Source organism: Streptomyces sp. H51, from assembly GCF_035656535.1.
Taxonomy (GTDB): domain Bacteria; phylum Actinomycetota; class Actinomycetes; order Streptomycetales; family Streptomycetaceae; genus Streptomyces.
This window is the reverse complement of the sequence record NZ_JAYMHD010000051.1, coordinates 290,099-346,395: the sequence shown is the minus strand read 5'-3', so window position 1 is coordinate 346,395 and position 56,297 is coordinate 290,099. Positions and strand designations below refer to the sequence as shown.

Below are 56,297 nucleotides of genomic sequence, written 5' to 3'. Positions count from 1 at the left end.
CTGTCGGGCACGATCCGGAAGGGCTCACCGCCGGTGTGCCAGTCGATCGTCTCGATCGGTGCGCTTGTCGTCATCCGTCACGCTCCCAGGTATGCCTCGACGACCTGCGGGTCGGCGCGCAACCGGTCGGCCGGCCCGGTCAGGGTCACCCGGCCCGAGTCGATGACGTACCCGCGGTGGGCGATCTTCAGTGCGGCTCGTGCGTTCTGCTCGATGAGCAGCACCGACGTGCCCGCCCGGTTGACGGTCACGATGGCCTCCATCACCTGGGCCACGATCAGCGGCGCCAGGCCCATCGACGGCTCGTCCAGCATGATCAGCCGGGGCCCGGCGACCAGTGCCCGGCCGATGGCGAGCATCTGCTGCTCACCGCCGGAGAGGGTGCCGCCCTGCTGATCGCGGCGTTCGGCCATGCGCGGGAACAGCTCGTAGACCTGTCGGATCCGCTTGTCGATGGACGCGTTGTCGCGCACGGTGTAGCCGCCGAGCTGGAGGTTCTCGTGCACGGTCAGCCGCGAGAAGATCCGCCGGCCCTCGGGCACGTGGACGATTCCGCGTTCGACGATCGACCAGGGCGTCGCCGCCGTGATGTCCTCGCCGTAGGCCGTGACGGTTCCCGCCCGGGACCGGACCACGCCGGAGATCGTCGAGACGGTCGTCGACTTGCCGGCGCCGTTGTTGCCCAGCAGGGCGACGATCTCCCCCTCGCCGACGGTGAGGTCGAGGCCCCTGAGGGCCTCCACCTTTCCGTAGCTGACCTGAAGGCCGCTGATGTCGAGGATCGTTCTCACCACTGCACCTCCGCCGTGCCGGCCGGGCCGGCCTGGGCCGCGATTCGTTCGGCCTCCGCGTGCGCCTCGTCGTCCTCCGCGCCGAGGTATGCCTCGATGACCGCCGGGTTGGACCGGATCGACGCCGGTGTGCCGTCGGCGATCTCCTTGCCGTAGCTCAGTACCACGATCCGCTCGGACACCTCCATGACCAGGCCCATGTCGTGCTCGATGAGGACCACCGCGATCCCGAGGTCGGCGATCCGCCGCAGCAGGCCGAGCAGTTGCTCCTTCTCCCCGTGGTTGAGTCCGGCCGCCGGCTCGTCGAGCAGCAGCATGCGCGGCTCACGGGCCAGCGCACGGGCGATCTCGACGCGCCGCTGCTCGCCGTAGGGGAGGTTGCGGATCTGCGCGGTCCGGTCGGACGCCATGCCGACGAAGTCGAGCCACTTGTGCGCCTCCTCGGTCGCCGCGTCCTCGCTGCGCCGGTAGCGCGGCGTGTGCAGCATCGCGTCGAGGAAGTTCTGCCGGATGCGGACGTGCATGCCCGCCCGGACGTTGTCCAGCACGGTCAGTTCGCCGAAGAGCCGGAGGTTCTGGAACGTGCGCGCGATGCCGCTCGCGGCGATCACGGCCGGCCGTTTCCCGGTGATGTCGGTGCCGTCGAAGGTCACCGAGCCCGCGGACGGCTTGTAGAAGCCCGTGATGCAGTTGAACGCGCTCGTCTTGCCGGCGCCGTTCGGGCCGATGACCGAGAGCACCTCGCCCGCGTGCACGGAGAACGTCAGGCCGTCGACGGCGCGTACTCCGCCGAAGGAGACCGCCATGTTCCTCACATCGAGGAGCACCTTTTTCACGACGTGCCTTCCTGTGCTCGGCGGCCGCGCCGCCCGGTTTCGCCGGTACGGGCCGGCAGCAGTCCCTGCGGCCGGAAGATCATGACGACGATCAGCAGCAGACCGAAGATGAGATAGCGCCAGTTCTCCGCCCCGCGCAGCAGCTCGGGCAGCAGCGAGATGACCACGGCGCCGACCACGACACCCGGCGTCGACCCCATGCCGCCGAGCACGACGGCCATCAGGATGAGCGCGGACCACAGGAAGTTGAAGCTCGGCGGGGAGATCGCCGTCTGGTGCGCGGCGAACAGCACGCCCGCGACACCGCCGAAGACCGCGCCGGCGATGTACGCCGCGAACTTCGCCTTGTAGGTGTGGATGCCCATGGCCTCGGCGGCGTCCTCGTCCTCGCGGACGAACCGCCAGGCCCGGCCGATCCGGCCGCGCCCGAGCCGGCTGGAGAACAGCACGGCGACGATGACGACGGCCGCGGTGATCCAGTACAGCGTGATGTCGGAGCGCAGGCCGAAGTCGCCGAAGTCGGGGATGCCGTACAGGCCGTTCGGTCCGCCGGTGAAGTCGAGGTTGTTCGCCGTGATGCGGATGATCTCCCCGAAACCGAGGGTGACGATGGCCAGGTAGTCGCTGCGCAGCCGGAGCGTCGGCCCGCCGATGACGAGCCCGCCGACGACCGCGGCCGCCACCACGACGGGGATCGTCGCGATCAGGGGCCACCCGTACCGTGTCGACAGCAGTCCCGCGGTGTAGGCCCCGATCGCGAAGAAGGCGGCGTATCCGAGGTCGAGCAGCCCGCAGAAGCCGACCACGATGTTCAGCCCGACCGCGAGCATCACGAAGATGAGGGCGTCCACGGCGATCTGGATGACGTAGGTGCTGGAGTTGAGGAACGGCAGGGCCAGCGCGATCACGGCCACCCCCAGGCCGAGCCACTTGCTGGCCAGCAGGCTGGAGACGGCTTCCGCGATCGGCGCACGGCGGGACCGGGGCGTTCCGACGCCCTGGCCGGCGAGCGCGACGTTCGCGGGTGCGTGCTCGTCGACGGCTCTGACGTAGGCCGAGGGCTCTTCGGCCGGGCGGAGGGTGGTTTCGTCTTTCATCACACACGCTCCGTGACGCGTTCGCCGAGCAGCCCGGTGGGGCGCACGGTCAGGAAGAGGATGAGGAAGCCGAACGCGAAGACGTCGCGCCATTCGCTGCCGAGGTAGGCGACGCCGAACGATTCCAGCAGACCGAGCACGACGGCGCCGAGCACGGCTCCGCGCAGGTTGCCGATGCCGCCGATGACCGCCGCGGTGAACGCCTTCAGCCCGATGACGAAACCCATCAGGAAGTCGATCTTCCCGTAGTAGACGCCGGCCATGACGCCTGCGGCGCCGGCCAGCGCCGAGCCGAGGAAGAAGGTGCGGGAGATGACCCGGTCGACGTTGACGCCCATGAGCAGGCATGCCTTCGGGTCCTGCGAGATGGCCCGCATGGCGCGGCCCGACCGGGTCTTCCGCACCAGGGTGTCGAGCGCGACCATGAGCACCACCGCGATCACCATCATGGCGAGCTGGGCGTAGGTGAGGTGCGCGCCGGCCAGGTCCAGGGAACCCGCGCCGACACTGATCTGGTACACCTCCGGGTTGGCCCCGAAGGCGACCGCGATGCCGTACTCGAGCGCGAAGCTGGCTCCTACGGCGGTGATGAGCACGGACAGCCGGGGCGCGCTGCGCAGCGGGCGGTAGGCCACCCGCTCCAGGACCACGCCGAAGGTGCCGGTGGCGATCATCGCGATGATCATGATGGCGATGAGCGCGAGGAGCCCGCCACCGAGCGCGCCGGCGCCGGCGCTCAGGACGGTGAAGCCTACGAACGCGCCCAGCATGTAGATGTCGCCGTGCGCGAAGTTGAGCAGTTTGATGATCCCGTAGACCATGGAGTAGCCGAGTGCGACCAAGGCGTAGAAGGAGCCGACGAACAGGCCGCTGAGCACGAGTTGGATGAAGTGGTCCATGCGGTGTTTCCCGGTGCGTGAGGGGAGACGCCACGCGGGTGGCCGGCCGGGGCGAACCGGCCACCGGCCGGCGTCACTTGTCGAGGACGAAGTTGTCGTCCTTGACGACGAGGATGTCGAAGCCGCCCACGCTGAGCGTGTGCTGGATGGTGAACTTCAGCGGGCCGGAGAAGATCTCGAAGCCGTCGATCTTCTCGAGCGCCCGGATCACGTCGTCGCCGTCGGTGGAGCCGGCCTTCCTGACCGCCTCCGCGGCGACGCGCACCGCGTCGTACGACTGTGTCGAGTACGGTCCGGGCTCGGAGCCGAACTTCTTCTTGTACTTGTCGACCCACGCCTGGCCGTCGGGGATGGTCTGCGGCGTCTGGGTCATGGTCGCGAAGACGCCCTGCGCGTTCTTCCGGCCCGCGATCTTGACGAGCTTGGCGTCGACCGAGCCGTCCGCGATCATGATCCGGCCCTTGTACCCGGCGGCCTTGAGCTGCTTGATGAGCAGTCCGCCCTCCTGGTAGTAGCCGGTCCAGTAGACGAAGTCCGCCTTCGAGTCCAGCACGGCGTTGACGGCCCCGGAGTAGTCCGACTCTCCCGCGGTGACCGACTGGTGGTCGGCTATCTTGACGCCGAGCAGGCCGAGTTGGTCCCCGGTGCGGTTGGCGATGTCGGTCGAGTACGAGGTGTTGTCGTCGAGCAGTGCGACGCGCTTGCTGCCCTGCTTCTTGATGAACTTCGACGCGGCCTCGGCCTGCTGGATGCCCGTGCCGTTGATCATGAAGACGTTCCGCTGCTCCGGCGCCAGCAGGTCCGTGGAGTTGGCCGCCGGGATGAGCATCGGGATGTTGGCCTTGTCGAAGATGCTCAGCGTCGGCAGGGTCGCGGAGGAGCAGTAGCCGCCGACGGAGATGTCGATGCCGGCGCTGACCAGCTTGGCGGCGCCGGCGGCGGCCGTCTTCGGGTCGCACGCCTCGTCCTCGACGGTCAGGGAGAGTTTGCGGCCGTCGATGCCGCCCTTGGCGTTGATCTCGTCGACGGCGAGCTGGGCGCCGTCCTTCATGTAGGGGCCGATGGCGGCGGAGCTGCCGGTCAGCGGTGTGAGCATGCCGAGCTTGATGGGGCCGGAGCTGTCCTTGCCGGAACTTTCTCCGGTGAGATTCCCGCAGGCAGTCAGGGTGAGCCCGAGTGCCATGGCGGCGGCCGTCATGGTGCCGCGACGGATGAATGTCATGCCTTACTCCATCTCGCACGGTCCGTGTGCAGAGGGACCGTTCGGTGACCGAAAGTCGCTCCCGGCTGCGGCAGCGCACACACGACCAAGGTAATGTGTGACATTGCACAGTGGGGGCTGTTGTTGGCGTCGGTAGACGGGGCTCCCGCCCGCACGTGCGGTGGGCGTTCACCTCCGCCGTGTACTGCTGCGCCCCTCTGTGTAATGTGTGACATTGCACAGAGGGGCGCCGACGTGGGCTGAGTTTCGCCGGCACTCGTGGTGGGATGCGCAACCCCGCCCACGGTTCTTCTTCAGGTTTCACCGACACACGACGTGGTGTGTGACATTGCACAATCTAGCCGTTCGTGCCGCATCACGGGAGCCCTGTAGGCCCTTGTGATGGACACGTGACTTTTTGGCCAACCTCGCCTGTCTCGCAGATGACGTGCGGATGACGTACGGCGACCGGGCCGGTCAGAGCGTGAAACCGGCCGGGTACGGGTCGGACGGATCCAGCATGTACTGAGCGGTTCCGGTGATCCAGGCGCGTCCGGTGACGGACGGCAGGATGCCCGGCCGGTCCCCGACCGTCGTCTCGCCGAGGATGCGCCCGGTGAACCGGGAGCCGATGAACGACTCGTTGACGAAGTCCCGGCCGACCGGCAACAGGCCCCGAGCGTGCAACTGCGCCAGCCGCGCGCTGGTGCCCGTGCCGCACGGCGACCGGTCGAACCAGCCCGGATGGATCGCCATGGCGTGCCGGGAGTGCTCGGCGGTCGATCCGGGCGCCTCCAGATAGACGTGATGGCACACGTCGATCTCGGGGTTCTCCGGGTGCGACACCGGGTTCTGCGTGTTGATCGCGTCCATCACGGCCAGCCCGGCGTCGAGCAGCCGCTGCTTCTCCGCCCGGTCGAAGGGGATGCCGAGTTCGTCGAGCCGGACGAAGGCGTAGAAGTTGCCGCCGTAGGCGATGTCGTAGCGCACCGGCCCGTATCCCGGCACGTCGACGACCTGATCGAGGGCGTGACAGTACGACGCGACGTTCTCCAGGGTCACCGACTCGGCGTGGCCGTCGCGGACCCGCACCCGGGCGGTGACCAGGCCGGCCGGGGTGTCGAGGCGGACCAGGGTGTACGGCTCGGTGACCTCGACCATGCCCGTCTCGACGAGGACGGTCGCCACGCCGATGGTGCCGTGCCCGCACATCGGCAGGCAGCCGGAGACCTCGATGTAGAGCACCCCGAAGTCGGCGTCCGGCCGGGTCGGCGGCTGGAGGATCGCTCCGGACATCGACGCGTGCCCGCGCGGCTCGCACATGAGCAGGGTGCGCAGGTGGTCGCGTTCCGCGACGAACCGCTGCCGTCGTTCGAACATGGTCGCCCCGGGGAGGACGCCGACGCCTCCCGTGATCACACGGGTCGGCATTCCCTCGGTGTGCGAGTCGACGGCGTGGTAGCAGACGGTCGAACGCATCGTCAGTTGACTCCCGCGTCGATGAGGGTCTGGGTGGCGGCGCGCACGATCGCCTCCGTCTCCGGGGCGAGCGGCTGGCGAGGCGGGCGGCAGGCGCCACCGCGTCGGCCGATCATGTCCTGGCCGAGCTTGATGGCCTGGATGAACTCCGTCTTGCTGTCCCAGCGCAGCACCGGGTGCAGTTGGCGGTACAGGGGCAGGGCGGTGGCGAGGTCACCCGCGACCGAGGCCTCGTACAGCGCGAGGCAGGCCCGGGGGAAGACCTGCGGGTAGCCGGCGACCCAGCCCTTGGCGCCGGCGATGCCGACTTCCAGCACGGTGTCGTCGGTGCCGATCATGAGGTCGAGGCCGGGGGCGAGTTCGGCGATCTCGTAGCAGCGCCGGACATCACCGGAGAACTCCTTGACGCCCACGATGAATCCCTCGGCGTGCAGCTTGGCCAGCAGTTCCGGGCGCAGGTCGACCTTGGTGTCGATGGGGTTGTTGTACGCGGTGACGGGAAGGCCGACCGACGCCACCATCTCGTAGTGCTCCAGGATCGCGCGGTCGTCGGCGCGGTAGGCGTTGGGCGGCAGGCACATGACGGCCTGGCAGCCGGCGTCCTTGGCGAACTGGGCGTGCCGCCTGGCCTCGCTGCCGCCGTAGGCGCCGACGCCCGGCATCACGGTGAACCCCTCGGGCGCGTTGGCCACGGCCGTCTCCACGACCCGGTCGCGTTCCTCCCAGGTGAGGGTCTGGTACTCGCCCAGCGACCCGCTCGGCGCGACACCGTGCAGCCCCTGCTCGGCGAGCCACGCGACGCTTTCCCCGTAGGCGCCGAAGTCGACGCTGAGGTCGTCGTGGAACGGCAGGCTGGTCGCCACGATGACGCCGTGCCAGGGCTTGCGGTTGTCGGTCATCTGTACTCCTTGTCGGTTTCTTGCTGGTGTTCATCGAGGTCGGCGAGGGCACCGAGGGTGACGGGCGTCGCGACGAGTCGTTCCGCGGGCGTGTAGGCCCGCTGGTCCGGTGAGGCGAGGCAGTGCACCGCCGGTCCGCACATCCGGCCCTGGCACCAGCCCATGCCGGCCCGGGTCAACTGCTTGACCTGCCGGTGGTCTCGTGCCCCGCCGTCGGCGCAGGCGGCGCGGACAGCTCCCGCGGTCACCTCTTCGCAGCGGCACACGACGGTCTCGTCGGTCAGCCACGAGGACCATTTCGGCGGGAGCGGATGGGCGAGGGCAAGCGCGCGGGCGAAGGCGCGTTGTCCGGCCACCTTGGCCCGCAGGGCGGCCAGCGCGCGTCCGTCCGGCACGGCGCCCGCCGCGGAGTCGATGAGGACGGATCCGGCGGCCAGCCGCCCCTCGGCCACCGCGAGCGGTGCTCCGCCCACACCGCACGCCTCGCCCGCCGCGTAGAGCCCGGCGACGCTGGTGCGCTGCCCGTCGTCGACGGCGACGGCCGTGTTGCCGTCCTCCTGGTCCGCGAGCTCGCAGCCCAGGGGGATCAGCAGGTCGAGTTGCGGTGTGAAGCCCCAGCCGACCCCGACGGCATCGGCCTCGATCCGTCGTTCCGTGCCCGGTCGCGGGGTGCCGTCGGGTCCGAGGGAGGCGATACGGACCGACGACACCCGGTCGCCGCCGTCCGCACCGATGATCGCGGTACGCGGACGGACGCGAACACGGTGACGCGCGAGCGTGACGGCGTATCCGGCTCCCTCCACCCACTTGCCCGGGTTGCGCAGCAGGGCGCCCGGGTGCCGGAGCCAGGCCAGCGGGCCGGCCGCCTCGCACACGGCGACCACCTCGACTCCGCGTGCCGCGAGCCCCGCGGCCACCGGCAGCAGGAACGGCCCGGTGCCGCCCAGCACGACGCGGCTGCCGGCCGCGACTCCGCCGCCCTTGAGCAGTGCCTGGAGCCCGCCGACGGTGAGCACGCCCGGCAGGTCCCAGCCGGGGAAGGGCAGTTGCCGGTCGTAGGCACCCGTCGCCACCAGGAGCCGGGGCGCGCGCAGGGTCACGGCGGTCTCCTGCGGGGCCTCGCGCCGGTCGACGGCGTGGACCGCGAACCCGGCGTCCTCGCGGACGGCGGACCACACATGGTGCGCCAGGCGCAGGTCGAGCCGTCCCGCTGCCCGGGCCGCCGACAGCTCGCGCTCCAGAGCGCGGTACTCGCGCAGCCCGTGATGGAGGTCCTCGGTCGGGATCGCCGGCCGCGCGTCCTGGGGCGGATGCCGCCAGAACTGCCCGCCGACGGCGGTGCCGGAGTCGACGAGCACGACGCGCAGTCCGCCGGCCACGGCCGTGGCCGCCGCCGCCATACCGGCCGGGCCCGCGCCCACGATGATCAGGTCGCCCGTTTCACTCATCGTCGCTCTCCTCCGTCGTGACGGTCATGCCCGCACGTGCCAGGACCAGGCAGGCGCGTTGTCCGCCCGCTCCGTCGATCGTCACGAGGCAGTCGAAGCAGACACCGATCCCGCAGAAGACGCCGCGCGGGCGTTGTCGGACGCGGGTGGTGCGCCAGGCGACCCGGCCCGCGGCCACCAGGGCCGCGGCGACGGTCTGGCCGTCGACGAACGGCAGTGGTCTTCCGTCCATGATGATTTCGTTCATCGGGGCGCTCCGGGAGAGGCGAAGAAGCGGTCGGGCAGGAAGTCGGCGTGTGCCGCCGGGTCGGCGCCGCGCCAGGGACGGCCGAGCAGGTGGGCCGTCACCAGCGCGCCGGTCGCGGGGGCGAGGCCGATCCCCGCGCCCTCGTGACCGCACGCGTGGATGATCCCCGGGACCCGGGGATCGGGGCCGATGACCGGCAGGTGGTCCGGACAGTACGGCCGGAATCCGCGGTAGGCGCGGATCAGGTGGACGTCCCTGAGGAAGGGGAACAACCGGCAGGCCTGCGCGGCGAGTCTGGTGACCACGGCGGGGTTCATGGTCATGTCGAAGCCGACGCGTTCGCGGCTGGCGCCGATCAGGATCGTGCCGCCCGGCGTGCCCTCGACGACACCGGAGGTCTCCAGCCCCGCGTCGGACGAGGCGACGTTGGCGACGTAGTCGGCCGAGTAGACCTTGTGCCGGACCATGGGCGGCAGCGGTTCGGTCACCAGGACGAAGCCCCGGCGCGGCAGCACTTCCACGGGCGCGCCGAGCCGGCGGCCGAGCTCACCGCCCCAGGTCCCGGCGGCGTTGACGACGGCATCGGCGGGCACGGTGTCACCGGCCGCCGTCCGGACACCGTCGATCCGGCCGTCGCGGTCGGTCGTCGCCGCGACGACTTCACCCGTCCGGAAGCGGGCGCCGCGTGCCATGGCGGCGCGCAGCAGCGCGGCAGCCGCGAGAACGGGCTGCACCTGGGCGTCCTGGGGGTAGTGGACGCCGCCGGGGATCCCCGGCGCGAGGTGGGGCTCCAGGTCGTGCACGTCCTCGACCGGTTCGGTGCGGACGCCGGCTTCCGCCTGCCGCGCGGCGAACGCGCGCAGCGCCGCGAGGCCTTCTGCCGAGCTCGCGACGACCAGGCCGCCCTTGGATTCGAGCTCGAAGGAGTCCCGTCCGAGCTCCTCGCCGAGCTCGTCCCACAGGGTGCGGCTCAGGCGGGCCAGGTCGAGTTCGGGGCCCGGTTCCTTGTCGGAGAGGAGGACGTTGCCCTCTCCCCGGCTCGTCGTCCCGGCACCGACCGGCCCGCGGTCGACGACCGTCACGTCCATGCCCGCCGAGGCGGCGTGGAAGGCACACGCGGCGCCGATGACACCCGCGCCCACCACAACGACCTTCAGGCTCACCGGCCCGCCCTCCTCCGTACGACCCTCTGTCCGACCCACTGTGCAATGTCACATGCTATTGCTTAGGCTATACATCCGATCGCCCCGAAGACAACGACAACGTCAGCGTGACTTTGTCGAGACGTTCGTCCTGGACGGGACGAAGGGATGGAGCACTGTGAACCCGACCGGACACTCGATCGTCGCCGGCCATGACGTTCCCGGCACGGGGGAACCGTGGCGTGCCGTGGTGGCCGCCACCGGCGAACCGTCGGGCCCCGAACTGCGCGACGCCTCACCGGACCAGGTCGCGCGGGCGGCACAGCACGCCGCCTCGGCCGCGCGTGAATACCGCGCTCTGCCCGCGCACCGGCGGGCCGCCTTCCTCGACGCCTGTGCGGAGGAGATCGAGGCCCTCGGCGACGGCCTGCTGACCCTCGCGGCGCTCGAGTCCGGGCTGCCGCCGGCCCGCCTGACCGGCGAACGAGCCCGCACCTGCGCGCAGTTGCGCATGTTCGCCGACCTGGTCCGCAGCGGGGACGCGCTCGGTGTCCGTATCGACTCCGCGCTTCCCGAGCGCCGGCCGCTCCCGCGCCCGGACCTGCGGCTGCGCCGGATACCCGTGGGACCCGTCGCCGTGTTCGGGGCGAGCAACTTCCCGCTGGCCTTCTCCGTCGCCGGCGGGGACACCGCCTCCGCGCTCGCCGCGGGCTGCCCGGTCCTCGCCAAGGCGCATCCGGCCCATCCCGGCACCTGTGAACTCGTCGCCCGCGCCGTCACCGCCGCCGCCCGGCGCACCGGGATGCCCGCCGGGGTCTTCTCGCTGCTGGTCGGCCGCGGCGTGGAAGTCGGCCAGGCGCTGGTGCGCGACCCACGGATCGCGGCCGTCGGATTCACCGGTTCCCGCGGCGGCGGGCTCGCGCTCCTCGCCACCGCCAACGCCCGCCCGGTGCCCGTCCCGGTCTACGCCGAGATGTCGGCGGTCAACCCGGTGATCGTCCTCGACGGCGCGCTGGCCGATCCCGGACCGCTCGCCGACGCGTACGTGACGTCGCTGACCAACGGCTCCGGACAGTTCTGCACCAACCCCGGCCTCCTCCTGCTTCCGGCGGGCGAGGCCGGCGACGCCTTCCGCGAGGCCGTGGCGGACTCCCTGGCCGGCACGACGGGCCAGGTCATGCTCACCCCCGGCATCGCGGACGGCTTCGCCAGGGGGGTCCAGCGGTGGGCTTCCGTCGACGGGGTGTCGGTGGTGGCCCGGGGGGTGCCCGGTGACAGCCCGTACGCCCCCGGCCCGCTCGTCCTCGAGTGCGACGCGGCGGCCTACGCGGCCCACGAGGACCTCACCGGTGAGGTCTTCGGCGCCGCGGGGCTCATCGTGCGGTGGTCGGGAGCCGACGAACTCGTCACGCTGATGGAGCGCATGGAAGGGCAGCTGACGGCCACCCTGCACGGGACCGACGCCGACCTGGCGACGGCCGAACGCCTCCTGCCGGTCCTGGAGGACCGCGCCGGACGCGTGGTGTGGGGCGGCTGGCCCACCGGCGTCGAGGTGTCCCACGCCATGGTGCACGGCGGCCCGTGGCCCGCGACGTCCGCACCCGGGACGACGAGTGTCGGCACGCTGGCCGTCGAACGCTGGCTCCGGCCGGTCTGCTACCAGTCGTTCCCCGACGCGCTCCTCCCCCAGGAGCTGCGCGCCGGCAATCCGCTGGGGGTCGCCCGGCTCGTCGACGGGGCGCGTGAACCGCAAGCTCGGTGACACCGTCACCGATCCGGGCCCGCGCACCGCGGACCGCGTCGGCGCCCGGCACGGACGTACCCGTGCCGGGCGGCTCGCGGGTCAGGCGGTCTTGGCGACGGTCAGCAGGACGGCCGCGTCCTCGAGTGCCTCGACGCTGTGGCGGGCCCGGGGGATGACGAGGAGGTCGCCGGTGCGCCCGTCCCAGGAGGTGTCGCCGCTGACGAGTCGTACCCGTCCGCGCAGCACCAGCAGGGTCGCCTCGCCGGGATTGTCGTGCTCGGCCAGGACGGTGCCGGCGGTCAGGGCGAGCAGGGTCTGGCGCAGCGTGTGCTCGTGACCGCCGTACACGGTCGCGGCGCTGCGTCCGGCGGGGGCCGCCGCGGCGCGTTCGAGGTGTTCGCGGGCCTCGGCGTCGAGGGAGAGCTTCTGCATCGGTGCGGCTCCGGGGTCGGGGGCGGCGTCGGCCTCAGCCTACTGGGCGATCAGCGGCGTACGCCGGTGCCGTCGCCGCCCCGGCGGAGGCCGGCCGGTGCCGGGAGGCCCGGCGTGCCGATGCTGCGGATCTCCAGCGGGCCGGGCAGGCGGCGGAGCAGTTCCCGCTCCAGGCGGTTGTGCAGGGTGAACCAGGCGGCGGGGCAGCCGTGGCAGGCGCCGCCGAGGCGGACGGTCACCACGCCGTCGCGGACGTCGACGAGGTCGATGGTGCCGCCGTGGGAGCGGGCGAAGTCGCCCACCGGGCCGGCCAGGACGTCGCGCGCCGCCGCGTGGGCCGCCGTGTCGGCGTACGAGCCGTCGTCGTCGGCCGGCGTCCATCCGGCGGGGTCGTCGAGGGCGGCGTGCAGCGCGGTGCGCACCCGGGCGCCCTCGCGGGACCAGGAGCGGCCCTCGCTCAGGTCGGTGACGACGGCGGACGGCTCCACGGTGATCCGGCTCAGGGTGCCGTCGGCGAGCAGCGCTTCCAGGGGAGCGGGTACGGCGGCCTGCGGGCCGGCGCACGGCAGGGCGCCGGCCGGGACGATCCAGCGCATTCGGGCGGGCTCACCGGGGACCGGCTGGGGGTGCATGGGGATCACGGCCGTCGCCTCAGCCGCTCATCAGGAGGGTGACCGTGCGGGCCAGGTAGGCCATGAGCCAGGCCAGCGTCGTGAGGTAGGTGAAGGCGATCGCGGGCCATCGCCAGCTGCCGGTCTCCCGGCGCAGCACCGCCACGGTGGCCATGCACTGCAGCGCGTAGACGAACCAGACCAGCAGCGCGGCGACGGTGGCGGGCACGAACACCCGTTCCCCGGCGTGCGGCCCGTCGGAGTAGGTCATGTCCCGCAGCGCTTGCGTCGGGTGTTCGGGGTTCTCGGCGGCGGCGACCTGGCCGATGGTGGCGACGAACGTCTCCCGCGCGGCCTGCGCGGACAGCACGCCGACGTTGACGCGCCAGTCGAAGCCGAGCGGGTCGAAGACGGGGGCGGCCAGGCGGCCCAGGCCGGCGGCGTAGCTGTGGTCGACGGTGTAGGCGGACACGGCCGTCCGGTCGGCGGTGTCGACGCCGTCGGCCCGCAGCTGGGCCGCCGAGTGCACCGGCAGGTTGAGCAGCAGCCACAGCACGATGCTGGTGGCGGCGATGACGGTCGAGCACTTGCGCAGGAACGACCGCGCCGAGGACCACATCGCCACCAGGACGGCACGCGGGGCGGGCAGCCGGTAGGGCGGCAGCTCCATGAAGAACGGGACGGCCTCGCCGTGCCGGTCGCCGATCTTCTTGAACGCCCAGGCGGCCAGCAGCGCGGAGACGGCGCCGAGCAGGTACAGGCCGAACATGACCAGGCCCTGCGCGCCGAACGGGCCGACCCGTGCGGACGGGTCGACCAGCAGGCCGATGAGCAGCACGTAGACCGGCAGCCGCGCGGAGCAGGTCATCAGCGGGGCGGCCATCATGGTGGCCAGGCGGTCCTTGGCGGAGGGCAGTGTGCGGGTGGCCATGATGCCGGGGATCGCGCAGGCGAACGACGACAGCAGCGCCACGAAGGCCCGGCCCTCCAGGCCGAAGCGGGCCATCACCCGGTCCATCAGGAACGCGGCCCGCGCCAGGTAGCCCACTCCCTCCAGCAGGGCCAGCAGCAGGAACAGCAGGGCGATCTGCGGGACGAAGACGAGCACGCTGCCGACGCCGCCGATCAGCGCGTCGCCCAGCAGCCCGGCCAGCCACGGGTTGCCGACGTGGTCGGACACCAGGCCCGCCAGCCAGGAGAACAGCGTCTCGACCGCGTCCTGCAGCGGGGCGGCCACCGTGAAGACGGTCTGGAAGAACGCCGCCATCACCGCGAAGAACACCGCCGTGCCCCACACCGGGTGGAGCAGGACCGCGTCGACGCGCTGGGTGACCCGGTGCCGCTCCGGCGGCCGGTATCCGGCGAAGGCGAGCACCGACCGCCCCCAGGCGTCCCGCTCGCCGGGGTCGGTGGGCGGCGCCACCGCGGGCACGCTCCAGGAGCGCCACTCGGCGATCTGTTCGCGCAGCCGGGCGATGCCGTGTCCGCGGTGGCCGACCACCGGCAGCACCGGCACGCCCAGCGCCTGCCCGAGCGCCTCGACGTCCAGCCGGCCCTGGCGGCGGGCCAGCTCGTCGGTGAAGGTCACCACCACGCAGGTGGGCAGCCCGCGGGCCAGCAGCTGGGCGAGGAACCCCAGCGAGCGCCGCAGGGTGGTGGCGTCCACCACCGCCAGCAGCGCGTCCGGACGGTCCACGCCGTCGATCCGGCCGTCCAGCACGTCGACGGCGATCTTCTCGTCCGGGCTGACGGGCTCCAGGCCGTAGGTGCCGGGCAGGTCCTCGACGACGAAACGCCGGCCGCCCGCCCGGCAGGTGCCGACGAAGCGGGAGACGGTCACGCCGGGATAGTTGCCGGTCTTGGCGCGCAGCCCCGTCAGGCCGTTGAAGACGCTGGTCTTGCCGGAATTGGGGGCGCCGACCAGGGCGATGTGCGGCGCCGCCTCGGTGAGGGTGGTCTCCCCGCCTTCGGCGCCGTGGCAGCCGGCGCTCACCGTGCCTCCTCGGCGACGCGCACCCGCACGCACCCCGCCTGCGCCCGGCGCAGGCACACCTCGTAGTCCCGGACGCGGTAGACGACCGGATCGCGCAACGGCGCCCGGCGCACCACCTCCACCTCGGTGCCCGGGACGAACCCCAGGTCGTGCAGCCGGCGGATCACGTGCGGCGGCTCGGCGCCGCCGACGGCCGCCACCACCGCGCGGGCGCCGGGCGGCAGGTCCGCCAGCGGGCGCGACGTCACGTCGTCGGCGGCCTCCAGGCCGTCTGTCTCCTCGCGGACCCCGCCGATACCACTCATGCGCCTCTCCACCAGCCCGTGCCGCACGAGGCCCGCCTCACCACGGGCCTCAGTAAGGGAAGGCTAACTTATCGACATGGAGACAGCCGAGTCCCCTCGGCCCTCGACTTCGGGCCCTCCGGCCCTGTCAGCCGCGCGCCCGCGGCGTACGCGGGTCGAGGGGCGTACGCGGGTCGAGGGGCGTACGCGGGCCGAGCGGCATACGCGGGTCAAGCGGCATACGCGGGTCAAGCGGCATACGCGGGTCAAGGGGCGTGCGCGGGTCAAGGGGAGATCCGTTCCGGAGACCGCCGGCCGCCGGCCAGCGGGTTGGGCAGTGGCCGGTAGCGGGCCTCGGCGCCGTCCGCGCCGGTCCAGCGCAGCAGCAGGTTCGTCTTTCCGGGGAGGGTGGGCGAGGTGAGCAGGGCGGCCGTCTCGGGGAGCCCGGGGCGGGTGAGCGCGCGGCGGGCGGCGGGCCAGGGGTCGAGGCCGGGGTGGTGTTCCACGAGGGCGGCGGCGACCTCGGTGAGGTGGTTGACGACCAGGCAGTACACCAGCCGTTCCCAGCCGGCCGCCCGGTCCACCTCGGGCAGCAGCTTCACGCCCTCGGCGTCCCGGAACAGGGCCTGCACCGGTGTTCCGGAGGCGTCGACGGCGACCAGCGTGTTCTGCAGGTGCGCCTCCAGGACGACGCCGTGGTCGGCGAAGGCGGCCAGGGCCGGGGGGACGACGGCGGCCAGGTACGCCTCCCACCAGGCCGCCGGGTCGGCCGCGTGCGGCAGCGGGCTGCCCGCGAAGCCCTCCACCAGACCGGCGGCCAGCAGCGGGGTCGCGCCGGGCAGGAGGTGGCCGCGCAGCCCGTCGCGGACCAGGACGGCCAGTTCCTCGTAGGCGAAGCGGGCGGTGCGGTAGCCGCGGTCGCCCATCCAGGCCGCCGGTCCGGGCATCGCCGCGAAGGCGGCCGTCACCGCGCTGTCCGTGCCGCGCAGCCTGACCAGGTCGTGGCGCCACAGCCGCCGGACGTCGTTGGTGATCCGCACGTCCAGGCTGAACTTCAGGAAGAGGTCGGCCCCGGGGGCGTACAGCGTACGGATCGCGGCCGTGGGCCAGGCGTCGAAGGCGGTCGTGCCGAGCCGGACCAGCCGGCCGTCGGCGAAGGCGTCCGCCAGGTCCACCAGGTCCAGCTGCCAGGGGTGGGCGGGCAGCAGCCGGTAGCCGGGCGGGGCGTCGCCGAGGGCGTCGAGCGCGGAGGTGTCGCCCTCCTCGACGACCGTGTCCGCGCGCACCCCGAGCAGCACCAGCGGGAAGCGGGCGTACGCCTCGGGGGCGTACGGGAGCCAGGAGGCGGTCGGGCCGCCGCCGCGCGCCTTGGGGGCGGGGTGGTGGGGGTGGCCGGTGACGAGGGACTGCTCGGAGCGCAGGTACGGGTCCGCGGGCGGCGTCGCCCGGGCGCGCGCGGCGAGCAGCGCGGCGACCGCGTCCCGGCTGTCGATCATCTCGGCGGGCAGTTCGTGGTTGGACCGGCCGGTGTGCCGGCGCAGTTCCTCCGCGACCAGCTTGACCAGCTCGGGGTGGCCGATGCGGTGCCAGCGGCCTCCCGCACGCACCTCGGGCTCGGCGGGCCGCCGGGTGCCGCGCACGCGCAGCAGCCGGTCCGCTCCGGGCAGCCGGTACACGCCGGGTTCCGGCAGGGGGTGCGCCACCTCGCGCAGCAGGCAGTTCAGGAGCGGTGCCGCCGCGTACGCGTCGGCGCGTTCCATGACGTCGGCGCGCTCCGTGACGTCGTCTCCGCCGGACGGGGGCATGAGGTCCACGCGTTCCATTCGTTCCCTGGAGGTCCGTTCCGGGCCGGGACGATCAGTATGTATGCGTCAGCCCTGGACCGTGACGCCCTACAGGTACCCGAGGAGCCCGCCCGTGCACCGTCCCCACCCCGTCGAGGTCCGGGTCGCCGGCGAGCTCGCGGCCGTGCGCCCCGGCCTGCTGCCGCGCTACGAGGCCGAGCTGCCGGGCGCCCGGGCGGCCGTGCTGACCCGGCTGTGGCGGGCGCTGTGCCACGAGCCGCTGCCGTGGATCACGGGCCGCGCGCCGGACGGCGAGGGCCTGACGCTGCGCCTCCGGGACGGCCGCAGGCTGCACGGTCCGCCCGCCGACCCGTACGCCACCGCCGGGTACGTCACCGAGGTCGGCCTCGACGGCACGTCGTACGCGCATCCGGCCCTGCTGATGGCCGCGCTCGCCGTGCGGCACGGCGACGGCTTCGCGGACGAGCTGGCGCACAGCGTGGCCTCGTCGGCTCTCTCGCGTGCTGACCGCGAACCCCGCCCGGAGGGGTGGCCGGTCACCGGCTGGGAGTGGGAGCAGCGGGTGGTGGACGGGCATCCCTACCATCCCAACTGCCGTGCCAGACCCGGCTTCTCGGTGGCCGAGCAGCTGGCCTACGGGCCCGAGCACCGGCCGCTGGTGACGCTCGGTCTGCTGTCGGCGCCGGTGGACGAGTGCCTGGTGACGGGGGCGTGGCCGGGCGAACTGCGCGACGGCTCACGGCTGTTGCTGCCGGTCCACCCGTGGCAGGCGGAGCATGTGCTGCGGCGGGCGGGCGAGGCATGGGTCACCGGGCATCCGCTGATGTCCCTGCGCACCCTCGCCGTGCCCGGCGGACGGCACGTCAAGACCGCGCTGAGCACCCGGCTGACGTCCTCGGTGCGGGACATCTCCGTCCGCTCGGTCGCCCTGTCGGCGACCCTGTCGGCGTTCGCGGAGTCGCTGGCGGCGCGCACCGACGGCCTGCTGCACGTCACCCGCACACTGGGCGCGGCGGCCGGCTCGCCCGATCTCGCGGCGGTGCTGCGGGAGTCGCCGGACCTGTACGCGGCGGCGGGCAGCGGCGAGCGGGTGGTGCCGGTGGCCGCGCTGCCGGAGACCGGGCTGACGGCCTCCCCCGCCTGGCTCGCCGCCTTCGCGCGCCTCGCCCTGACGGTGGGGCTGCGCCTGCTGGACCTCGGCGTGGCGCTGGAGGCGCACGGCCAGAACCTGCTGGTCGTGCTGTCCGCCACGGGCGCCCCGCTGCGGCTGGTCTACCGCGACCTCGCCGACATCCGCGTCGGCCCGGCCCGGCTCGCCCGGCACGGTGTCCCGCTCCCGGAGCTGACCGGACGGAACGTCACCGACGACGAGACGGCCCTGAGGCGCAAGCTGTTCGGCTCCCTGGTGGCGGGCGCGCTGGCGAGCACGGCGGGCTCGGCGACGGCCCTGCGCGGGGCGCTCGAGGCGGCCGTGCGGGACCTGCCGCCGACCCCCGACCTGGCCGCGCTGCTCGGCGAGCCGCTGCCGGCGAAGGCGCTGACGCTGATGCGGCTGTCGCCGTCGGCCGGAGGCGACCGGTGGACCGCGCTGCCCAACCCCCTTCGGTGGGAGGCCGTTTTGGAGCCGGACACCCTGGATCAATAGGATCCGCCGATGATCAGAACACAACGGCTGGCGGCAGGGGCCTGCGCCCTGCTGGCCGCCCTGACGGCCGGGTTGGCCTTCCCGACCGCGGCGGCCGCCGGCGAACCCACGGGCGAGAACGCCCCGAAGGTCGACCTCGTCCTCGACGTCAGCGGTTCCATGCGGACCCGGGACATCGACGGCGGCACCCGGATGGCCGCGGCGAAGCAGGCGTTCAACGAGGTGCTGGACGCGACGCCCGAGGAGGTTCAGCTCGGCATCCGCACCCTCGGCGCCGACTACGCGGGCAACGACAAGCGGACGGGCTGCAAGGACACCGCGCAGCTCTACCCGGTCGGCCCGCTGGACCGCACCGAGGCGAAGACGGCGGTGGCGACGCTCTCGCCCACCGGCTGGACGCCGATCGGTCCCGCCCTGCTCAAGGCGGCCGACGACCTGGGCGCCGACGCCGGTTCGAAGCGGATCGTGCTGATCAGCGACGGCGAGGACACCTGCGCCCCGCTGGACCCGTGCGAGGTGGCCCGCGAGATAGCCGCCAAGGGCATCGGGCTGACCATCGACACCCTCGGCCTGGTCCCGAACACCAAGCTGCGCAAGCAGCTCAGCTGCATCGCGGAGGCGACCGGCGGCACGTACACCTCGGTCGAGCACACCGACGAACTCACCGACAAGGTGAACCAGTTGGTGGACCGGGCGGCCGATCCGGTGGTCACGCCGGTGGCCACCGAGGGGGCCGGCGCGTGTGCGCAGGCGCCCGCGCTGAAGTCGGGCCTCTACACCGACCGCGAGGAGTTCGGGCAGCAGCGCTGGTACAAGGTGGACGTGGAGCCCGGCAAGGAGCTGCGCGCCTCGGTGAGCGTGGCCGCCGACCGGGCCGTCAACCCCGACTACGGGGTGCTGCTGCGGGCGGTCACCGTGCACGGGCGCGAGATCGTGCGCGGGGAGGCCGCGGGCGACGGCCGTACGGACGTGATCTCGACGGGGCTGCGCTACCCGAAGGCGGAGAGCGACGACGAGGAGGCCGCGGCGGAGACCGTGTGCCTCCAGGTCACCAACAGCTTCTCGGCGGCCTCCGGGGTGAAGGCCACGCCCGGTATGCCGCTGGAGCTGACCGTGGACGTGGTGGACGGGCCGGGCACGTCCCGGGACGTGGCCGCCTTCGGCCTCGGGCGGGGCTGGTGGCTGCTCGGCGTGCTGATCCTGACCGGTTTCCTGGCCGGGGTGCTGTGGGGCTGGCTGTCGCGCTGGCGGGTCGCGGTCTGGAGGACCAACTGATGCGGATTCCGATCACACGTGTGCTGGGCGCGGCCCTGCTGACGCTGGGCCTGGCCGCCGCACCCGCGGCCGCCGACTCCTCGCCGTCGCCTTCGTCTTCGTCGGACGGTGACGCGCCCACCTCGGCCGGCACCTCCTTCCGTACGGCGGCCGAGATCGACCAGGGCCAGGAGGCCACGGCGAGCGGTTCCGCGGGCGACTACCTGTACTGGTCGTTCCCGGCCGACGAGGGCCAGCGCCCCACCGTCCGGGCGACGGTCGAGCTGCCCGGCTCGCACGCGGACCAGACCTGGCAGATCGACGTCTACGACGGCCTGCGCCGCCGCCAGGCCTGCCAGTACGGCGCCCAGACGCGCACCGCCGTCCAGGGCGCCGGCTCGGTCGAACTCGCCTGCACGCTGCGGACCGTGCGCGCCTGGTCCGAGCCGTGGGCGAACGACCCGCTGCCGGGGACGTACTACGTCCGGCTGACGGTGGTGAAGCTCGCGACGGCCGACCTGGGCCTGCCGGTGACCGCCTCGGTCCGGGCCGACTCCAAGGACATCGGCGGTGCGGCGGCCGTGGACGGCTCGCTGGGCAAACCGCTGGTGCCGGGCATCGCCGTCACCTCCGCCCAGGACGACGAGGACAAGAAGTCGTCCGCGGTGCTCTCCGCCATCGAGCCGGAGGACGGCTGGGCGTCCGGCTGGTGGTCCGACCGCTGGGTGTGGACCGGGATCGGCGGCATCCTGGCCGCGCTCGCCGGAATCGGCGGCTACGCCCTCACCCGCGGCTCGGGCCGCCCGTCACGGGTGCCGCCGGGCGCCTGACCCGCTCCGCGAAGTCCCGGACCGCGAAGGCCCGCCCCTCCGGCGGGCCTTCGGCCTCCCCGTCCCCGCCCCGGCCGCACGCCCCGCGCGCCGCGCGCCGACGGGGCGGGGGCCGGGTGCCCTCGCCGAAGGCGCGCCGCCCGCCCGTCCGTCCCTCGCGCCGCCTGCCCGTCCCGCTCACGGCGGACGGCTCCCGGCGGCAGCGGCGCGCACGCCTGCCCCGCGGTCCCGCGGCCCTGCGGGGGCTGCGGGGCCTGCGGGGGCTGCTGGGGCCTGCGGGCGCTGCGGAGGCTGCGGGGCCTGCGGAGGCTGCGGGCGCTGCGGGCGCTGCGGGCGCTGCGGGCGCTGCGGGGCCTGCCGCCGCTCACGCCTCGCGCAGCGCCTTCGCCAGGGTGCCGTCGCCGGTCACCCGCACGCGGCCGGCGCGCACCGCCTCCGTCAGGCTCAGCTCGGCCCGGCCGACCGCGGTGCAGGTGTCCACGTCCATGGCCAGCCGGGCGTCGGGTTCGACCGGGGCGGGCCCCTCGCGGTAGGCGGGGCCTTCGCCGCCGCCGACGTACAGGTGGAACTCGCCTTCTTCCAGGCGCACTTCGACGATCCCCTCGCCCTCCAGCGCCCGCAGCAGCGGCAGCGCGAACCAGTGCGCGCGCACCGCGTCGGTGGGCCGCCGATCGCCCAGTTCCGCCTGCCCCCACTCCCCCAGCGCCTGCAGCACCGGCAGCAACTCGCGGCCCCGGCCGGTGAGTTCGTACACGTAGGCGGAGGCGGGCGGGGGGAGCCGACGCCGCGTGGTGAGGCCGTCACGCTCCATGTCCTTCAGCCGCGAGGCGAGTACGTCCGTGCTCACGCCCGGCAGGTCCGCGTGCAGGTCCGTGTACCGGCGTGGTCCGGCCAGGAGTTCGCGGACGATCAGCAGGGTCCAGCGGTCGCCGACGAGGTCGAGGGCGCGGGCGGCGGAGCAGTACTGGTCGTAGCTTCGGCGAGGTGACATGCGACGCAGTCTAGACATGTTGTTGGACTTTCCAAGCGTCTACTTGGTAAAACCAAGCAACACCAGTCAGCAGAGGGGAAGCGGCGCATGGAGTTCCGGCAGTCGAACAAGCTCAGCGAGGTCTGCTACGAGATCCGCGGCCCGGTGATCGAGCACGCCAACGCGCTGGAGGAGGCGGGGCACAGCGTGCTGCGCCTGAACACCGGCAACCCCGCGCTGTTCGGCTTCGAGGCGCCGGAGGAGATCCTCCAGGACATGATCCGGATGCTGCCGCAGGCCCACGGCTACACGGACTCCCGCGGCGTCCTCTCCGCCCGCCGGGCCGTCGCCCAGCGCTACCAGACCCTCGGCCTGGAGGTGGACGTCGACGACGTCTTCCTCGGCAACGGCGTGTCCGAACTGGTGTCGATGGCCGTACAGGCGCTGCTCGAGGACGGCGACGAAATCCTCATCCCCGCCCCGGACTTCCCCCTCTGGACGGCCGTGACGACCCTCGCGGGCGGCAAGGCGGTGCACTACCTCTGCGACGAGCAGGCCGACTGGTACCCGGACCTGGACGACATGGCCGCGAAGATCACCAGCCGCACCAAGGCCGTCGTGATCATCAACCCCAACAACCCCACCGGCGCCGTCTACCCGAAGGAGATCGTCGAGGGCATCCTCGACCTCGCGCGCCGTCACGGCCTGATGGTGTTCGCCGACGAGATCTACGACCGGATCCTCTACGACGACGCCGTGCACCACTCGGCCGCCGCGCTCGCCCCCGACCTGGTGGTCCTCACCTTCTGCGGCCTGTCGAAGACGTACCGGGTGGCCGGCTTCCGCTCCGGGTGGGTGGTCGTCACCGGCCCCAAGCAGCACGCCAGGGACTACCTGGAGGGCCTGACCATGCTGGCCTCCATGCGGCTGTGCGCCAACGCGCCCGCGCAGTACGCCATCCAGGCCGCGCTGGGCGGCCGCCAGTCCATCCGGGAGCTGACCGCGCCGGGCGGGCGCCTGCACGAACAGCGCGACGTGGCCTGGGAGAAGCTCAACGAGATCCCGGGCGTGTCCTGCGTGAAGCCGAAGGGCGCGCTGTACGCGTTCCCGCGCCTGGACCCCAAGGTGCACAAGATCCACGACGACGAGAAGTTCGTCCTGGACCTGCTGCTCCGCGAGAAGATCCAGGTCGTGCAGGGCACCGGCTTCAACTGGCCGGCCCCGGACCACTTCCGCATCCTCACTCTGCCGCACGCCGAGTCCCTGGAGGCCGCCATCGGCCGCATCGGACGCTTCCTCGGCGGCTACCGCCAGTAGCGCAGGGTGTCGCAGGGGTCCCGCCTGCCCTGGCGGCACCGGCACGCTCGGCCGGCCTTCGGCCGGGGCCCCCGAGCGCCTCCCCGCACCGCCGAGCAGTGACCGGGGCGGCATTGTCGGACCCCCGTCGTAGCCTTCGGAGCAGGCCGAAGGGTGCCGAAGCCGTGGGGGCCGCCGCCCGGGAGGGAGTTCGTCGTGACGCGACCGCCGACCGCTGCTCAGCGGCGGGTCATCGAGGGGGCCGATCCCGTGACCGGCCGGCTGCGGGGGACCGGGGCACAGCTCGCGGCGCTGGTCAGGCGGGGGCTCGCGTTCCGGCACCCGCGGCCGCCGCACGACCACTTCCTGACCCCGGCCGGGCACCGGCTGCGGGAGGCGCCGGCACAGGAACACGAAGAGACCGCCGCCGGCGGGCGGCCGGAGGCCGGCGTGTTCGCGGCGCGGGTCGGCGGGGAGGCGGAGCCGCCGCCCGCCGGGCCGGCCCGGGACCGTGAGGTGCGCAGCGCCTGGCAGGGGCTGCTGGAGCTGCGCCGGATGACCAATCCGGACGGCGCCGCCGACCGGCCGTGCGGCTGGGAGCGCACGCATCTGGTGCGGGCCGCCGCGCTCGCCCTGGAGGCGGCCGGCCACCGCCCGGCCGGACCGGACCCGGCCGGCTACCGGGTGCGCGGGACGCCGCAGCCGGAGGCGGTCGCCGTGCACGAGCCGGCCCCGGAGGCACTGCGGGCCTGTGCGGCCACCCTGGAGCGGGCGGGCTGGCAGGTCGGCGAGCACACCGAACCCCGCACGCGTGAACGCTATCTGCTGGCATCGCCCCGCCGCAGGTGACGTACATGCCAAGATCGGCGGGCAGGGCAACCATGCGAGAGCGAACGCGAGAGGGGAACGCAATGAGCGAGCCGTTTGCCGTCCCGGTGACCGTCCGCGGGTACGAGACCGACGTGCAGGGCCACCTCAACCAGGCCGTGTACATCAACTACGCCGAGCACGCCCGCTGGTCGATGCTGCAGTCGGCCGGGATCAGCCAGGCGGGCCTGATCTCCCGGGGGGTGGGCCCGGTCGCGCTGGAGACCACCATCCGCTACCAGCGGGAGCTGCTCGCCGGTGAGGAGGTCGAGGTGACGTGCGCCTTCGACTGGGGCGGGGGCAAGACGTTCCGCATCGAGCAGACCATCCGCAAGAAGGACGGCACGGTGGCCGCCGAGATCACCGCGGTGGGCGGCCTGCTCGACCTCCAGGAGCGTCGGCTGATCACCGAACCGCAGAAGATCTTCGAGGAACTGGCGTCCGACCCCAGCCTGTTCGGCATCTGACCGCCGCACCGGCCGTCCGCCGGTCGCCTGCGACGCCGAGCATCCCCGGCCGGTGCTCGGCGTCGCAGGCGACCGGGCGACCGGGCGACCGGCGATGGGGACACGGTGCCTCCCGCCCGGCGGCGGCACGGAGTCGGTCGCGGCGACGGCCGCCGGCCGCCGACTGCCGGCCGGCACCGGCTCGGTGATCGCCGCCGCCCGTCCGCTCGGCTCAGACGAACGCCGTCCGGTGGTCCTCGGCCCACTCCCGGAAGGTCCGCGCCGGCCGGCCCAGCACCTCCCGCACGTCCTCGGTGACGACGGCGTTGCCGCCCTCCTCGATGAAGCGGGCGGCGACCACGAGACTGTCCGCGTAGGCCTCACCGAGGCCGGCCGCGAGCAGCCCCGCCCGCCGTTCCTCCGGCGTCGGCTCGTACAGGCGCACCGGGCGGCCGACGACCTCGCCCAGAATCGCCGCCTGACGGCTCGGGCTGATCGCCTCGGGACCGGTCAGGGTGTACGTGCGTCCCGCGTGCCGTCCGTCGAGCAGCGCGGCCACCGCCGTCCCGGACACGTCCCGCGGGTCGACGACGCCCTGCTCGCCGTCGCTCATCATGCTGGGCACGGGGGTTCCCTCCCGCACGGCCTGCGCCCAGCCCAGCGTGTTGGAGGCGAAGGAGGAGGGTCGCAGGAGCGTCCATTCCAGGCCGCTCGCCCGGACGGCCTCCTCACCGGGCAGGTGCCAGGTGCCGAACACGCCCAGCCGGGGGTCGCCGGTGCCGATCGAGGAGAGCTTCACGATCCGCCGTACGCCCGCCGCCCGCGCCGCCTCGACCAGGCCCCGGTCGTACTCGCCGTCGTCCGGCCCGAACACGCCGACCAGGAAGGCGGCGTCCACGCCCGCCATCGCCGCCCGCACCGAGGCCCGGTCGCGGTGGTGGCCGGGCACGGCCTCCACCCCGGCGGGCGTCGGCGCCGCCGCCGGGTCGCGGGTCAGGGCGCGCACTTTCTCGCCGCGCGCCGCGAGCTGCCGTACCACTTCACTGCCGATGGTGCCGGTGGCACCCGTCACGAGGATCATGCCCACCACGGTGCACCGGCCGGGGCGCCCGGCTCTTGGAAATTCCGGCACGCTCGCGGAGCCCGCACGGCCGTGTAGCGCGCCTACGGTGGAGGGGTGACGAATGCCGTGTCCCTCCAGGTCCTGCCCACCCCGGAGCCGCTGCGCGGGTGGATCGCGGGCATCGGATCGGTGTCGGTGGACGCCGAGCAGACCGCGCCGTACATCCACCTCCCCGACGCCGCCACGAAGGTGGTCGTGCGGACCGGGGAGGACGGCCGCCGCAGCGCCCTGGTCGTGGGCCCGCGTGCCCGCGCCTCCTACCACCTGGGCGGACGCTTCGTCTCGTGCGTCGAGGTACGGCTGGCGCCCGGCACCGTCCGCCCCCTGCTCGGCGTACCGGCGGCCGATCTGGTGGGCCGTGCGCCGCGGTTGGACGAGCTGCCCGGTCCGGTCGCCCGCCGGCTGGCCGACGAGCTGCGGGGGCTGGAGCCCGGCGAGGCGGTGGCCCGGCTGGCAGAGGTGCTGCCCGAGCGGCTGCGCACCGCCGCCGACCGCTCGCGCGCCGAGCTGGTGCGGGCCGGGGTCGCCGCGCTGTCCTCCCGCGACGGCCGGATCCCCGGCCCCGTGACCGAGGTGGCACGGCAACTCGCGGTGAGCGAGCGGCAGTTGCGGAACCTCTTCGCCGACGGCGTCGGCCTGTCGCCGAAGCACTACGCCCGGATCGACCGGGTACGCACGGTGCTGGACCAGGCGGCCACGCGCCCCTGGGCCGACCTGGCCGCCGCCACCGGCTACTACGACCAGGCGCACCTGACGTCCGACTTCCGTACCCTCATGGGGGTGCCGCCCAGGTCGTACATCACCGGCCGGCTGCCGGACGCCCTGCCCTGCGGGCGGGCGGGCCGACCCTGAATCCGGGTGCGGGCCGGCCCTGAATCCGGGTGCGGACCGGCGGCGATCATGCGATGCTCCGGGCTCATGTCCGCACGACGCATCAAGCCGAGCCTGTACATCTCCGTCGACATCGAGGCCGACGGGCCGATCCCCGGGCCGTACTCCATGCTGAGCCTGGGGGCCGCGGTCGCCGGGGCGCAGGACGCCGACGGGTTCACCGCCGCCGATCCGGAGCGGCAGACGTTCTACCGCGAACTGCGTCCGATCAGCGACGACTTCGTGCCGGAGGCGCTGGCCGTCAGCGGTCTCGACCGGGAGCGGCTGGCCGCCGAGGGCGCCGAACCGGCCGTGGCGCTGGCCGAGTTCAGCGACTGGGTGCGCGAGGTGGCGGTGGACGCGCAGCCGGTGATGGCGGGCTACCCGGCCTCGTACGACTGGACGTTCCTGTACTGGTACCTGATCCGCTTCACCGGGCGGAGCCCGTTCGGGCACTCCGGCTGCCTGGACATGAAGACGCTGTACGCGGCCAGGGCGGGCCTGCCACTGCGGGCGGTGGCGAAGGGGACGATGGAGCGCGAACTGCTGTCCCGGCGACGCCACACGCACCACGCCCTCGACGACGCCATCGAGCAGGCGGAGCTGCTCGCCAACCTCCTGCGCCGGCCCGGCCCCCATGGAGCGGGGCCGGGGACCGCCTGACCGCGCGCCGTCACCCCGCGGCGATGCGGGCCAGCCGCCGGGCCTCCTCCCGGGTGGCGCGGGCCACCGCGTCCTCGTCGACGTGCAGCAGGTGCCCGTCCTCGACGATCTGACGGCCGTTCACGAAGGAGGCGGTGACCGGTGCCGGCGCGCCGAGGACCAGCGCGGCGACCGGGTCGGCGATGGAGGCGTGGGCGACGGTGTCCAGCTTCCACAGCACCAGGTCGGCCAGCTTGCCGGGCTCCAGGGAGCCGATCTCGTGCGCCCGGCCGAGGACCCGGGCGCCGCCGTGGGTGCCCAGGCGCAGCGCCTGGCGGGTGGTCAGGGCGGCCTCGCGGTGGGGGCCGAGACGGTTGACGAGGAGGGCGTTGCGCAGTTCGGTGTGCAGTTCGCCGGACTCGTTCGACGCCGTGCCGTCGACGCCGAGGCCGACCGGGACGCCGGCCGCCAGCATGTCGGGGACGCGGGCGATGCCGGCGGCCAGCCGGGCGTTGGACGACGGGCAGTGGGCGACGCCGGTCCCGGTGCGGGCGAAGGCGGCGATGTCGGAGTCGTTCATGTGGACGCAGTGCGCCATCCACACGTCCTCTCCCAGCCAGCCGGTGGACTCGAAGTAGTCGGTCGGGCCCATGCCGAACAGCTGGTGGCAGAACTTCTCCTCCTCCACCGTCTCCGAGCCGTGGGTGTGCAGCCGCACCCCGAGCCGGCGCGCCAGCTCGGCGCCCTGGGTGAGCAGTTCGGTGGTGACGGAGAAGGGCGAGCAGGGCGCGACGGCGACCTGGGTGAGCGCGCCGAAGGAGGCGTCGTGGTGCTCACGCACTGTCTCCTCGGTCGCGGCGAGCGCCCCGTCCAGCGTCTCGACGGCGAAGTCCGGGGGCAGGCCGCCGTCCTTCTCACCGCGGTCCATGGAGCCGCGGGCGAGGGTGAAGCGGACGCCGGTCTCGCGGGCGGCGCGGACGATGGCGCCGGACAGGTCGCCGGAGCCCCTGGGGAAGACGTAGTGGTGGTCCATGGCGGTGGTGACGCCGCCGCGGGCCATCACCGCCAGCGACCCCTGCGCCGCCGCGTACGCCATCGGCTCGTCGATGCGCGCCCACGTCGGATACAGCGCGACCAGCCAGTCGAAGAGGTTGTGGTCCGTGGCCAGGCCGCGGGTGAGCCACTGGTAGAAGTGGTGATGGGTGTTGACCAGGCCCGGCGTCAGGAGGTGGCCGGAGGCGTCGATGCGGCGCACGACGTCCCGCAGGCCCTCGGGGGCCGGGCCCGCGCCGAGCGACTCGATGCGGTCGCCGGCGACGACGAGATGGCCGGAGGCGTACTCGGTGTCGTCGGCGTCCACGGTCGCGATCGAGCAGTTCTCGACGACGATGCGCTGTGCCATCGTGCGGCCTCTCCTTTCGTCCGTGTCCGGCTCAGAGGTTGGTGAGGTCCACCGGGATGCGCGCCTCGCAGCCGTCCCGCAGGACGGTGGCCTCGATCAGGCCGTAGGGGCGGTCGGCGGCGAAGTAGACCTCGTTGTCGTTCTTCAGCCCGAACGGCTTCAGGTCGACGAGGAAGTGGTGCTTGTTCGGCAGTGAGAAGCGGATCTCGTCGATCTCGCCGCGGTGGTCGATGACGCGCGCGCCCATCCGGTAGAGCGTCTGCTGCAGCGAGAGCGAGTAGGTCTCCGCGAAGGCCCGCAGGATGTGCTGCCTGGTCCGCGCGTAGGACTCCTCCCAGTCGGGCGCCTGCTGCCCGTCGCCGGTCCAGCGGAACCGCCAGCGCGCGGAGACCTCGGTGGCCAGGACGCGGTCGTACGCCTCCGGCAGCGTCGTGTACTTGTCCTTGACGTAGCCCCAGAACTCGGAGTCGGTCGAGTTCATCACGACGAGGTCCTTCAGGCCGGAGACGACCTCCCACGCCTCGCCGTCGTAGGTGATCTGCGCCAGCCGGACCTCCTGGCCCCGGCGCGCGAAGGAGTGCGCGCCCTCGCCCGCGTGCTCGATGCGGTCCCAGGCGTACTCCTCGACCCGGACGCGGGCCCGGTGGATGGACTCCTGGGAGGTCACGAAGTGCCGGGCCAGGTGGATGCCGAACTGCTCGGCGGACTCGATGCCGTGCTCCTTGGCGAACGCGTACACCGTGTTCTTGGTGGTGTCGGTCGGCAGGACGCTTGCGTTGGAGCCGGAGTAGTGGACCTCGTCCATGTCGCCGCTGAGCGACACAGACACGTTGAGGTCCTTGACGTGGTGGGTGGCGCCGTCCCGGGTGATCTTGACGACCCGGGTCTCGGCCTTGCCGTACTGGTTCTGTCCCAGGATGGGCATATCGCTAGCTCCCTCGGTAGACGGAGTAACCGAACGGGCTGAGCAGCAGCGGCACGTGGTAGTGCTCTCCCGGCACGACGGCGAAGGTGACGGACACCTCCGGGAAGAACACGGCGCCGCCGCCCCGGTTCGCGGGGGCGTCCTGCCGCGCATCGGCCTGCTTCTTCTCCGAACGCTCGAGATACGCCTCCACGGCGAAGTCGAGCCGTACGTGGGTGGTCCCCTCCGGCGGGTCCGGCAGGTCCCTGCACCGGCCGTCGGCGTCGGTCACGGACCCGCCGACCGGCCGCCAGCCGGCGTCCCGGCCGTCCCGGACGTCCTGGGGGTCCTGGTCGTTCCGGGCGTCCCGGGCGAGGAGCCGGACGGTGACGCCCGCGGCGGGGCGGCCTGCGGAGGTGTCCAGGACGTGGGTGGACACGGAGGCGGTGGTGCGTGTGCTCATGTTCGGGCGTCCCCTTCGACGAGTCGGGCGAGTCGGATGCGGTTGATCCTGCCCAGCTCCCCGCGGACGATCTCCCGTTCCCGCTCCGGCGGGTTGCCGATCCGTTCCCTGGCCGCGTCACGCAGCTGCTCGGCGCTGCGGCCGGTGGCACAGATCAGGAAGACGTGGCCGAACCGTTCCTGGTAGGCCAGGTTCAGTTCCAGCATCTCCGCCCGGACGTCCCCGGAGGCGCCGGCCATGCCGCGCTGTTCGCGGGCGGAGGTGGCGTCGCCCGGCTTCGGGCGTCCGATCGGCGGGTGGCCGGCCATGGCCTCGGCGAGGTCCGCGCCGGTCAGGACGGCCATGGCGGCGTCGTTGGCCGCGTACAGGTCGTCGGCGGTGGCGTAGGGGCGGGCGGCGAGCAGCCGCCGCGCCCAGGCCGTGGCGGCGCACACCTCGCGGAGGGCGGCGAGGGCCGCCCGCTCGTCCAGGGCGTTGAACCGGGCCAGGCCCGGGGGCGGGGGTGTCGACGTCACGTGGGGGGCCTCCGTGGCGGTGAACGGCCGTCGTACCGAACGGACTGCCGTCAGCTAACGCCGCCCGACGACACCACGTCAACAGTTTGTTGAAAATTCCGGGTTACGAACCCGGCTGACCCGGTCAGCTCTCCTTCTGCCGGTTGAGGTAGTTGTAGACGGTGAAGCGGCTGACCCCGAGCGCGCTCGCGACCGTCTCCACGCCGTGCCGCACGGAGAACGCGCCGCGCGCCTCCAGGGTCCGGACGACCTCCTGCTTGGCCTTGCGGTCGAGGTCGGCCAGCGGCCCGCCCCGCTTGCGCTCCATGGCGGCCAGGATGTGGTCGAGGGAGTCGGCGAGCTGCGGCAGGCGTACGGCGACCACGTCGGCGCCTTCCCAGGAGAGCACGACGTCGTCGGGACCCGCCTCGTCGGGCGGGAGCATCTCCCCGCCCATGGCGTCGACCAGCGGCTTCACGGCGGTGATGAAGGACTCGTCGCCCGCGCCGGTCATTCCCCGGCCTCCCCGATCACATTGACCTGCAGCGAGATCCGGGTGGCGCCGGCCTCCAGGGTCTTGCGCAGTACGGCGTCCAGGGCGGTCAGGACCGCGTCGGCACCCCCTTCGGCGGTGTTGCCGAACGGTCCCACGTCCACGGAGTCCAGGTCGGCGGCCTCGATGACCTCACGGGCGACCAGCGCGTGGCCGGGCGGCTCGTCGAGGTCGAAGGGCTCGGTGGTGAACTCAACTCTCAGTCGCATCGCGCCCCACACCTCTCTGACCTGCGCGTCTGACGGCCCTCGACGGGGAGGGCGATCCGGGCGGCACGGCGGGCGACGGGAGGCGGGCGGCGGTGGCCGGGCCTCCGGCTTCCGTGCGTCCGGACCCCGACCTTAACCGACCGGGACGGCCCGGATCCCCGGGTTCCTGGGCCCCCGGGCCACCTGCTCCCAGGCCCCCGGGCCCCAGGCCCCGGGCCCGACCCCCGGGCGGCTGCCCGGCCTGTGCGCCGGGGGTGTCCGCGTGCGTTCTCGCGCGGGACGCAGGAGTCTGAAGGCATGACAGCACATCCGACCGAGCATCCGCACATCGTGGTCCACGCTCCGGCCCTGGACGGATCCCGGCGGGTCACCGCGGGCCGGGAGACGCTGGGAATCGCCACGCACGTCGACGACGTCAGCGAGATCCTGCGGCAGGCCGACCTGTACGTCACCGACGTGGAGGAGACGGACTTCATCGAGTGGCAGGGCGGCGGCCCGGAGGACTGGCCCGGCCTGTCGGAGCACCACGAGGCGTGAGCCGCGCGGCCACGCGGCGGGCGGGCCGTCCGTGGGCGGGCCGCCCGTGGGCCGCCCACGGACGGGCGCTCTGTGGATTTCATCCGAGGAAAACGGTTTCCGCCATCCGAAAGCAATGCGGGCAGATGGCCGAAATTCACCAAGTGACGGACAGGCTGGGCGAGTTGGGGCACGATGGGGTCATGTCCGAGAGCGTGCCGGTGCGCTGCCCGGCCTGTCGGCGCGAGCACCGCTACACAGCGCCGTCGTATCCCTGCGTGTGCGGCGCCCCGGTCGCACCGCCGCTGGACCCGTGCGGCGAGCCGACGGCCGTCACGCACCGCAGCTGGGACGAGCAGTGGGTCGGGGTGCGCTGCGCCGCCTGCGGCCACCGGGGCCAGTGGCCGCAGCCCGAGCTGGACTGCCCGTGCGGGACGACGCTCCGCATCCCCGTGACGCGTCCGGCCGGACGGGCGGGCCCGGTCCGCACGGCCCGCGGCGCGGTCACCGCCGCCGTGGTGTATCTGCGCCGGCTCGGCCACGAGAACGTCCGCCGCGCCGACCAGCGGCCCCCGTCCGGCATCGGGCTCGCCGCCCGGGGTCTGCTGGCCCATGTCGACCCGTCCGTGCACCCGGCCTCGCTGCGGGACGTGGAGTGCCTGTGGCTGGCGGCGATGACGGAGTCGGCGGACTGCCTCCACTTCTCCCTCGCCGGATACTCCGCCGAGGCCCTCGAAGGCGCCGTCGCCCTGCGCGTTCCGCTGTTCGTCCTCAGCGCCACCGGGGCCCCGCGGCCGGCCAACGCCCTGGCCGAGGCCCTGGACGCCGAGGCGACCGGCACCACGCCGCCGCCCGCCGAGCCGCCGGAGCGGGACGACCCGGCGTAGGCCCGGGGCTGCCGCCGCCTCGGCCAGGCGGCGGCCCACCGTGTCGTCCGCGCGAGCGAGCGGCACAGGCCGCGTCCGCGCCCCGCCTGGCGACACGCTCGCGAGGCCGCCGGGCAGCGCGGCCGGGGCGCGGCCGGGCGGCGCACGTCCGGCCGCGCGCGGCCCGGCCGCCCGAGCGCCGTCCGCGCGCGGCTCGCGCGCCTCCCGGTCGCCCCCGCCGTCGCGCCCCCTGGTCGCCCCGCCGTCACGCCGTCCGGCCGGAACCTCCGTCCGGCCGGAACCGCCGTCACTCCCCCCGGGCCGCCTGCTCGCGCAGTTCCACCTTGCGGACCTTGCCGGACACCGTCATCGGGAAGGCGTCCAGGATCCGCAGTCGGCTCGGGATCTTGTAGTGCGCGAGCTGTCCGTCGCAGAACGCCCGGACCTCCTCCAAGGTGGGCGGGTCGCCCGCGTCGCGCGGGATGACGCAGGCCAGGACCTCCTCGCCGTACCGCTCGTGCGGGACCCCGACCACCTGGACGTCCGCGACCTTCGGGTGGCCGTAGAGGAACTCCTCGATCTCGCGCGGGTAGACGTTCTCGCCGCCGCGGATGATCATGTCCTTGATGCGGCCGACGATCTCGACGTAGCCGTCCTCGCGCATCACGGCGAGGTCGCCGGTGTGCATGAAGCGGGCGGGGTCGATGGCCTCGGCGGTCTTCTCGGGCTCGTTCCAGTAGCCGAGCATCACGCTGTAGCCGCGGGTGCACAGCTCGCCCGCGGTGCCGCGCGGCTGCGTCACGCCCGTCACCGGGTCGACGATCTTCACTTCGAGGTACGGCAGGACGCGGCCGACGGTGCCGGTGCGGTGCTCCAGGTCGTCGTCCATCCGCGTCTGCAGGGAGACCGGGGAGGTCTCGGTCATCCCGTAGCAGATGGAGACCTCCTCCATGTGCATCTCGGCGACCACCCGCTTCATGACCTCCACCGGGCAGGGCGAGCCGGCCATGATGCCGGTGCGCAGCGAGGAGAGGTCGTAGGAGGCGAAGTCGGGCAGGTTCAGCTCGGCGATGAACATGGTGGGGACGCCGTACAGCGAGGTGCAGCGCTCCCGCTGGACGGCTTCCAGGGTGGCCTTCGGGTCGAAGGACGGGGCCGGGATGACCATGCAGGCGCCGTGGGAGGTGGCCGCCAGGTTTCCCATGACCATGCCGAAGCAGTGGTAGAACGGCACGGGCAGGCAGACCCGGTCCTGCTCGCTGTAGCCGATCGTGCGACCCACCCAGAAGCCGTTGTTGAGGATGTTGTGGTGGGAGAGCGTGGCACCCTTCGGGAAGCCGGTCGTGCCCGAGGTGTACTGGATGTTGACCGGGTCGTCGCAGCTCAGCTCGGCGCCCAGTTCGGCCACTCGCTCCTTCGGCACCGAGGCACCCGCCGCGACCAGCGCGTCCCAGGACGGGTCGCCGATGTACACCGTCTCGCGCAACTCGGCGCATCTGCCGCGCACCTGGTCCACCAGGGCCCGGTAGTCGCTGGTCTTGTGGGCGAGCGAGGAGATCAGCACCGAGATCCCCGCCTGGTTCAGCACGTACTCCAACTCGTGCGCGCGGTACGCCGGGTTGATGTTGACCATGATCACGCCGATGCGGGCGGTGGCGTACTGGACCAGCACCCACTCCGGGCAGTTGATCGCCCAGATGCCGACCCGGTCGCCCTTGGTGACGCCGTGCGCGAGCAGGCCGCGCGCCACGTCGTCGACCGCTTCGCCGAACTCGGCGTAGGTCCAGCGCCGTCCGGAGGGTACGTCGACCAGGGCCTCGCGGTCGGGGAACGCGGCGAGCGCCCGGTCGAGGTTGGCCCCGATGGTGTCGCCGAGCAGCGGGACCTCGCCGGTCCCGTGCGCGTACGAGAGTGGGGAGCCGTTCGTAACCTGCGGGTTCGAGACGTGCTCGTCGGAGACGTGCGTGTTCGACGGTGCGGTCACCGGAAGTCCTCCTCGCGGTACTCGTCCGACGAACCCGCGGCCGTCGCCTCGCGCAGCTCGATCCGGCGGATCTTGCCGGACACGGTCTTGGGCAGGGCGGCGAACTCCAGGCGGCGGATGCGCTTGTAGGGGGCCAGCACCCCACGGGAGTGCTCGAAGATCACCTTGGCCGTGTCGGGGCCGGGCTCCCAGCCGTCGGCGAGGACGACGTACGCCTTGGGCACCGCCAGGCGCAGCTCGTCCGGCGCGGGCACGACGGCCGCCTCGGCGACCGCCTCGTGCTCCAGCAGCGCGCTCTCCAGCTCGAAGGGGCTGATCTTGTAGTCGGAGGCCTTGAAGACGTCGTCGGAGCGCCCGATGTAGGTCAGGTAGCCGTCCGCGTCCCGGGAGGCGACGTCACCGGTGCGGTAGTAGCCGCCGGCCATCGCCTCCGCCGTGCGGTCCGGGTCGCCGTGGTAGCCGGTCATCAGACCGACCGGGCGGGCGGACAGGTCGAGGGAGATCTCGCCCTCGGTGGCGCCGGGCGCGCCGGTGACCGGGTCGAGGAGTTCGACGCGGTAGCCGGGGCTGGGCCGGCCCATGGAGCCGGTCTTCAGCGGCTGGCCGGGGCTGTTGGCGACCTGCACGGCGGTCTCGGTCTGCCCGAAGCCGTCCCGGATGGTGACGCCCCAGGCCCGGCGGACCTGCTCGATGACCTCGGGGTTGAGCGGCTCACCGGCGGCCACCACCTCGCGCGGCTTGGTGCGCAGCTGGGTGAGGTCGGCCTGGATGAGCATGCGCCACACGGTCGGCGGGGCGCAGAACGTGGTGACGCCGGCCCGGTCCATCTCGGCCATCAGCCGGGCGGCGTCGAAGCGCGTGTAGTTGTGGATGAAGACGGTGGCCTCGGCGTTCCACGGGGCGAACAGGTTCGACCAGGCGTGCTTGGCCCAGCCTGGTGAGGAGATGTTCAGGTGCACGTCGCCGGGCTTGAGGCCGATCCAGTACATGGTGGCCAGGTGCCCGATCGGGTACGAGGTGTGGGTGTGCTCGACCAGCTTGGGGCGGGCGGTGGTGCCCGAGGTGAAGTACAGCATCAGCGGGTCGTCGGGCAGCGTCGGCCCGTCCGGCGCGAAGTCGGCGGGGGCCGCGTACGCGTCCTCGTACGCCTGCCAGCCCTCGGGCGCGCCGCCGACCGCGACGCGGGTGTAGTCGCCGGGCACCTCGTCGAACTTGCCGGTGTCCCCGGACCGTACGAGCACGTGCCCGACCCGGCCGCGCTCGACGCGGTCGCGCAGGTCGGCGGGGCCGAGCAGCGGGGTGGCCGGGATGACGACCGCGCGCAGCTTCATCGCGGCCAGGGCCGTCTCCCACAGCTCGGCCTGGTTGCCGAGCATGACCAGGACGCGGTCCTCGGCACGCACGCCCCGCTCCCGCAGCCAGTTGGCCACCCGGTCGGAGCGGTCGGACATCTCGGCGAAGGACAGCCGGACCTCCGTGCCGTCCTCCTCGACGATGTGCAGGGCGGTCCGGTCGTTGCCGTCGGCGATGACGTCGAACCAGTCGAGCGCCCAGTTGAAGCGCTCGGGGCGAGGCCAGGTGAAACCCTCGTACGCTCGTTCGTAGTCCTCACGGTGTTCCAGCAGGAAGTCCCGCGCCCCGCGGAACACCTCCGTCGGCGTCGTCATCTGTGCTCCTTCGTTACCGGACCATTGCCGGGCGGCTCTCTGTCATCGTGTAATCCGTGATGCAGGTCTCACTACCCCCGTACGGGGGTGTGCGCCGCGGAGGAGAGGGCGAGCAGGTGGCAGCAGAAACGGCCGGGGTCGTGGAGATACGCAACGCGCTGGCGCGGCTGCGGCGCACGACCGGCCTCCCGGTCGCCTTCGGCGGCCTCGTCGACGGCGGGCGGCAGCAGGTGCGCATCAGCGAGCTGAGCGGCAACGTGACGCCCGCGCTGAGCGCGCTCGCGGTGACCTCGGGCAACGGCCTGGGCGGCAAGGCGGTCGCGCTGGGCCGTCCGTGCGCGGTGACGGACTACTCCTCCTCCCGGCAGATCAGCCACGAGTACGACATCCCGGTCGCCGCGGAGGGCCTGCGCTCGGTGCTCGCGGTGCCGGTGGTGGTACGGCGCCGGGTGCGCGGGGTGCTCTACGGCGCCCTGCGCACGGCCCAGCCGCTCGGCGACCGGACGCTGGGCGCGGCCATGGAGGCGGCGCGGGACGTCGAGCAGGCGCTGGTGCTGCGGGACGAGGCGCGGGACCTGGTGACGGTGGCGGCGGCCCGCGACCCCGCGCGGGACTCCGCCTGGGAGCAGGTGCGGGAGGCGCACGCCGCGCTGCGCTCGCTGGCGCCGCGGATCACCGACCAGACGCTGCGGGCGGAGCTGCTCGCCGCCTGCGCCCTGCTGACGCCGGAGCCGCAGCCGCGGGGAGCGAGCCTGGCGCCCCGCGAACTCGACGTCCTCGCCTGTCTGGCGGACGGCGCGACCAACGCGGCCGCGGCGGACCGGCTCGGGCTGCGCCCGGAGACGGTCAAGAGCTACCTGCGCTCGGCGATGCGCAAGCTCGGCGCCCACACCCGCGGCGAGGCGGTCTCCGCGGCCCGCCGCGCCGGCCTCCTCCCATAACCCGCCGCCGCGGGACGCCACCCGGACCGCGCCCCCGGCGCCCCGGCCGCCGCCCCGCACCCCGCGGCGCCGCCACCCGGGAGCCCGCGCCGGACCGCAGCCCGGCCCGCGCCCGGACGCGGCACGGAGGGCACGAGCCCGCCGCACGGCCCCGCACGGGGACACCCATGCGCCGAACCCCGGCTCCACCGGGACCGCCGCCACGGAGCCCCGCCGCACCGCGCCCCGAACCCCGGCACCGGGCCGCCGCGGGCTGCACCGGCTACAGTGCTCGGCGCACACCCCGCCCCACCCCGGCGGAACGCCGTCCCCGCACCAGGGGACCCGCCACGGCAGCCCGACGGCCCCAGGGCGCCACCCGGCGACCGCCCCACCGCACCGCCCGGCAACCACCCCGGCCGCACGGCGGGCCCCCACCCCACGCAGCCCCACCCCACGCAGCCCCATCCCACGCAGCCCCGCCCCACGCAGCCCCGCCCCACGCAGCCCGGCCCCGCGACCCGTCACGCGGACCCGCCGCCGCGACCCGGCGACCACGGCGCGCCGCCCAGCAAACCGACCCCGGCGCGCGGCGGGGCGCTGCCGTGCGGGGGGCTGCGGGTGTCCTGCGGCGGTTCGCCGCAGCCGGGTGGGGTAGGCGGATCGGTGTCCCGGCCCGTGGCGGAGGGGGGTTCGCGGTGCGCGCCGCAGGGGCCTCGCACGGGCCTCGCGGGTGGTCGGTGTGCATTCGGCGGCACTTTGCATTTTCCTTACGCCCGACGATTGTCATATCTCTCACCTCGTCGGGCGTCCGGATTTCAATGAGACGTTGCCTAGAATTTGGCCCGGACACGACATGCGGAGGGAGCGGTGACCGTGCGACGGGACTTCCAGGAGCCTGCCAGATGCCGCCCCGACCTGGTCATCGGCCGGGAGGGGCTGTCCGCCGCGGCGCGTGAGCAGCTCGCCTCCGGCGGCAGCGTGCTGCTGCACGGCCCCGCCGGAATTGGAAAGTCGACCGTTCTGCGGGCATTGGCCGCGCAATACGCCTCCTCGGCCCGCACCGTGTTGCGCTGCTCGGCCACCGAGTCCGAATCCCATCTGCCCTTCCTCGCCCTCGCCGACCTCCTCGGCCTGGTCGTGGACGAGGTGTCCGACCGGCTGCCCGCCGCCCAGCGCACCGCCCTGGAGTCGGCGCTCACCGGCCGGGGCGAGGAGTCCGCCCTCCAGCGCGACGGGCTCGCGCTGCGTCTGGCCGTGCTGTCCGCGCTGCGCGCCCTCGCCGCCGAGGGCCCCGTCCTCGTCGTCGCCGACGACCTGCAGTGGCTGGACTCGGCCAGCGCGGAGCTGCTCGGCTTCGCCGCCCGCCGCCTGGGCGACACCCCGGTGCAACTGCTGTGCGCGGTGCGCACCGAGGGCCAGGAGTACGACCGCCACCTGCGCTCGTGCCCGCCGGACACCCTCGCCGTCCGCCTGGGCCCGCTGTCCCGGGCCCAGGTGTCCACGCTCCTGGACCACCGCGGCTACCCGGGCCTGCCCCGCTCCACGGTCCGAGACATCCACCGCACCAGCGGCGGCAACCCCCTGTTCGCCCTCGAACTGGGCCGCGCCCTGGCCGACAGCTCCCACCCGATCGGACCGGGCGAGCCGCTCCCGGTGCCCACCTCGCTGCGCACGCTGGTGCTGAACCGGCTGGAGATGCTCTCCGACGAGGCCCGCCGCACCCTGCTGGTGGCCAGCGCCGGCGCCCGCCCCACCCTCGCCCTGCTGCACGCCGCCGGCCGGGAGAACGCCGAGGCCGAGACCGCGCAGGCCGCCACGCTCGGACTGCTGGCGACCGAGCCGGAGGGGCCCGCCGTACGGTTCGCGCATCCGCTGATCTCGGCCGCGCTGTACGCGGAGGCGCCCGCACACGAGCGGCGCGCCGCGCACGCCGCCCTGTCCACCGCGGCCTCCGACCCGATCGAGCGGGCCCGCCACCTGGCCCTCGCCACCACCGGCACCGACCCGGAGGCGGCCGCCCGCCTCGCCGAGGCCGCCGCGCTGGCCCGGGACCGCGGGGCGCCGTCGGTGGCCGCGTCGCTCGGGCTGCTCGCCGCCCGGCACACCCCGCCCTACGGCTACCCGAGCCCGGACCAGCGCCGGCTGCAGGCCGCGGAGGACGCGATCACGGCCGGCGAGGTCGACCTCGCCCGGGACATCGCCCGCGAGGTGCTGACCCGGGCCACCGCGCCCGCGGACCGGGTGCGGGCCTGGATGGTGGTGATCGAGTCGGCCGGACAGGCCCTCGGCGAGGTCGACACCGTCTACCCGCAGGTGCTGGCCGACGCGGGCGACGACCCGCGGCTGCTCGCCCAGGTCCACTACCAGCTGGCCTGGCGGGGCCTGGTGGTGGAGGGCGACTTCGCCACCGGCCGGGAGGAGGCCGCGCACGCGGCGCGGCTCGCGGCCCGGGCCGGCGACCGGCGCACCGAACTGCTCGCCCTGGCGTTCCAGGCGCAGACCGAGACGCTGATGGGCCACCCGGACGCGCCGGCGACCATCAAGCGGGCGCTGCAGGAGCCGCAGGACCCGCAGGTGGCGTGCCACCACAACGGCGCGGGCGCCACCCGCTACCGCTGGCTGATCATGAGTGACCAGCTGCCCGAGGCCCGCGCGACCGTCACGGCGCTGCTGCGCGAGGTGCGGCGGCGCGGCATCGTCGAGAGCGAGGTGCACTTCGTGCGCCTGCTGGCCGACACCGAACTGCGCTCCGGGCACTGCGGCCGTGCCCTCGACCTGGCCCGCGAGAGCATGCGGCTGGCGCGGGACTCCGGCATCGGCGAGATCCCCTCCGCCGTGCTCACCTCCCTCGCGGAGGCCTCGGGCGGGGACGTGGAGCGGGCGCTGGCCCTGGGCCGGGAAGCGGCGGACCAGGCCGAGGAGGTCGGCGACCAGATGTACGTGTCGCGGGGCCTGGCCGCCCTCGGCCACGCCCAGCTGGTCGCCGGGGACGCGGCGGGAGCGGCCCGGTCGCTGCGCCGGGTGCGGGAGCTGGAGCACAGCCTCGGCATCACCGACCCGGCGCGCGGCCGCTGGCACGGCGACCTCGCCGAGGCCCTGGTGCGCATCGGCGCGCTCGACGAGGCGCAGGGACTCCTCGACGAGGCGCGCGCCCACGCGCTGCGGCTGGGCCGGGAGAGCGTGCTGGGCGTCCTGGACCGGGCCGAGGCGCTGGTGCGGGCGGCGCGCGGGGAGTACGAGGCGGCCCTCACCCAGCTGACGTCCGCTCAGGACCGGCTCGCCAAGCTGGGCTACGGCCTGGAGGAGGCGCGGGCCGCGTTCGCGCTGGCCTCGCTGCGCACCTCGCCCCGGGCTCCCGGCGCGGTGCGCGTGGCGGTGGCCGCCGCGCCCGGCCCGACGTCGTACGACGAGGCGGCCCGGCTGTTCCGGCGCTGCCGTGCGCTGCCGTGGGTGCGTCAGGTGGAGGCGGCGGCCGTGGCGAATCCGGTGGAACCGGCCGCCCCCGTCGCCGCGTCGGAGGGGCTGGAGGGCCTCGCCTCGATGGAGCGTCAGGTCGCCGCGCTCGTCATGGAAGGGGCGACCAACCGGGAGATCGCCGCGCGCCTGTTCATCAGCGTCAAGACGGTCGAGGCGACCCTCACGCGGGTGTACCGCAAGCTGGGGATCCGCTCCCGGGTGGACATCGTCCGGCTGGCGGCGGGGCGTCGCACGAAGTGAGTCCGCGCTGAAATCCGTGCACGGTCCGCGTGAGATCCGCGTGAGGTCCGTCCGGTCCTCCCGGAGATCAGGCAGGGGGCCACGTCAGGAGCCACCGAGGGTTTTCCCTGCCCGCCCCCACTAGGGGGTTCCCTCATTGGGTGCCCGGCGGGGCGGGTCCTAGCGTGAGGGCGTGCCGCTCACCCGGGCACACGAGGTCGGTCCGCCCCACACCCGCGCGCCCCGCCGGGCACCCCCCACCTAGGAGACGGATGTTCGGGCTCCCCCGAGTCAGGAAGATCTGGATCGACCCTGCGAACTCCCACGATTCGGACTGCGTCCGGTCCGACACGGTCTGCCCCGGACACACCTCCGGCGGCGTCGACACCTGCCAGGACGGCAGCGGCGGTCCCCTGCTCGTCAGGGGCGTCCTGGCAGGGATCACTTCTCGGGGCGAGGGCCGCGCGGAGGCCGGTCACCCGGGTGTCCACACCCGGCCGACCGGCCGCACCGGCCAGGTGACCGCGCAGGTCGCCGCTTGACCCGGAAGGCTTCCTGAGTACCCCTCAGGTGAAGAACCAGGGGGCGTTGCGAGCTTCCACGAGCAGCCCGCAACGCCCCCTGTCCAATGTTCCGGGACGGTCCGGGGCCGGCGTTGAGGGGTCGGGGGACCCATGACCCTGCGGCCGTATGCCCCGTATATCCTGCTCAGGGCCTGTCCTGCTCAGGGCCTGTCCTGCTCAGGAGCGCAGCAGTCCGCCGACCGGGAGGCAGCCGCCATGTCCGAGCGACGCGCCCGCCCGGCCGCGAAGCACCCCAGGAAATTCGTCTGGCGCCGGACCGCCACCCCCGCGCCGACGCACTCGGCGCGGCCCCCCGCCGTACCGCCCGCGCCGGTCTCCCCCGAGCCGGCCGGGCCGGCCGGTGTGGTGCGGGCGGCCGTGTACCGCGACGGGGTGCGGGTGTCCTCCCCCGCCACCCTGGCCGACACCTACCGGGAGCTGCGCGGGCAGCCGTCCGGCATGGCGTGGATCGGCCTGGCCCGTCCGACGGAGAACGAACTGCTGTCCCTGGCAGCCGAGTTCGGCCTGCACCCGCTGGCGGTCGAGGACGCGATGGAGGCCCACCAGCGTCCGAAGCTGGAGCGCTACGGCGACACCCTGTTCGTCGTGCTGCGCGCCGCCCGCTACCTGGACGCGCCGGAGGAGGTCGACTTCGGCGAGCTGCACGTGTTCGTCGGGCCGGACTTCCTGATCACCGTCCGCCACGGCGCGGCGCCGGGCCTGTCCGCGGTCCGCCGCCGCATGGAGGAGACGCCGGAGCTGCTCAGGCTGGGCCCCGAGGCGGTGCTGTACGCGATCCTCGACGCGGTGGTCGACGGCTACGCGCCGGTCGTGGAGGGCGTCCAGAACGACATCGACGAGATCGAGACGGAAGTCTTCGGCGGTGCCCCCGAGGTCTCCCGCCGCATCTACGAACTCTCCCGCGAGATGGTCGAGTTCCAGCGCGCCACGCGCCCCCTGGTCGGCATGCTGCACGGCCTGATCGCCGGCTTCTCCAAGTACGGCACCGACGAGGAACTGCAGCGCTACCTGCGGGACGTCGCCGACCACGTCACCCACATCAGCGAACGCGTCGACTCCTTCCGCCAGGCCCTCGCCGACATCCTCACGGTCAACGCGACGCTGGTCACCCAGCAGCAGAACGCGGAGATGCGGGCACTGGCGGAAGCGGGCTTCGAGCAGAACGAGGAGATCAAGAAGATCTCCGCCTGGGCGGCGATCCTGTTCGCCCCGACGCTGGTCGGCACGGTGTACGGCATGAACTTCCGGCACATGCCGGAACTGCACTGGTCGTTCGGATACCCCCTCTCGGTCGCCCTGATGGCCGCGGTCTGCGTCAGCCTGTACGTCGTGTTCAGACGGCGCGGCTGGCTCTGAGCGGTCGGGACCGCTCAGAGTCCCTGTCGACGCCCACGGACGGCGCCGTACCCGGCGGTGTCAGGGTGACGCCCGAGCCCGCCCGGCAGGTCAGCGGCTCTCTTCGCCCTGGGCGACCTCGACGTCGTGGTGGAGGACGGCCACGCCGGTGGTCGCGGCTGCCGCGGGGAGGAGCGCGCAGACGGTGAGGAGCAGGGCGATCCATCGTGCGGCGTTCGAGCGGCCGTCTCGGGGGGCGAGGAGCGCGGCGACCCGCTGGGGAACGGGGCCGGTGGTCGCCGCGGGGGCGAAGTCCGGGCGGGTGAGGTGTCGGGCGTCTCCGGCGAGCGCGGCGCGGGCGATGGCCCGGGCCAGCAGACGGCGGTCACCGACGGCGGCAGCGGCGCTCTCGTCGGCGGCGCGTTCCGCGGCGAGCCGGATCGTGGCACGCGTGGCGCGGAGCGCGGGGTGGCAGTGGGCGGCCAGTTCGGCGGCCGCCAGGAAATAGTGGTGGCCGTCCCTGTTGTGGGCCCGCTCGTGGGCGAAGAGGGCTTCGCGTTCGGCGGGGCCGAGGCTGCGCAGCATCGCGGTGGTCACGACGATCCGGTGCGGCCTGCCGGGCAGGGCGTACGCGTCCGGGTGCGGCGAGTCGACGACGCACAGGTCACCGGCGGTGGGGCGGCGGTCGGCTTCCGCGTGAGCGGCGTGGAAGGCCCGGACCTGACGCGCGGCCGAGCGTGCGAGGGTCCAGGAACCGAGGGTGAGCGCTCCGGTGGCGAGCGCGGCGGCCGGGAGGACGAGCAGGTCGGAAGGGGTACGCAGGGGGTGGACGAGGTTCCCGAGGGCCGCGAGGACGGAGAGCTTGAGAAGTCCGGTCAGCACCAGGGCGCCGAGTGCGGCGACACAGGCGCCGGCACACACCAGGGCACAGGCGGTCAGCGCCCACAGGGCGGTGACCGGGGCGAGGCGCGCGAGGGCGCGCCGGGCCAGTGCCGGCAACGCGCAGGGCAGCAGGAGCGGAGCCAGAAGGAGGGCGATCACTGCTCGTCGGCCTCCAGCAGCTGGCGCAGCAGTTCCTCGTCCTCCGGGCTGAGCCGGGCCACGAACCGGGCGAGCACCGCCTCGCGGTCGGCGTCCCGGTCGAGTTCGGTGTGCATGCGCTGGGCGGTCAGCCCGGGGGCGTCCTGCACCGGGACGTAGGCGTAGCCGCGCCCTCGTCGCTCGCGGCCGACGGCACCCTTGTCGTGGAGGCGGGACAGGATCGTCACCACCGTCGTCCGGGCGAGTCCGGAGGCGAGTTCGGCCTGCACCTGCACCGGGGTGAGCGGCGCGCCGGCGGCCCACAGGGCGGCCATGACGGCGGCTTCGAGCTCGCCGGCCGGGCGGCGTTCGTCCTTCGGGTCGGTCATGGGAACCATCCTCACCCCGCTGTCGTCTACAGTTCAGTAGACCGTCTACAGAATTGTAGTCACTGGTCGGGTGCTGCCGTGCCGCGCCCGGCCCGCCGTACCGGAGGAGCCGTGACGATGTCCGCACCCGTCCCCCCATCGTCGCAGCCGGCCGTCTTCGACGGGTCGTCGGTCGACGGCTCCGCCTATCTGGACGTGGTGCGGGCGGCCCGGCATGCGCCGGGCTGGCTGGACGGGACGGTGTCGTTGTGGTCGACGTACGGGCTGGCGGTGTTCGCCGTCCTCGCCGGCCTCGGCTGGTGGTTCGCGCGGCGTACCGGGGGCGCGGCGGCGGTGACGGCGCTGGCGGTGCCGGTGGTCGTGGTCGTGGCGTCCGGCGTCGACGTCGTGGTGAAGCTGGCGGTGCGCGAGGACCGGCCGTGCCGGAGCCTGCGCGTGCCGACCCTGGAGGCGTGTCCGGCCCCCGGGGACTGGTCCTTCCCCAGCAACCACGCGGCGATCGCGGCGGCTGCCGCGGTCGCCCTGTTCTTCGTCTCGCGCCGGCTGGGGGCGGTGGCGGCCGTCGCCGCGGTGGCGATGGCGGCCTCCCGGGTGTGGGTCGGCGCGCACTATCCGCATGACGTGGTGGCCGGAGCGCTGGCCGGCGGGCTCGTCGCGCTGCTGTCGATGACCGCGGTGCGGCGGTGCTCGCGACCGGTGGGCCGGTGGATCGCGTCCGGCCGCCTGCGCCCGCTGGTGAGTACCGCGTGAAACGGCGCGCCGCCGCCGGCGCCGCCGGTCTCGGCGCCTGGGCGGCGCCCGCACGGTGGGCGCCGGTGCGGAACTGCACGACCGGGACGACCGGGACGACCGGGACGACCGGGACGACCGGGACGACCGCCAGCAGGGCGCTCATCAGCACCGGCACCCCGGTCAGCCCGAGGCCCGCCTTCTCGTTCAGCAGGTCGGCCGCCGTCTCGCCGACCGTCGTGCACAGCACCTTGGTGATCCAGAAGTGGACGGTGACTTCGGGCACCTTGTTCCAGCGCTGCCGACGGCCCGGAGGACGGTGCCCCGGCGCCGGCCGCCGAGGGCGTGGCGGTCTCTGACGTCTCGTACGTCAGGGCACTGTCAGCGGACCCGGCCGTGCCACGGGCTGCCTGAACGCGTCCTGGCTGCCGCGTGGCACCGCCCGCCCGGGCCCGGCGGCGTGCGGGAGCGCCGGTCAGCCCACGCGTTCCCAGCCGCGGCGGGGCGGTCGGTTGCCGAGGCGGGTGTCGCGGCTGCGGTAGACGATGTAGGGGCGGGTCAGGTAGCCGATCGGGGCCGTGAGCATGTGGACCAGGCGGGTGAAGGGCCACGCGGCGAAGAGCAGCAGGGCGCTGACGGCGTGCAGCTGGAACAGGATCGGGGCGCCGGACATCAGGTCCGGCTCGGGCTGGAACCAGAAGATCGAGCGGAACCAGGGGGAGATGGTCTCGCGGTAGTCGTAGCCGCCGCCGACGATGTTCGCGGCGACGGTCGCGGACAGGCCGAGCACGATCGTCGCGGTGAGCGAGACGTACATGGCCTTGTCGTTGCGGGTGGTGGCGGAGAAGACGGGGCCGACGGTGCGGCGGCGGTAGACGAGGATGGCCAGGCCGCCCAGGGTGCACACGCCGGCGATGGTGCCGAGCACCACGGCGGTGACGTGGTAGGCGTCCTCGCCGATGCCGACGGCCTCGGTCCAGCTCTTGGGGACGAGCAGGCCGCCGATGTGGCCCAGGAGCACGACGAGGATGCCGAAGTGGAACAGCGGGCTGCCGATGCGCAGCAGCCGGTTCTCGTAGAGCTGCGAGGAGCGGGTGGTCCAGCCGAACTTGTCGTAGCGGTAGCGCCAGATGTGGCCGAGGACGAACACCGCGAGGGAGACGTACGGCAGGACGACCCAGAGCAGGACGGATCCGGTGCCGGCCTCGGCCGCCAGGCCGACGGGCTGTGCGGGCGCGGTCATCGGGGGTGTCATCGGGGGCCTCCGCTCACCGGGTCGGGCAGGAACTGCGGGGGCGCGTACGGGTCGAGGCCGACCTGTTCCTCGGGCGGCCCCTGGGCGGCGAGCCGGGCCACCGCCTCGCGGACGTCGCCGCCGAGGGCGGGGAGCGTGGCGGAGACGGAGTCCAGGACGGCCGCCCACGGGGAGCCGGCGTCGTGCAGCGCCAGGCGCAGCAGTTCCAGGCCGGCGCGGTGGTCGGTGAGCAGGCGTGCCCCCGCGGTGGGCTCGGCGGCGGCGAACTCCAGGACGACGGCGAGGTGGTCGGGCAGTTCGTCGTCGCTCAGCCGCCAGCCGGCGCGGGCGTAGGTCTGCTTGAGCCGCAGCAGCGCGAGGCCGCGCTTCCGGGTGTCGCCGTGCGCGTAGTAGGTCAGGTACGGGCAGCAGCGTTTGCGGTGGTCGAAGGTGGCGACGTAGTCGGCGGCCAGGTCGGGCGTGGGGGTGCGCTCGGCGTGGTCGGCGAAGTCGAGCAGCGGTTGCCCGACCGGGCGGGGCTGGAGGGCGGCGACCCGCCGGGCCAGGGCGAGGCGGTCGCGGAGGTGTCCGTCCGGGTAGGCCAGCAGCAGCGACTGGGCCTGCCAGGCCGGGGAGCGGCGGGCGTCGCCGGTGTCCGGCCTCATGACACGGGTCCCTTCTCGTCGTGCGCGTCGTGCCCGTCGTCCCCGCCGGGCGGGAACAGGCCGGGCGGGCGTCCCTTGCCGTCCCAGTTGAGGAGGTTGACGCGGGTGGCCTTGTCGGTGGGGGCGGCCGGGGTGTCGGCGGTCTGGCGGTCGTGCAGGGCGCGGTAGGTCTCCACCGCTATCGGGGCGGCGCCGCCGGAGGTCTCGCCGAAGGGGCCCCAGCCGCCCATGCCGGGGCCGCCCTCGTAGTCGAGGCTGCACTCGGTGGCCAGTTCCTCCAGCTTGTGCGCCTGTTCGGCGTGGGCGGGCGGGATGACGTACCGCTCGTCGTACTTGGCGAGGGCCAGCAGCCGGTACATGTCGTACATCTGCTCCTCGCCCATGCCGACGCGCTCCGGGATCGCCGGGTCCGGCTCGCGGCCGAGGTTGATGTCGCGCATGTAGGAGCGCATGGCCGCCAGGCGCCGCAGCACGGCGTCGACGGGGGCCGGGTCGCCGGCGGTGAACAGCTGGGCGAGGTAGTCGACGGGGATGCGCAGCGCGTCCACGGCGGCGAACAGGTTGCGGTGGTCCTCGGCGTCGCGGCCGGTCTCGCGGACGGCGTCGACGACCGGGGAGAGCGGCGGGATGTACCAGACCATCGGCAGGGTGCGGTACTCCGGGTGCAGCGGCAGGGCCACCTCGTAGGTGTTGATCAGGGCGTGCACCGGGGAGCGCCGGGCGGCCTCGATCCAGTCCCGCGGGATGCCCGACCGCTCCGCCGCGGCGATCACCCGCGGGTCGTCCGGGTCGAGGAAGACCTGCCGCTGGGCCTCGTACAGTCCCTGTTCGTCGGGGGTGGAGGCGGCCTCGAGGACGCGGTCGGCGTCGTAGAGGACCAGGCCGATGTAGCGCAGCCGGCCCACGCACGTCTCGGAGCAGACGGTGGGCAGGCCGACCTCCACGCGGGGGAAGCAGAAGGTGCACTTCTCCGCCTTGCCGGTGCGGTGGTTGAAATAGACCTTCTTGTACGGGCAGCCCGTGACGCACATCCGCCAGCCGCGGCAGCGGTCCTGGTCGACGAGGACGATGCCGTCCTCGGTGCGCTTGTAGATCGCGCCGGAGGGGCAGGAGGCGGCGCAGGACGGGTTGAGGCAGTGCTCGCAGATGCGCGGCAGGTAGAACATGAAGGTCTGCTCGAACTCGAGCTTGATCTTCTGGGACACCTGGCCCAGCAGCACGTCCTTCTCGCCGTGCTCGGCGCTGCCGCCGAGGTCGTCGTCCCAGTTCGCCGACCAGGAGATCTTGGTGTCCTTGCCGGTGATCAGGGATTTGGGGCGGGCGACCGGGGTGTGCTCCTGCAGCGGGGCGTTGGTGAGGGTCTCGTAGTCGTACGTCCACGGCTCGTAGTAGTCGTCGAGCGCGGGCAGCTTGGGGTTGGAGAAGATCTGGATCAGCTTCTTGAACCGGCCGCCCGCCTTCAGCGCCAGCCGGCCGCGCTTGTTGAGCTCCCAGCCGCCCTTCCAGGTGTCCTGGTCCTCGTAACGGCGGGGGTAGCCCTGGCCGGGGCGGGTCTCGACGTTGTTGAACCACACGTACTCGACGCCGGTGCGGTTGGTCCACGCCTGTTTGCAGGTGACCGAGCAGGTGTGGCAGCCGATGCACTTGTCGAGGTTCATGACCATCGCCATCTGGGCCATGACCCGCCCGATGGGGGCTTCACCGCGGGACATCAGTACTCGACCTCCTGATCGGTGCGGCGGCGGATGACCGTCACCTCGTCGCGCTGGTTGCCGGTCGGACCGAGATAGTTGAAGGCGTACGTGAGCTGGGCGTAGCCGCCGATGAGATGGCTCGGCTTGATCAGCAGGCGGGTCAGCGAGTTGTGGATGCCGCCGCGCCGGCCGGTGGTCTCGGTGCGCGGCACGTCGATCAGCCGGTCCTGGGCGTGGTGCATGTAGACGGTGCCCTCCGGCATGCGGTGCGAGACGACCGCGCGGGCGGCGACGACGCCGTTGCGGTTGACGGCCTCCACCCAGTCGTTGTCGCGTACGCCGACCTTGGCCGCGTCCTGGGTGCTCATCCAGATGGTCGGGCCGCCGCGCGACAGCGACAGCATGAACAGGTTGTCCTGGTACTCGGAGTGGATGGACCACTTGTTGTGCGGGGTCAGGTAGCGCACGGTCACGCCGAGCTCGCCGGTGTCGCCGACCCGCGGCTCGCCGAACAGCGCGTGCATGTTCAGCGGGGGCCGGTAGACCGGGAGCTGCTCGCCGAGGGCGGCCATCCAGTCGTGGTCGAGGTAGAAGTGCTGGCGGCCGGTGAGGGTGTGCCAGGGCTTGAGGCGTTCGACGTTGACGGTGAACGGGGAGTAGCGGCGCCCGCCCGTCTCCGAGCCGGACCACTCCGGTGAGGTGATCACCGGCACGGGCGCGGCCTGGGTGTCGGCGAAGGTGATCCGCTTGCCCTCGTGCTCGGCGGCCAGGTCGGCGAGCCGGGTGCCGGTGCGGGCCTCCAGGGCGTGGAAGCCCTGGGTGGCGAGGTGGCCGTTGGTGGTGCCGGACAGGGCGAGGATCGCCTCGCAGGCGTGGGTGTCGCGGGCGATCGAGGGCCTGCCGTCGGCGGCGCCGCCGCGCACCACGCCGTTCTTGTGCCGCAGGTACCGCAGTTCCTCGTCCAGGTGGAAGGTGACGCCCTTGGTGGTGGCGCCGAGGCTGTCGAGCAGCGGGCCGAGGGCGCCCATCTTGTCGGCGACGGCGCCGTAGTCCCGTTCGACGGTCACCAGCTTGGGCAGGGTGCGGCCGGGGACCGGTTCGCACTCGCCGGTCTTCCAGTCGCGGACCCGGCCGTGCGGGGTGGCGAGTTCGTCGGGGGTGTCGTGCAGCAGCGGCGCGGCGACCACGTCGGTGCGCACGCCGAGGTGCCCGGCGGCCTGGCGGCTGAACTCGCGGGCGAGGGTGTGGAAGGCGTCCCAGTCGGTGCGGGTCTGCCAGGGCGGGGCGATGGCCGGGTTGAAGGCGTGCACGAAGGGGTGCATGTCCGTGCTGGACAGGTCGTGCTTCTCGTACCAGGTGGCGGCGGGCAGCACGACGTCGGAGAAGACGGTGGTGCTGGTCATCCGGAAGTCCAGGGTGAGCAGCAGGTCGAGCTTGCCCTCCGGGGCCTGCTCCCGCCACACGACGTCCTTCGGGCGGGCGTCCGGCGGGGCCTCGGCGGCGCGCACGGCGGAGTCGGTGCCGAGCAGGTGCTTGAGGAAGTACTCGTTGCCCTTGGCGGAGGAGCCCAGCAGGTTGGCCCGCCACACGGTCAGCACGCGCGGGAAGTTCTCGGGCGCGTCCGGGTCCTCGCCGGCGAACCGCAGCCGCCCGGCCTTCAGTTCCTCCACGATGTGCTCGGCGACCGGGCGGCCCGCGCCGTCGGCCTCGTCGGCCAGGTCGAGCGGGTTGCGGTCGAAGGTGGGGTACGACGGCATCCAGCCGAGCCGCGCCGACTGCGCGATGACGTCCGCGGTGGCCTTCCCGGCGAACGGTCCGGCGCCCGTGCCGTCCGCCACGAGGACGTCGGCGGAGAACGGGTCGTAGCGGAACTGATCGCCGTGCAGGTACCAGTAGGCGGTCTGGATCATCTGGCGGGCCGGGCGGTTCCAGTCCGCGGCGGTCGCGAGCGCCGAGTAGCCGGTGATCGGGCGGACCTTCTCCTGGCCGACGTAGTGCGCCCAGCCGCCGCCGTTGACGCCCTGGCAGCCGGTCAGCGTGGTCAGGGTGAGGAAGGCGCGGTAGATGGTGTCGGAGTGGAACCAGTGGTTGGTGCCCGCCCCCATGATGATCATCGAGCGGCCGCCGGACTCCTCGGCGTTGGCCGCGAACTCGCGCGCGATACGGGCCGCCCGCTCGGCGTCCACGCCGGTGATCGCCGCCTGCCAGGCCGGGGTGCAGGGCTCCTCGGGGTCCTCGTAGGAGGCCGGCCAGCGGCCGGGCAGCCCGTCGCGGGCCACCCCGTACTGGGCCAGCAGCAGGTCGTACACGGTGGTGACCGGGCGCCCGCCGACGCGCCGTACGGGCACGCCGCGCAGCAGCTTCCCCGCGCTGCCGTCGGGCGCGTCGAACCGCGGCAGCTCCACCGCCACGGGCGCCTCGTCGCCGCCCGCGGCGGACAGCAGCGGGTCCAGGTCGCCCAGGTCCAGGTTCCACTTGCCGGCGCCGGACTCGCCGTACCGGTCGCCGAGGGTGCCGGGCGGCACCACCGGCGCCCCGGTCGCGGCGTCCAGCAGCACGGTGCGGAACTCGGCGTGCTCGGCCTCGGCGTACTCGCCGCCCAGGTCGGCGGCGGTCAGGAACTTGCCGGGCGCGTAGCGGCCGGGCGCCCGTTCGTCGAGCGTCACCAGGAACGGCAGGTCGGTGAAGCGCTTGACGTAGCCGTCGAAGTACGGGGTGCGCCGCTCGACGAAGAACTCCTTGAGGACGACGTGCCCCATGGCCATCGCCAGGGCGCCGTCGGTGCCGGGCCGGGCGGGCAGCCACTCGTCGGCGAACTTCACGTTGTCCGCGTAGTCCGGGGAGACCGCGACCACCTTCTGGCCGCGGTAGCGGGCCTCGGCCATCCAGTGCGCGTCCGGCGTCCGCGTCACCGGCAGGTTCGACCCCCACATGATCAGGTAGCCGGCGTCCCACCAGTCCCCCGACTCCGGTACGTCGGTCTGGTCGCCGAACACCTGCGGCGAGGCGACCGGCAGGTCGGCGTACCAGTCGTAGAAGGACAGCATCACCCCGCCGAGCAGGGAGTAGAAGCGGGCGCCCGCGGCGTGCGAGACCATCGACATCGCCGGGATGGGCGAGAAGCCGGCCAGCCGGTCCGGGCCGTGCTCCTTGATGGTGTGCACGTGCGCGGCGGCCACCATCTCCACCGCCTCGTCCCAGCTCGCCCGCACCAGGCCGCCCTTGCCGCGGACGGACTTGTAGCGGCGGGCGCGCTCCGGGTCGGAGACGATGTCGGCCCAGGCCGCGACCGGGTCGCCCAGGCGCGCCTTCGCCTCCCGGTACATCTGCAGCAGCACGCCCCGCACGTACGGGTAGCGGACCCTGGTCGGCGAGTAGGTGTACCAGGAGAACGCGGCCCCGCGCGGGCAGCCGCGCGGCTCGTACTCGGGCCGGTCCGGGCCGACCGAGGGGTAGTCGGTCTGCTGGGCCTCCCAGGTGATGATGCCGTCCTTGACGTACACCTTCCACGAGCAGGAGCCGGTGCAGTTCACGCCGTGGGTGGAGCGCACCACCTTGTCGTGCGACCAGCGGTCCCGGTAGAAGGCGTCCGCCTGCCGGCCGCCCGCCTTGTGCAGGGTGCGCAGGTCCGGGGAGACCTCCGCCCTGCTGAAGAAGCGGCGGCTGCGGACCAGCGCCTCGGCGAGGCCGCTGTCCATGCCCGGCGGTGTCCGCCGCGGACCGGTCTCCGTGCTCACCCTGCACCCCGCATCCCGGGCACCCGGCCCGTGCGTGTCGCGATTCGAACGGCCGCGCTCGACCTTACGACCGTGGTACCCCCGAAGGTCAACAGGCGCACCGCGAACGATGTGCGTCCGCCACGTGGGGCGTTCCCTGCGAGCAGGCGGCTACCCATGCGCGGGCGGGGCATGCGCGCACCGACGACAACCGGCCACCTCGTGGTCTCGGGAGGTGGCCGGGAGCGGGGTGGTGGATCAGACGGTCCGGCGGGACAGGACGCCGCCCGCCTTCGCCCGGGCGGCGTCGACGGCCTCCCATTCCTCGGTGCCGAGGTTGGCCAGCGCGGCCGGGAAGACGCCGTCCTGCTCCTTGAGGATGTGGTCGCGCAGCACCGCCGTCGCGTCCATCAGCCGGTCCGGCCAGGTGGGGTCGGCGGGTGTCGCACCGTCGGCGGCCTCGGCGAGGACCGCCTCGACCTGGCGGTGCTCCGCCTCCAGGGCGCCGATCTGCTCGGGGAAGTCGCCGGCCAGGGCGGGGAACAGGCCGTGCTCCTCCACCTCGGTGTGCGGGCCGAGCACGGCGGCGACGTCCCGGGCGACCGCCGCCAGGGCGGCCGTGTCCCCGCTGCGGTGAGCGGTGCGCAGGTGGCTGATCAGGCGCACCACCTCGTCGTGCTCGCGGGTCAGTTCGTCGATGGCGGCCAGGGACTGGCAGCCGCAGTACTCGCACATCGGGGGCTCCGGTCGGGGGTGCGGGCGGGTGTGGTCGGTGGTGGATGCGGGGCGGGTGTGGTCGTTGGTGGATGCGGGGGCCGGTGTGGTCGTTGGTCGATGCGGGGGCCGGTGTGGTCGGTGGGGGGCGCGGGCGGGTGTGGTCAGTGGGAGGTGGCGGCCGACGCCGACGCGCCGCGGGTGCGGCCGGTGACCGCGTGGCGGACGCCGGTGCCGGTGAAGGCCAGGGCCGCGGCGGCGACCAGGCCCAGCAGCACCAGGCCGACGGCGTAGGAGCCGTAGGCGCCGTAGAGCGAGCCCATCACCAGCGGCGGCACGAAGCCGCCGAGTCCGCCCGCGGCGCCCACGACACCGGTGACCGAGCCGACCATGTTCGCCGGGGCCAGCAGCGCCACCAGGGCGAAGACGGCGCCGCTGCCGGCGCCCAGCGCGGCGGCCATCGCCAGGAAGGCGACGGTGCCGACCGGTGCGAGCGAGGGCGTCAGCGACTGCACGAACGCCGCGGTGAGCACCACGGCCATGGTGCCGGCGAGGACCCGGACGGGGCCGATGCGGTCCGAGAGCCAGCCGCCGACCGGCCGCATCGCCACCGCCAGCAGCACGAAGCCGGCCATCCGGTTGGCGGCGTCGGCCTGGGTGAGCCCGTAGCCGGTCTTGAGGTAGGTGGGCAGGTAGACGGAGAAGGCGACGTAGCCGCCGAAGGCGACCGCGTACAGGGCGGACGCCTGCCAGGTGATGCCGAGGCGCAGGGTGGCGGCCAGGCGGTGGGTCAGCGGCTCGGTGGGCACGGTGCGCGCCGGGGCGTCCCGCATCACCAGGGCGGCCAGCGCCGCGTAGGCCGTGAGCACGATCGCGGTGATCACGAAGGGGGCGGCCATGCCAGGCCCGTCCACCAGCTTGACCGTGGTCAGCGCGCTGATCGCGGTGCCGCCCATGCCCATGCCGAAGATCCCGATGGCCAGGCCGCGCCGCTCGGGCGGGAACCAGGCGCTGACGAACGGCACGCCGACGGCGAAGGCGGTGCCGCCGATGCCGAGGAAGAACCCGCCGGTCAGGAGGGCGGCGAGCGAGGAGTGCCCGGCCAGGCCCAGGTACAGCACCGGGACCACGGTGGCGGCCGACACCAGCGGGAACATCACCCGTCCGCCGAACCGGTCGGTCAGCGCGCCAACCGGGATGCGGCCCAGCGAGCCGACCACGACCGGCACCGCCACCAGCAGCGACTGCTCGAACGAGGACAGGTCGAGGCTGTCCTTGAAGCGGGGTCCGAGCGGGCTGAGCAGCGCCCACGCCCAGAAGTTCACGGCGAATCCGACGGTGGCCAGGGCCAGCATCAGCCACGCCCGGCCGGGCACCGGCGCGCCCGGGGCCGGGCTGCCGTTCTGCATCGTCGACGACTGGGCCATCGTGTCCGTCCTTGTCCTCGCGGGTCTCGCGGTTCTCGCAGTTGTCACGGTTTCGCGGTCGTGCCGGCGTCATCGGGCGGGGCCGGGCCACGGCGTGCGGTCCGTTCCCCAGCAACTGTCCGGGCAGGGGCGTGGGGTGGGGCAGGGGCCTATGGTCCCTGCCCCCGGGCGGACGGTCCCGGCACGCGGACCCGGTCGTCCCGGCCGGCGTTCCGGAGGCGCGGGCCGCGGGGGTGCCGTGGCGGTCCGGCGGCGGGTCGGCTCCCCTCCCCCGGGTGCGCGGATCGCCGTTCCCCGTCCGGTCGCGCGCGTCACGCGGTCCGTGGCGGGCACTCGTGCGGCGTGCGGGTACGACCTGGGAGCGGGCCGGGGCCGAGGGCCCTGCTGACCGGCTGGTTCAGCTTCGTGGACGGCGAGGCCACCGCGGGCGACGTGCTCGCGCTGCGCCGGGCCGAGGAGGTGCTGGAACGGTCGGGACTCGCCCACGACGTGGTGTGGAGCCCCGGGTTCAGGCCGGGCGCCCTGCATCTGGAGCAGGCCCGGCCCGAGGAGTACACGCATCTGGTGTTCGTGTGCGGCCCGGTGCACGGGCCGCAGGTGGAGGAGTTGCACCGGCGGTTCGCCCACTGTGTGCGGATCGCCGTCGGCACCTCGGTGATCGATCCGGGCGCGGCGTCGGTCACCGGGTTCCACCGGGTGCTGGCCCGGGACGCCCCGGACGCGCGGCCGGTGCGGGACCTGTCGGCGCGCGCCCCGGCCCTGCCCGCCCTGCCCGTGGCCGGGGTGGTCCTCACGCACGGGCAGCACGAGTACGGACGGCGGCGACGGCACGGCCAGGTCGCCGATCGGGTGACGGGGTGGCTGGCCGGACAGGACTGTGCCCGGCTGGAGCTGGAGACCAGGCTCGACGCGCGGGACTGGCGGCTGTGCGCGACGCCGGCGCAGCTGGAGTCCGTGCTGGCGCGGCTGGACGTGGTGGTCACCGACCGGCTGCACGGGCTGGTGCTCGCCCTGCGGGCCGGGACCCCGGCCCTCGCCGTCGACCCGGTCGAGGGCGGCGCGAAGGTCACCGCGCAGGCCCGGGCCTGCGGCTGGCCCGCGCTGGTGGCCGCCGAGCGGCTCGGCCCGGACGCGCTGGGCGAGTGGTGGGACCGGTGCCTGACGACCGGACGGACGGCCGCCCGGCGGGTGCGCGCGGAGTTCGCGGCGGGCGCGGCGCCGGACGGCGCGGAAGCGCTCGTGGAAGCGCTGGCGGGTCCGGGCCCCCTTTAGGAGCGGCGGGTCCGGGCCCCCTTTAGGAGCGGCGGGTCCGGGCCGCCGGGAGTGACGCGTCCGGGCCGCCAGGAGTGACGGATCTGGGCCGTTAGAACCGCTCGTGCGCGGGCATGCGGAACCGGTCCGCACCGCAGGGGAGGGAACGTGTCGACGAGCCGACTGCCCGAGCACGAACAACGCATCCTCGACGAGATGGAGCGGATGCTGCGCCGCGACCGCCGGCTGAACCGGCGGCTGCGCACGCTGCGGCCGCGCCGCCGGCCGCTCCTGCGGCGGGTGGTGGCCTACCGGCCGCGGCTGCTGACGGTCGCCGCTCTGCTCGCGCTCTCCCTCGGGCTGATGGTCACCGGCACGACCACCTCTCAGCCGGGACTGATCTGGGCCTTCGCCGCCGTGTGGCCGGTGACGCTGTTCGCGGGGTTCCGGCTGCTGTGCCGTTGCGCTGAGGGCTGAGCGTTCACGCTCCGCGGGCGGCGGGGCGGGAGCGGCGCAGGGGGCCGAGCGGCTCAGCCCGTGTACCCGCGGGCGGTCGAGTGGAGCTGCGCGTGTTCGAGCGTCCGCAGGCGTGACTCGACCGCCGCCGGCACCACTCTGCGTTCCCGCAGCACCCAGGGGAGCGCGGCGGCCGCCTCGGCGAAGGCGTGCAGGGAGACGGAGTCCCGCGGCACGGTGCGGGCCAGGTGCAGGGTGCGGCGCAGCGCCGGCCCGGCCGGCCGGCGCAGCCAGGTGAACCACAGCGTGTTGCGGATGCCGTGCCGTCGCCGGAGCGTGGAGTCCCTTGCCGTGGAGGGCTGGTGGTGGGCCGTCAGGTGATCGGCGTACGTCAGCCACCAGCCGTCGGCCGCCAGGTCCACCGCCAGCAGTTCCTCCTCGCCGCCCAGCCAGAGCCTCGGGTGGAAGCCGCCCGCGGCCCGGAAGGCGTCGGCGCGCAGCACGGTCGCGGCGGCCAGGAACGAGCCGAGGGCCGGGCCGGGCAGCCAGCCGGGG

The 56,297-nt window shown here is 73.7% G+C and carries 52 protein-coding genes and 2 pseudogenes (2 of these 54 running past the window's edge); 18 read left to right on the top strand and 36 right to left on the bottom strand.

Translation table 11 applies throughout. From position 1 onward, the window contains the following. From VKA29_RS18360 to VKA29_RS18310, 11 genes are all read right to left on the bottom strand, one after another. A protein-coding gene (locus VKA29_RS18360; protein ID WP_324786917.1) for a proline racemase family protein crosses the window boundary here: on the bottom strand, window positions 1-74 show its beginning. It extends 970 nt beyond the left edge of the window; only the first 74 of its 1,044 coding nucleotides appear in the window; its start codon is at window positions 72-74; its stop codon lies beyond the left edge, outside the window. Window positions 75-77: 3 nt separating this feature from the next. Continuing rightward, window positions 78-791 carry an ABC transporter ATP-binding protein gene (locus VKA29_RS18355; RefSeq protein WP_324786916.1) on the bottom strand — a complete coding sequence of 238 codons (714 nt, stop codon included), beginning with the start codon at window positions 789-791 and terminating at the stop codon, window positions 78-80. Beyond that, complete coding sequence (locus VKA29_RS18350; protein WP_324786915.1) at window positions 788-1,627, bottom strand: ABC transporter ATP-binding protein; 840 nt, start codon at window positions 1,625-1,627, stop codon at window positions 788-790. Before VKA29_RS18350 ends, VKA29_RS18355 begins: the two co-directional genes overlap by 4 nt. Then, window positions 1,624-2,724, bottom strand: coding sequence for a branched-chain amino acid ABC transporter permease (locus VKA29_RS18345; protein ID WP_324786914.1), 1,101 nt, complete (start codon window positions 2,722-2,724; stop codon window positions 1,624-1,626). Before VKA29_RS18345 ends, VKA29_RS18350 begins: the two co-directional genes overlap by 4 nt. Further along, entirely contained in the window at window positions 2,724-3,623 is a 900-nt protein-coding gene (locus tag VKA29_RS18340) for a branched-chain amino acid ABC transporter permease (RefSeq protein WP_324786913.1), read from the bottom strand. Before VKA29_RS18340 ends, VKA29_RS18345 begins: the two co-directional genes overlap by 1 nt. Window positions 3,624-3,696: 73 nt before the next feature. Further along, window positions 3,697-4,845, bottom strand: coding sequence for a branched-chain amino acid ABC transporter substrate-binding protein (locus VKA29_RS18335; RefSeq protein ID WP_324786912.1), 1,149 nt, complete (start codon window positions 4,843-4,845; stop codon window positions 3,697-3,699). 456 nt (window positions 4,846-5,301) lie between these two features. Continuing rightward, window positions 5,302-6,303, bottom strand: coding sequence for a proline racemase family protein (locus tag VKA29_RS18330; protein WP_324786911.1), 1,002 nt, complete (start codon window positions 6,301-6,303; stop codon window positions 5,302-5,304). A 2-nt stretch (window positions 6,304-6,305) separates the two neighbouring features. Continuing rightward, window positions 6,306-7,202 (bottom strand): dihydrodipicolinate synthase family protein, encoded by an 897-nt coding sequence (locus VKA29_RS18325; RefSeq protein ID WP_324786910.1) that lies wholly within the window; start codon window positions 7,200-7,202, stop codon window positions 6,306-6,308. After that, window positions 7,199-8,650 (bottom strand): NAD(P)/FAD-dependent oxidoreductase, encoded by a 1,452-nt coding sequence (locus VKA29_RS18320; RefSeq protein WP_324786909.1) that lies wholly within the window; start codon window positions 8,648-8,650, stop codon window positions 7,199-7,201. Before VKA29_RS18320 ends, VKA29_RS18325 begins: the two co-directional genes overlap by 4 nt. After that, window positions 8,643-8,897, bottom strand: a complete 255-nt coding sequence (locus VKA29_RS18315; protein ID WP_324786908.1) for a (2Fe-2S)-binding protein — start codon at window positions 8,895-8,897, stop codon at window positions 8,643-8,645. The genes VKA29_RS18320 and VKA29_RS18315 overlap by 8 nt, the downstream gene beginning before the upstream one ends. Then, window positions 8,894-10,054, bottom strand: coding sequence for an NAD(P)/FAD-dependent oxidoreductase (locus VKA29_RS18310; protein ID WP_420718522.1), 1,161 nt, complete (start codon window positions 10,052-10,054; stop codon window positions 8,894-8,896). Before VKA29_RS18310 ends, VKA29_RS18315 begins: the two co-directional genes overlap by 4 nt. A gap of 163 nt (window positions 10,055-10,217) precedes the next feature. Between VKA29_RS18310 and VKA29_RS18305 the strand changes: the two genes are divergently transcribed. After that, window positions 10,218-11,801, top strand: a complete 1,584-nt coding sequence (locus VKA29_RS18305) for an aldehyde dehydrogenase (NADP(+)) (RefSeq protein WP_324786906.1) — start codon at window positions 10,218-10,220, stop codon at window positions 11,799-11,801. An 81-nt stretch (window positions 11,802-11,882) separates the two neighbouring features. Here the strand turns inward: VKA29_RS18305 and VKA29_RS18300 are convergent, their stop codons facing one another. From VKA29_RS18300 to VKA29_RS18280, 5 genes are all read right to left on the bottom strand, one after another. Further along, window positions 11,883-12,215: a cupin domain-containing protein gene (locus VKA29_RS18300; protein ID WP_324786905.1), complete on the bottom strand. Its 333-nt coding sequence runs from the start codon at window positions 12,213-12,215 to the stop codon at window positions 11,883-11,885. Window positions 12,216-12,265: 50 nt separating this feature from the next. After that, a complete protein-coding gene (locus VKA29_RS18295; protein ID WP_324786904.1) occupies window positions 12,266-12,811 on the bottom strand; it encodes a NifU family protein in 546 nt (181 codons plus the stop codon). Window positions 12,812-12,866: 55 nt separating this feature from the next. After that, on the bottom strand, window positions 12,867-14,819 hold the full coding sequence (feoB, locus tag VKA29_RS18290) for a ferrous iron transporter B (protein WP_324786903.1): 1,953 nt from the start codon (window positions 14,817-14,819) through the stop codon (window positions 12,867-12,869). Beyond that, entirely contained in the window at window positions 14,816-15,124 is a 309-nt protein-coding gene (locus VKA29_RS18285) for a FeoA family protein (protein WP_324786902.1), read from the bottom strand. Before VKA29_RS18285 ends, feoB begins: the two co-directional genes overlap by 4 nt. 263 nt (window positions 15,125-15,387) lie before the next feature. Beyond that, complete coding sequence (locus VKA29_RS18280; RefSeq protein WP_324786901.1) at window positions 15,388-16,926, bottom strand: IucA/IucC family protein; 1,539 nt, start codon at window positions 16,924-16,926, stop codon at window positions 15,388-15,390. A 94-nt stretch (window positions 16,927-17,020) separates the two neighbouring features. Between VKA29_RS18280 and VKA29_RS18275 the strand changes: the two genes are divergently transcribed. The 3 genes from VKA29_RS18275 to VKA29_RS18265 are packed head-to-tail and all read left to right on the top strand — an operon-like array spanning window position 17,021 to window position 20,637. Further along, a complete protein-coding gene (locus VKA29_RS18275; RefSeq protein WP_324786900.1) occupies window positions 17,021-18,553 on the top strand; it encodes an IucA/IucC family protein in 1,533 nt (510 codons plus the stop codon). A 9-nt stretch (window positions 18,554-18,562) separates the two neighbouring features. Further along, a complete protein-coding gene (locus VKA29_RS18270) occupies window positions 18,563-19,828 on the top strand; it encodes a VWA domain-containing protein (protein WP_324786899.1) in 1,266 nt (421 codons plus the stop codon). Window positions 19,829-19,833: 5 nt separating this feature from the next. After that, window positions 19,834-20,637, top strand: a complete 804-nt coding sequence (locus tag VKA29_RS18265; protein WP_324786996.1) for a hypothetical protein — start codon at window positions 19,834-19,836, stop codon at window positions 20,635-20,637. Between the two features lie 364 nt (window positions 20,638-21,001). On the opposite strand, the gene VKA29_RS18260 is transcribed toward VKA29_RS18265, so the two are convergent. Further along, window positions 21,002-21,628, bottom strand: coding sequence for a winged helix-turn-helix transcriptional regulator (locus VKA29_RS18260; protein WP_324786898.1), 627 nt, complete (start codon window positions 21,626-21,628; stop codon window positions 21,002-21,004). Window positions 21,629-21,715: 87 nt separating this feature from the next. Here VKA29_RS18260 and VKA29_RS18255 point away from each other — a divergent pair, with 87 nt between their 5' ends. The 3 genes from VKA29_RS18255 (at window position 21,716) to VKA29_RS18245 (ending at window position 24,237) form a co-directional block, all read left to right on the top strand. Further along, window positions 21,716-22,924, top strand: coding sequence for a pyridoxal phosphate-dependent aminotransferase (locus VKA29_RS18255; protein WP_324786897.1), 1,209 nt, complete (start codon window positions 21,716-21,718; stop codon window positions 22,922-22,924). 195 nt (window positions 22,925-23,119) lie between these two features. Beyond that, entirely contained in the window at window positions 23,120-23,752 is a 633-nt protein-coding gene (locus VKA29_RS18250; RefSeq protein ID WP_324786896.1) for a hypothetical protein, read from the top strand. A gap of 62 nt (window positions 23,753-23,814) precedes the next feature. Beyond that, window positions 23,815-24,237 carry an acyl-CoA thioesterase gene (locus tag VKA29_RS18245; RefSeq protein ID WP_324786895.1) on the top strand — a complete coding sequence of 141 codons (423 nt, stop codon included), beginning with the start codon at window positions 23,815-23,817 and terminating at the stop codon, window positions 24,235-24,237. A gap of 211 nt (window positions 24,238-24,448) precedes the next feature. On the opposite strand, the gene VKA29_RS18240 is transcribed toward VKA29_RS18245, so the two are convergent. Beyond that, entirely contained in the window at window positions 24,449-25,297 is an 849-nt protein-coding gene (locus VKA29_RS18240) for an SDR family oxidoreductase (protein WP_420718517.1), read from the bottom strand. Window positions 25,298-25,393: 96 nt separating this feature from the next. Between VKA29_RS18240 and VKA29_RS18235 the strand changes: the two genes are divergently transcribed. Then, window positions 25,394-26,191, top strand: a complete 798-nt coding sequence (locus VKA29_RS18235) for a helix-turn-helix domain-containing protein (protein ID WP_324786893.1) — start codon at window positions 25,394-25,396, stop codon at window positions 26,189-26,191. 66 nt (window positions 26,192-26,257) lie between these two features. Beyond that, window positions 26,258-26,872 (top strand): 3'-5' exoribonuclease domain-containing protein, encoded by a 615-nt coding sequence (locus VKA29_RS18230; RefSeq protein ID WP_324786892.1) that lies wholly within the window; start codon window positions 26,258-26,260, stop codon window positions 26,870-26,872. 10 nt (window positions 26,873-26,882) lie between these two features. On the opposite strand, the gene VKA29_RS18225 is transcribed toward VKA29_RS18230, so the two are convergent. The 6 genes from VKA29_RS18225 to VKA29_RS18200 form a co-directional block, all read right to left on the bottom strand. Next, on the bottom strand, window positions 26,883-28,253 hold the full coding sequence (locus VKA29_RS18225) for an 8-oxoguanine deaminase (protein ID WP_324786891.1): 1,371 nt from the start codon (window positions 28,251-28,253) through the stop codon (window positions 26,883-26,885). Window positions 28,254-28,284: 31 nt separating this feature from the next. Continuing rightward, window positions 28,285-29,178 (bottom strand): factor-independent urate hydroxylase, encoded by an 894-nt coding sequence (gene pucL, locus VKA29_RS18220; protein ID WP_324786890.1) that lies wholly within the window; start codon window positions 29,176-29,178, stop codon window positions 28,285-28,287. Between the two features lie 4 nt (window positions 29,179-29,182). Beyond that, window positions 29,183-29,620 (bottom strand): hydroxyisourate hydrolase, encoded by a 438-nt coding sequence (gene uraH, locus VKA29_RS18215; RefSeq protein ID WP_324786889.1) that lies wholly within the window; start codon window positions 29,618-29,620, stop codon window positions 29,183-29,185. Continuing rightward, entirely contained in the window at window positions 29,617-30,135 is a 519-nt protein-coding gene (gene uraD / locus VKA29_RS18210) for a 2-oxo-4-hydroxy-4-carboxy-5-ureidoimidazoline decarboxylase (RefSeq protein WP_324786888.1), read from the bottom strand. Before uraD ends, uraH begins: the two co-directional genes overlap by 4 nt. Window positions 30,136-30,259: 124 nt before the next feature. Further along, entirely contained in the window at window positions 30,260-30,628 is a 369-nt protein-coding gene (locus VKA29_RS18205) for a helix-turn-helix domain-containing protein (RefSeq protein ID WP_324786887.1), read from the bottom strand. Beyond that, complete coding sequence (locus VKA29_RS18200; protein WP_324786886.1) at window positions 30,625-30,876, bottom strand: hypothetical protein; 252 nt, start codon at window positions 30,874-30,876, stop codon at window positions 30,625-30,627. The genes VKA29_RS18205 and VKA29_RS18200 overlap by 4 nt, the downstream gene beginning before the upstream one ends. A 297-nt stretch (window positions 30,877-31,173) precedes the next feature. On the opposite strand from VKA29_RS18200, the gene VKA29_RS18195 reads away from it, so the two are divergent. Both VKA29_RS18195 and VKA29_RS18190 read left to right on the top strand, forming a co-directional pair. Beyond that, window positions 31,174-31,413, top strand: coding sequence for a hypothetical protein (locus VKA29_RS18195; RefSeq protein ID WP_324786885.1), 240 nt, complete (start codon window positions 31,174-31,176; stop codon window positions 31,411-31,413). Between the two features lie 182 nt (window positions 31,414-31,595). After that, window positions 31,596-32,279, top strand: a complete 684-nt coding sequence (locus VKA29_RS18190; RefSeq protein WP_324786884.1) for a hypothetical protein — start codon at window positions 31,596-31,598, stop codon at window positions 32,277-32,279. Window positions 32,280-32,565: 286 nt separating this feature from the next. Here the strand turns inward: VKA29_RS18190 and VKA29_RS18185 are convergent, their stop codons facing one another. Continuing rightward, a complete protein-coding gene (locus tag VKA29_RS18185) occupies window positions 32,566-34,137 on the bottom strand; it encodes an AMP-binding protein (protein ID WP_420718521.1) in 1,572 nt (523 codons plus the stop codon). A gap of 101 nt (window positions 34,138-34,238) precedes the next feature. After that, the gene (locus tag VKA29_RS18180; protein ID WP_324786882.1) at window positions 34,239-35,909 is read right to left on the bottom strand and encodes an AMP-binding protein; all 1,671 of its coding nucleotides are present in this window, start codon (window positions 35,907-35,909) and stop codon (window positions 34,239-34,241) included. 116 nt (window positions 35,910-36,025) lie between these two features. On the opposite strand from VKA29_RS18180, the gene VKA29_RS18175 reads away from it, so the two are divergent. The 4 genes and pseudogenes from VKA29_RS18175 to VKA29_RS18160 all read left to right on the top strand — a co-directional run bounded on the left by VKA29_RS18175 (window position 36,026) and on the right by VKA29_RS18160 (window position 42,468). Then, on the top strand, window positions 36,026-36,850 hold the full coding sequence (locus VKA29_RS18175) for a helix-turn-helix transcriptional regulator (protein ID WP_324786881.1): 825 nt from the start codon (window positions 36,026-36,028) through the stop codon (window positions 36,848-36,850). 849 nt (window positions 36,851-37,699) lie between these two features. After that, window positions 37,700-40,549, top strand: coding sequence for a helix-turn-helix transcriptional regulator (locus VKA29_RS18170; RefSeq protein ID WP_324786880.1), 2,850 nt, complete (start codon window positions 37,700-37,702; stop codon window positions 40,547-40,549). 296 nt (window positions 40,550-40,845) lie between these two features. Further along, window positions 40,846-41,070 (top strand): annotated as a pseudogene (locus tag VKA29_RS18165) (trypsin-like serine protease); the annotation flags it as partial. 237 nt (window positions 41,071-41,307) lie between these two features. After that, the gene (locus VKA29_RS18160) at window positions 41,308-42,468 is read left to right on the top strand and encodes a magnesium and cobalt transport protein CorA (RefSeq protein WP_324786879.1); all 1,161 of its coding nucleotides are present in this window, start codon (window positions 41,308-41,310) and stop codon (window positions 42,466-42,468) included. Between the two features lie 90 nt (window positions 42,469-42,558). Here VKA29_RS18160 and VKA29_RS18155 read toward each other — a convergent pair whose 3' ends face one another. Both VKA29_RS18155 and VKA29_RS18150 read right to left on the bottom strand, forming a co-directional pair. Further along, window positions 42,559-43,488, bottom strand: a complete 930-nt coding sequence (locus VKA29_RS18155) for a M48 family metalloprotease (RefSeq protein WP_324786878.1) — start codon at window positions 43,486-43,488, stop codon at window positions 42,559-42,561. Continuing rightward, a complete protein-coding gene (locus VKA29_RS18150) occupies window positions 43,485-43,856 on the bottom strand; it encodes a BlaI/MecI/CopY family transcriptional regulator (RefSeq protein WP_324786877.1) in 372 nt (123 codons plus the stop codon). The genes VKA29_RS18155 and VKA29_RS18150 overlap by 4 nt, the downstream gene beginning before the upstream one ends. 117 nt (window positions 43,857-43,973) lie before the next feature. Between VKA29_RS18150 and VKA29_RS18145 the strand changes: the two genes are divergently transcribed. Then, entirely contained in the window at window positions 43,974-44,606 is a 633-nt protein-coding gene (locus VKA29_RS18145; RefSeq protein ID WP_324786876.1) for a phosphatase PAP2 family protein, read from the top strand. 133 nt (window positions 44,607-44,739) lie between these two features. Here VKA29_RS18145 and VKA29_RS37035 read toward each other — a convergent pair. From VKA29_RS37035 to VKA29_RS18115, 7 genes and pseudogenes are all read right to left on the bottom strand, one after another. Beyond that, window positions 44,740-44,871: pseudogene (locus VKA29_RS37035) on the bottom strand (hypothetical protein); the annotation flags it as partial. Window positions 44,872-45,060: 189 nt separating this feature from the next. Beyond that, window positions 45,061-45,828: a respiratory nitrate reductase subunit gamma gene (narI, locus tag VKA29_RS18140; protein WP_324786995.1), complete on the bottom strand. Its 768-nt coding sequence runs from the start codon at window positions 45,826-45,828 to the stop codon at window positions 45,061-45,063. An 8-nt stretch (window positions 45,829-45,836) separates the two neighbouring features. Further along, the gene (gene narJ, locus VKA29_RS18135) at window positions 45,837-46,484 is read right to left on the bottom strand and encodes a nitrate reductase molybdenum cofactor assembly chaperone (protein WP_324786875.1); all 648 of its coding nucleotides are present in this window, start codon (window positions 46,482-46,484) and stop codon (window positions 45,837-45,839) included. After that, the gene (gene narH / locus VKA29_RS18130; protein WP_324786874.1) at window positions 46,481-48,196 is read right to left on the bottom strand and encodes a nitrate reductase subunit beta; all 1,716 of its coding nucleotides are present in this window, start codon (window positions 48,194-48,196) and stop codon (window positions 46,481-46,483) included. The genes narJ and narH overlap by 4 nt, the downstream gene beginning before the upstream one ends. After that, window positions 48,196-51,876, bottom strand: coding sequence for a nitrate reductase subunit alpha (locus VKA29_RS18125; protein WP_324786873.1), 3,681 nt, complete (start codon window positions 51,874-51,876; stop codon window positions 48,196-48,198). The genes narH and VKA29_RS18125 overlap by 1 nt, the downstream gene beginning before the upstream one ends. 276 nt (window positions 51,877-52,152) lie before the next feature. Further along, window positions 52,153-52,629, bottom strand: coding sequence for a hemerythrin domain-containing protein (locus VKA29_RS18120; protein WP_324786872.1), 477 nt, complete (start codon window positions 52,627-52,629; stop codon window positions 52,153-52,155). Window positions 52,630-52,772: 143 nt separating this feature from the next. Continuing rightward, window positions 52,773-53,963: an MFS transporter gene (locus VKA29_RS18115; RefSeq protein WP_324786994.1), complete on the bottom strand. Its 1,191-nt coding sequence runs from the start codon at window positions 53,961-53,963 to the stop codon at window positions 52,773-52,775. A gap of 414 nt (window positions 53,964-54,377) precedes the next feature. Between VKA29_RS18115 and VKA29_RS18110 the strand changes: the two genes are divergently transcribed. Together VKA29_RS18110 and VKA29_RS18105 are read left to right on the top strand one after the other, a co-directional pair. Further along, complete coding sequence (locus VKA29_RS18110; RefSeq protein ID WP_324786871.1) at window positions 54,378-55,307, top strand: polysaccharide pyruvyl transferase family protein; 930 nt, start codon at window positions 54,378-54,380, stop codon at window positions 55,305-55,307. 147 nt (window positions 55,308-55,454) lie between these two features. Next, on the top strand, window positions 55,455-55,763 hold the full coding sequence (locus VKA29_RS18105) for a DUF3040 domain-containing protein (protein ID WP_324786870.1): 309 nt from the start codon (window positions 55,455-55,457) through the stop codon (window positions 55,761-55,763). 53 nt (window positions 55,764-55,816) lie between these two features. Here VKA29_RS18105 and VKA29_RS18100 read toward each other — a convergent pair whose 3' ends face one another. Continuing rightward, window positions 55,817-56,297, bottom strand: partial view of a glycosyltransferase family 2 protein gene (locus tag VKA29_RS18100; protein WP_324786869.1) — the 3' portion only. It continues 416 nt past the right edge of the window; only the last 481 of its 897 coding nucleotides appear in the window; its start codon lies off the right edge, out of view; it ends in the stop codon at window positions 55,817-55,819.

Bases quoted from the DNA above. Each gene is read 5' to 3' on its own strand.
- VKA29_RS18320 (WP_324786909.1), bottom strand. From the start codon at position 8,650: ATGAGTGAAACGGGCGACCTGATCATCGTGGGCGCGGGCCCGGCCGGT.
- narH (WP_324786874.1), bottom strand. From the start codon at position 48,196: ATGTCCCGCGGTGAAGCCCCCATCGGGCGGGTCATGGCCCAGATGGCG.
- VKA29_RS18255 (WP_324786897.1), top strand. From the start codon at position 21,716: ATGGAGTTCCGGCAGTCGAACAAGCTCAGCGAGGTCTGCTACGAGATC.
- VKA29_RS18280 (WP_324786901.1), bottom strand. From the start codon at position 16,926: ATGGAACGCGTGGACCTCATGCCCCCGTCCGGCGGAGACGACGTCACG.
- VKA29_RS18145 (WP_324786876.1), top strand. From the start codon at position 43,974: ATGTCCGCACCCGTCCCCCCATCGTCGCAGCCGGCCGTCTTCGACGGG.
- VKA29_RS18240 (WP_420718517.1), bottom strand. From the start codon at position 25,297: ATGATCCTCGTGACGGGTGCCACCGGCACCATCGGCAGTGAAGTGGTA.
- VKA29_RS18315 (WP_324786908.1), bottom strand. From the start codon at position 8,897: ATGAACGAAATCATCATGGACGGAAGACCACTGCCGTTCGTCGACGGC.
- VKA29_RS18335 (WP_324786912.1), bottom strand. From the start codon at position 4,845: ATGACATTCATCCGTCGCGGCACCATGACGGCCGCCGCCATGGCACTC.
- VKA29_RS18160 (WP_324786879.1), top strand. From the start codon at position 41,308: ATGTCCGAGCGACGCGCCCGCCCGGCCGCGAAGCACCCCAGGAAATTC.
- narI (WP_324786995.1), bottom strand. From the start codon at position 45,828: ATGACCGCGCCCGCACAGCCCGTCGGCCTGGCGGCCGAGGCCGGCACC.
- VKA29_RS18300 (WP_324786905.1), bottom strand. From the start codon at position 12,215: ATGCAGAAGCTCTCCCTCGACGCCGAGGCCCGCGAACACCTCGAACGC.
- VKA29_RS18180 (WP_324786882.1), bottom strand. From the start codon at position 35,909: ATGACGACGCCGACGGAGGTGTTCCGCGGGGCGCGGGACTTCCTGCTG.
- VKA29_RS18340 (WP_324786913.1), bottom strand. From the start codon at position 3,623: ATGGACCACTTCATCCAACTCGTGCTCAGCGGCCTGTTCGTCGGCTCC.
- VKA29_RS18345 (WP_324786914.1), bottom strand. From the start codon at position 2,724: ATGAAAGACGAAACCACCCTCCGCCCGGCCGAAGAGCCCTCGGCCTAC.
- VKA29_RS18285 (WP_324786902.1), bottom strand. From the start codon at position 15,124: ATGAGTGGTATCGGCGGGGTCCGCGAGGAGACAGACGGCCTGGAGGCC.
- VKA29_RS18330 (WP_324786911.1), bottom strand. From the start codon at position 6,303: ATGCGTTCGACCGTCTGCTACCACGCCGTCGACTCGCACACCGAGGGA.
- VKA29_RS18245 (WP_324786895.1), top strand. From the start codon at position 23,815: ATGAGCGAGCCGTTTGCCGTCCCGGTGACCGTCCGCGGGTACGAGACC.
- VKA29_RS18230 (WP_324786892.1), top strand. From the start codon at position 26,258: ATGTCCGCACGACGCATCAAGCCGAGCCTGTACATCTCCGTCGACATC.
- VKA29_RS18125 (WP_324786873.1), bottom strand. From the start codon at position 51,876: ATGGACAGCGGCCTCGCCGAGGCGCTGGTCCGCAGCCGCCGCTTCTTC.
- VKA29_RS18225 (WP_324786891.1), bottom strand. From the start codon at position 28,253: ATGGCACAGCGCATCGTCGTCGAGAACTGCTCGATCGCGACCGTGGAC.
- VKA29_RS18260 (WP_324786898.1), bottom strand. From the start codon at position 21,628: ATGTCACCTCGCCGAAGCTACGACCAGTACTGCTCCGCCGCCCGCGCC.
- VKA29_RS18325 (WP_324786910.1), bottom strand. From the start codon at position 7,202: ATGACCGACAACCGCAAGCCCTGGCACGGCGTCATCGTGGCGACCAGC.
- VKA29_RS18205 (WP_324786887.1), bottom strand. From the start codon at position 30,628: ATGACCGGCGCGGGCGACGAGTCCTTCATCACCGCCGTGAAGCCGCTG.
- uraH (WP_324786889.1), bottom strand. From the start codon at position 29,620: ATGAGCACACGCACCACCGCCTCCGTGTCCACCCACGTCCTGGACACC.
- VKA29_RS18200 (WP_324786886.1), bottom strand. From the start codon at position 30,876: ATGCGACTGAGAGTTGAGTTCACCACCGAGCCCTTCGACCTCGACGAG.
- narJ (WP_324786875.1), bottom strand. From the start codon at position 46,484: ATGAGGCCGGACACCGGCGACGCCCGCCGCTCCCCGGCCTGGCAGGCC.
- VKA29_RS18195 (WP_324786885.1), top strand. From the start codon at position 31,174: ATGACAGCACATCCGACCGAGCATCCGCACATCGTGGTCCACGCTCCG.
- VKA29_RS18150 (WP_324786877.1), bottom strand. From the start codon at position 43,856: ATGACCGACCCGAAGGACGAACGCCGCCCGGCCGGCGAGCTCGAAGCC.
- VKA29_RS18190 (WP_324786884.1), top strand. From the start codon at position 31,596: ATGTCCGAGAGCGTGCCGGTGCGCTGCCCGGCCTGTCGGCGCGAGCAC.
- VKA29_RS18120 (WP_324786872.1), bottom strand. From the start codon at position 52,629: ATGTGCGAGTACTGCGGCTGCCAGTCCCTGGCCGCCATCGACGAACTG.
- VKA29_RS18115 (WP_324786994.1), bottom strand. From the start codon at position 53,963: ATGCTGGCCCTGGCCACCGTCGGATTCGCCGTGAACTTCTGGGCGTGG.
- pucL (WP_324786890.1), bottom strand. From the start codon at position 29,178: ATGCCCATCCTGGGACAGAACCAGTACGGCAAGGCCGAGACCCGGGTC.
- VKA29_RS18295 (WP_324786904.1), bottom strand. From the start codon at position 12,811: ATGCGCTGGATCGTCCCGGCCGGCGCCCTGCCGTGCGCCGGCCCGCAG.
- VKA29_RS18270 (WP_324786899.1), top strand. From the start codon at position 18,563: ATGATCAGAACACAACGGCTGGCGGCAGGGGCCTGCGCCCTGCTGGCC.